The sequence below is a fragment of the Pseudomonas sp. stari2 genome, assembly GCF_040760005.1.
Lineage (GTDB): Bacteria > Pseudomonadota > Gammaproteobacteria > Pseudomonadales > Pseudomonadaceae > Aquipseudomonas.
Genome location: NZ_CP099760.1, coordinates 112966 through 170636 on the forward strand (window position 1 = coordinate 112966; position 57671 = coordinate 170636).

Genomic DNA, 57671 nt, shown 5'->3' on the forward strand with positions numbered 1-57671 from the left:
CTGCCCAGCTCGGCGAACGTACCGACCACGTCTTCCGGCTTGCGCAGGACTTTCTGGCCCTTCCCGTCGTAACCCAGAGTGCGGGTTTTCAGCACCGCCGGCAGACCGATCGCAGCGACGGCGGTGTCCAGATCGGCTTGCGACTGGATATCGGCGAACGCCGGGGTCGGAATCCCCAGGTCCTTGAACATGCTTTTCTCGAACCAGCGGTCACGAGCGATGCGCAAGGCTTCGGCGCTCGGGTAGACCGGTACGAATTGCGAAAGGAATGCCACGGTTTCAGCCGGGACGCTTTCGAACTCGAAAGTCACCAGATCGACTTCATCGGCCAGTTGACGCAGGTGATCCTGATCGCCGTAATCGGCCCGCAGGTGTTCGCCCAGCGCAGCGGCGCAAGCGTCCGGCGCAGGGTCGAGGAAAGCGAAGTTCATACCCAGCGGGGTGCCCGCCAGGGCCAACATGCGACCCAACTGGCCGCCACCGATTACACCGATCTTCATCTCAACAACCTCAGGCAATACGTGGGTCTGGATTGTCCAGGACGCTGTCCGTCTGCTCGGCACGGAAGGTTTTCAGTACCGCGTGGAACTGTGGATGCTTGGCGCCCAGGATGCTCGCCGACAGCAATGCGGCGTTGATCGCGCCCGCCTTGCCGATGGCCAGGGTGGCAACCGGAATGCCGGCCGGCATCTGCACGATCGACAGCAGCGAATCGACGCCCGAAAGCATGGCTGACTGCACCGGTACACCCAGCACCGGAAGGTGGGTCTTGGCCGCACACATGCCTGGCAGGTGGGCCGCACCACCGGCACCGGCGATGATCACCTCGATGCCGCGGCCTTCGGCCTCTTCAGCATACTGGAACAGCAGATCCGGGGTGCGGTGGGCAGAAACCACCTTGACCTCGTACGGGATGCCGAGCTTTTCCAGCATATCGGCGGTGTGGCTAAGGGTGGACCAATCGGACTTGGAGCCCATGATCACGCCAACCAGTGCACTCATCGTCGCGCCTCTTCTCTCTGGGCGCCCGCAGGCGCGTCAAAAACAACAAGCCACGCAGATTGCGTGGCTTGTTGTAGGAAAAATGGCCGGACGAACCGGCCGAAGGCCGCGCAGTATACCGCAAAGAAAGCAATAAACAGCACCCGATGCGACCATCTGTCATCTGTCCGGAAACACACATTTTGCTGACTCGAGGTTCAAGAATATGGCTTCGTTTTTTCACGCGAAAAACATGATCAACAGGTCGAATGGAGTGCGTACTCAAATTACCGCATGACTTCATGTAATAAAAATCAAAACATCCCCAGGAGCCACAATAAAATTTAAATGATATACAACCAAACTCGAACTTAAAAAACAAAGAACCCACTAAAAAGCCAAAAACAAACAACTTATATTGCACAGCAACAAATCTATATTAAAAGCACTTCCGAAACCGCAATGGCGGGACAGTCGGCACCATCACGCCTGCCCGTCACTATCAAGTCAATTGAAATCATCCAAAGGATCCGAACATGGCCAAACAGCCTTTAACACTGAATGTCTTCATCCATGAGGACTTATCGGACGACAGCAGACGGGGCTTGTACAATACCCATTTTTCCTGGTTTACCGACGAAATCCAGGAACTCTCCGGGCGCAAGCTATCAGTCAATATGTTCAGCCCGTCAGAAGCAGAAACCTTGAGTGGCTTTGATTATAAAAAAATGTCTGCCGCCGGTTCTTTGGACGCTTGGGCAGAAAAATTAAGAAGCCATTTCGGCTCCCAGCTCCTGAAAGACTCACACACCAGATTCAACAAGTACCTACTGCTGACCCGCGACAATATAAATCAGAGCACAATGGGAATTGCACAAAACAAGGGTTACGCGAGTTTAGCCTCGATAAGAAGCGACATGGTTCCTGCTCACGAAGCAGGCCACATGTTCGGCGCAACTCATGAAGACAGCGAAATCCTGTACAACGGCTGGTGGAGCGAAACAATCATGACGGATGATGACTTCTCACCACTTCGAAGCAACGCCAAGCGCTTCAGTGATAAAAATAGAGAAAACATTCGCAATTACCTGGATAAACCGATTGCACAGCGAGCCGTGCCGCGCCCCGAAGTCGACTGGGACGACGATTGAGACTGATGCAAACCTGCCGCATCCCCACGAGCTCCCGTATTTTAATCAAGCTCATCCGACTTGGCAGAGGCGAAACACAGGATTCGTCTCCGCTTTCATTCAGTTATTGCCACTCGCCGCACCGCCCTCCAGCTTGCGCCACAACAACCGCACGTTGGCCTTGCGCACCAGTGCGCAGCGATACAGTCGAATCTCCAGTGGCACGTGCCATTGGGGACCACCACAGACCACCAGTTCACCCCGGGCAAGTTCGGCACGCACGCTCAGTTGCGGAACCCAGGCGATGCCCAATCCTTCCAGGGCCATGCTTTTAAGGCTGTCGGCCATGGCAGTTTCATAGATCGTGGTGAAGCGCAGCTGACGCTGGCGCAGCAAACCATTTACCGAGCGCCCGAGAAACGCCCCGGCGCTGTAGGCCAGCAGCGGCACGCTGGCCTCGCCTTCCAGATCGAACAACGGTTTGCCGTTGCCGTCCGCCGAGCACACCGGAAGCATCTCGGTCTGGCCCAGGTGCAGCGACGGAAAAATCTCCGGGTCCATCTGCATGGCCGCGTCCGGGTCGTAGAACGCCAGCATCAGATCGCAACCACCTTCGCGCAGTGCATGCACCGCGTCGCCAACATTGGTCGCCACCAGCCGTGTGGCGATGTTCAGGCCTTCGGTGCGCAGTTGCGCGATCCAGCGCGGGAAGAAACCGAGCGCCAGCGAGTGCGCCGCCGCGACCTGGATCACTTCGCCCTGCCCGCCTTCCAGGTGATGCAAATGGCGCAGCACTTCACCGAGCTGTTCAACCACGGTGCGCGCGGTCACCAGAAACAGTTGCCCCGCTGCCGTCAGCTCGACCGGCGTGCGCGATCGGTTGACCAGCGTCAGGCCCAGCGCCGCTTCCAGGCTGCGGATCCGCCGACTGAAGGCCGGCTGGGTCACGAAGCGCCGTTCGGCCGCCTGCGAGAAGCTGCGGGTGGCGGCCAGGGCACTGAAGTCCTCGAGCCATTTGCTTTCCAGATTCATCACGTCCTCCCGGACACGCACCAAAACAGGTCACACGTCTGCCGCACACGCGGCGTCACACGGGCATTATGCCGAATGTGCATAGGGCAGTGTTTAACAGCATTGGCCCAAAAACTCCCACAAGCCTAGCATTCGCAGCGTTCCGGCACAGACCGGGTCCATATCGAGATGATTTCTATCATGTCCTCCGCTGCATCATTCCGCACAGAAAACGACCTGCTTGGCTCCCTGGAAGTCCCTGCTCAAGCGTATTACGGCATCCAGACCCTGCGAGCGGTGAACAACTTCCGCCTCTCGGGCGTTCCGATTTCGCACTACCCGAAGCTGGTTGTCGGTCTGGCAATGGTCAAACAGGCCGCTGCTGACGCCAACCGTGAGCTGGGTCACCTGAGCGAAGCCAAGCACGCTGCCATCAGCGAAGCCTGTGCACGTCTGATCCGCGGCGATTTCCACGAAGAGTTCGTGGTCGACATGATTCAAGGTGGCGCCGGTACCTCCACCAACATGAACGCCAACGAAGTGATCGCCAACATTGCTCTGGAAGCGATGGGTCACCAGAAAGGCGAGTACCAGTACCTGCACCCGAACGACGACGTGAACATGGCGCAGTCGACCAACGACGCCTACCCGACCGCGATCCGTCTGGGTCTGCTGCTGGGTCACGACGCGCTGCTGGCCAGCCTCGACAGCCTGATTCAGGCGTTCGCGGCCAAGGGTGAAGAATTCAATCACGTCCTGAAGATGGGCCGTACCCAGCTGCAAGACGCCGTACCGATGACCCTGGGTCAAGAGTTCCGCGCCTTCGCCACCACCATGAGCGAAGACCTGGCCCGTCTGAAAACACTGGCTCCGGAAGTCCTGACCGAAGTGAACCTGGGCGGCACCGCGATCGGTACCGGCATCAACGCCGACCCGCGCTATCAGGCCCTGGCCGTACAGCGTCTGGCACTGATCAGCGGTCAGCCGTTGGTTCCAGCCGCCGACCTGATCGAAGCCACCTCCGACATGGGCGCCTTCGTCCTGTTCTCCGGCATGCTCAAGCGTACCGCGGTCAAGCTGTCGAAGATCTGCAACGACCTGCGTCTGCTGTCCAGCGGCCCGCGCACCGGCATCAACGAAATCAACCTGCCGGCGCGTCAGCCAGGCAGCTCGATCATGCCAGGCAAGGTCAACCCGGTCATCCCGGAAGCCGTGAACCAGGTGGCCTTCCAGGTCATCGGTAACGATCTGGCGCTGACCATGGCAGCCGAAGGCGGCCAACTGCAACTGAACGTGATGGAGCCGCTGATCGCTTTCAAGATCCTCGACTCGATCCGTCTGCTGCAACGCGCCATGGACATGCTGCGCGAGCACTGCATCGTCGGCATCACCGCCAACGAAGCGCGCTGCCGCGAACTGGTCGAACACTCTATCGGTCTGGTCACCGCACTGAACCCGTACATCGGCTACAAAAACGCCACCCGCATCGCCCGTATCGCCCTTGAAAGCGGCCGCGGCGTGCTGGAACTGGTGCGCGAAGAAGGTCTGCTCGACGACGCCATGCTCGCCGACATCCTGCGCCCGGAAAACATGATTGCTCCGCGTCTGGTGCCTCTGAAGGCCTGATCCGACGCGTTACTTGTAGCACCGCTCACCAGGTCGAGGGACTAGACACCTCTCACCTTTTGAGGGCTTGGGGATCATTCCCCAAGCCCTTTTTTTTAACTGTTTGAACCTGAGAACCGTATGTATGGAAGCTGACCACAAATCAGCTTTCACACAAACCCGACGCCGGTAACGTCGGGTGTTTCAAAGCCTCGTTTCGTCGCTTGCACCACAACCGTGCAGACGGGCGCCGCACTGATCGGTATAGTGCCGCCCCTCTTCGCGTGAGCGGTCGTCGGTAACGAGGCCATAACCCATGCGAAACCCGAACTAATAACAAACCCGCGATATGGATCCGGGACGAAACCCTCGCCTCGCCCGTTGTGCCGCGCGCACACCGGTGTAACGCGATGTTTCCGACCATCCAGCATTTGCTTACACAATAAACAGCGAGGAAAAATCCATGCTCGAAGTCATCAACGACTTCCTCTCAGGGAAAGTACTGATCGTGCTCATTGTCGGGCTCGGTAGCTACTTCACGATTCGCTCGCGTTTCGTTCAATTGCGCCACTTCTTCCACATGTTCGCGGTGTTCCGCGACAGCCTCAAAGGCAGCGCCGGGCAACTCAGCTCGTTCCAGGCCCTGATGCTCAGCCTCGCCGGCCGCGTCGGTGCAGGCAACATCGCCGGTGTCGGTATCGCCGTGACCCTGGGTGGTCCGGGTGCGGTGTTCTGGATGTGGGTGACCGCACTGGTCGGCATGTCCAGCAGCTTCTTCGAATGTACCCTGGCCCAGGTCTACAAGCGCGCCGATGGCGACGGCCTGTACCGTGGTGGTCCGGCCTACTACATCCAGCACGGCCTGAAGCTCAAGGGCATGGCGGTGGTGTTCTCGATCCTGCTGCTGGTCACCTACGGCTTTGCCTTCATCGGCCTGCAGTCCTACACCGTGACTCACTCGCTGCAAAACGCCTTTGCCTTTGACCCGCAACACACCGGTATCGTCCTGGCGGTGCTGCTGGCCATTACCTTCATCGGCGGCATCAAGCGTATTGCTTCGGTGTCCGACCTGCTGGTACCGATCAAGACCCTGGCTTATATCGCCGTGACCCTGTACGTGATCGGCACCCAGATCGAACACGTACCGGCCATGCTGGTCACCATCTTCAAGAGCGCCTTCGGTCTCGACCCGGCCTTCGGTGGACTGCTCGGCAGCGCCATCGTCATGGGCGTGAAGCGTGGCGTGTTCGCCAACGAAGCGGGCCTGGGCAGTGCGCCGAACGTCGCCGCCGTGGCGGCCGTGAAGCACCCCGGCGCCCAGGGCGTGGTTCAGGCGTTCAGCGTGTTCCTCGACACCTTCGTGATCTGCACCTGCACCGCGCTGCTGATCCTGCTGTCGGGCTTCTACACCCCGGGCTTCGAAGGTGACGGTATCGTCCTCACCCAGAACTCGCTGGCCGCCGTGGTCGGTGACTGGGGCCGCATGTTCGTCAGCGTCGCGCTGTCGCTGTTCGTCTTCACCTGCATCCTCTACAACTACTACCTGGGCGAAAACAGCCTGCAGTTCCTCACCCGCAACCGTGTTGCGCTGATGACGTTCCGCGGTCTGGTGCTGGCGCTGGTGGTCTGGGGTTCGATGCAGGACCTGTCGACCGTGTTCGCCTTCGCCGACATCACCATGACCTGCCTGGCCTTCGTAAACCTGGTGGCCCTGGCCCTGCTGTTCAAGGTCGGCATGCGTGTGATGCGCGACTACGACGAACAACGCCGCGCCGGTGTCGATCAACCCGTGTTCGACTCCAGCAAATTCGCCGACCTTGACCTGGACCTGAAGGCCTGGCCAACCAGCCCGTCGGCGGCTGCCAAGGCTGACGTTCAGGCGCAAGGCATCCCAGCAGCGCAACGCTGATCGGGAAAAAACCGGGCGCAGGTCCTGCGCCCGGCGTGACACAAGCGGCGGTCAGCGTCATGCTCGACCGCCTGCTGTCTTCGTTCAGGAGAACTCCCCATGAATTCCTCGACTTACCCTGCCGCCCAGCACGTCATGGTGCTGTACACCGGTGGCACCATCGGCATGCAGGCCAGCGCCAACGGTCTGGCCCCGGCCTCCGGTTTCGAAGCGCGGATGCGCGACTACCTGCGCAGCCAGCCTGAACTGGTCGTACCGCAGTGGCGCTTTCGCGAGATGTCGCCGCTGATCGACAGCGCCAACATGACCCCGGCCTACTGGCAGCAACTGCGCGAAGCCGTCGTCGACGCCGTCGATGTGCAAGGCTGCGACAGCGTGCTGATCCTGCACGGCACCGATACCCTGGCCTACAGCGCCGCCGCCATGAGCTTCCAGTTGCTCGGCCTGCATGCCCGCGTGTGCTTCACCGGCTCGATGCTGCCGGCGGGTGTTACCGACAGCGACGCCTGGGAAAACCTCAGCGGCGCGCTGGTCGCCCTCGGCCACGGCCTGGCGCCGGGTGTGCATCTGTATTTCCACGGCGAACTGCTGACGCCGACCCGTTGCGCAAAAGTGCGCAGCTTCGGCCGTCATCCGTTCAAACGTCTGGAGCGTCAGGGCGGCGGCGTGAAAGCCACGTCCCTGCCAGCCGCGCTGAGCTACAACCAGCCCAAGCAACTGGCCAGGGTGGCGGTGTTGCCGCTGTTCCCGGGCATCGGCGCCGAGATCATCGACGGCCTGCTCGACAGCGGCATTCAGGGTCTGGTGCTGGAATGCTACGGCAGCGGCACCGGGCCGAGCGACAACCCTGAGTTCCTCGCCAGCCTCGGCCGGGCACGGGACAGCGGCGTGGTCGTGGTTGCAGTCACGCAGTGCCATGAAGGTGGTGTGGAACTGGATATCTACGAGGCGGGCAGCCGCTTGCGTGGCGTCGGCGTGTTGTCCGGTGGCGGCATGACTCGTGAGGCGACATTCGGCAAGTTGAATGCTTTGCTGGGGGCAGGCCTTGATACGACTGAAGTACGGCGTCTGGTCGAACTCGACCTGTGCGGCGAGCTCAGCTGATCGCAAGCGGCCGTGGGAGCTTCGCTGCTCCCTCGGCCCGGCATGCAACTTGCTGCCGTATCCAGCATCCCAAGGCTGGAAGATCCTATGCTCCACTCCCACCTCACCACGCTCAATGCGGTCTCGCTGATCCTCAACACGTTCAAGTCTGAAGGCTTGTCCAGCGAAGCACTGCTCGCCGGCAGTGGCATCAGCGCGGCGGATCTGAGCCGGGCCGACACCCGCATCACCACCAATCAGGAGATGCAGGTCTGTGCCAATGCGGTCGCACTCAAACACAACATCGGCCTGGAACTGGGCCGGCGCATGCATGTTTCCTGCTACGGCATCCTCGGTTACGCGCTGCTGACCTGTGCCACCTTCGGTGACGCTTTGCGGCTGGCGATCCGTTATCCGGCGCTGCTGGGAACACTTTTCGAGCTGAGCCTGGAAGACGACGGCGAGCGTGTCTGGTTCGTCGCCGCCGACTACCGCGAGAGTCCGTCGATGGCAGTGTTCAATGCCGAGTTCTGTCTGGTGTCGCTGAAAGTCATCTGTGACGACTTGCTCGGTCATCCACTACCGCTGCTCGCCACCCGCTTCGAGCACACCGCGCCGGACTATCGCGACAGCTACGCCGAGCACTTCAAGGCGCCCCTGCACTTCGGCGCCAAGGACAACGCCTTCGCCTTCGACCGGCGCTGGCTCGATCAAGCGTTGCCGCTGGCTGACATCATTACCCATCAGGCCATGGCCGAACGTTGCCGCAAGCAGAACACCGAGTTCACCGGCCGGCAGGCGTGGCTGGGGCGAATCCGCCAGTTGCTCACTGCGCAACTCAATGCCGCACCGGGGCTGGAGGGCCTGGCGCAGCAGATGAACTGCTCGCCGCGCACCTTGCGCCGGCACCTGAAGGACATGGGTTGCAGTTATCAGGAGCTGCTCGACGAACTGCGCTTCGAACGGGCCAAGCAGATGCTTTGCGAAGACCAGTTGCCGATTTACCGCATTGCCGAAACCCTCGGTTTCAGCGAGACCGCGAGCTTCCGCCATGCCTTCGTGCGCTGGAGCGGCGTGGCGCCGAGTCAGTTCCGTCCACACGGTTAAACCGTTGAGGGGCGATATCAGGTCAGTACTTTTGGCCATATCGATCCCCTTTTGGCCTCTCTGGCCGTTCTCCGATTCGCCCCGCGCCGCAACACTGGGGTCAACCGAATCAGCCCTGCGGAGAACAACAAATGCTGACGATCTACTCTGACGATCACCACCTGCACCATGGCCGCTGCGAATTGATCGACGGGCAACTCAAGCCTTGCTTCGAGATGCCGTCCCGCGCCGACCACGTGCTGCAACGGGTAAAAAACCAAAACCTCGGCCCGGTCGAGGCGCCGAAGGATTTCGGCCTCGGACCGATCGAGCGCATCCACAGCCGCGATTACCTCGACTTCTTCAAAGGCGCCTGGGCGCGCTGGACCGAATTCAACACCGACGGCGACTTGCTGCCCTACACCTGGCCGGCGCGCACCTTGCGTCAGGTCAAACCGACCAGCCTGCACGGTCAGCTCGGCTATTACAGCTTCGACGGCGGCGCGCCGATCACTGCCGGCACTTGGCAAGCCGCCTACAGCGCAGCGCAAGTGGCGTTGACCGCCCAAGCGGAAGTCCAGCGCGGTGCCCGTGGCGCCTTCGCCCTGTGCCGTCCGCCGGGACACCACGCCGCCGGCGATTTGATGGGCGGTTATTGCTACCTCAACAACGCCGCTATCGCCGCCCAGGCATTCCTCGATCAGGGCCACAAGAAGGTCGCGATCCTCGACGTCGACTACCACCACGGCAACGGCACCCAATCGATTTTCTACGAGCGCAGCGACGTGCTGTTCACCTCGATCCACGGCCATCCGGAAGCGGAATTTCCATTCTTTCTCGGCTACGAAGACGAACGCGGCGAAGGGGCCGGCGAAGGCTTCAACTTCAACTACCCGCTGCCGGCCGGCTCCGGTTGGGATGTCTGGAGTGCGGCGCTGGATCAGGCCTGCGCGGAGATCGAAAACTACGGCGCTGACATCATTGTCGTGTCCCTGGGTGTCGACACCTTCAAGGACGACCCGATCTCGCAATTCAAGCTCGACAGCCCGGACTACCTGGCCATGGGCAAACGCATCGCCGCCCTCGGCAAACCGACCCTGTTCGTCATGGAAGGTGGTTACGCGGTAGAGGAAATCGGCATCAATGCGGTGAACGTGCTGGAAGGTTTCGAGTCATGAAAAGTCTCAAGCATTTCATCGCCCCCGTGCTCTGTGCAGCACTGCTGAGCGGCGCCGCCCACGCTGAAGAACGCACCCTGCGCGTCTACAACTGGTTCGACTACATCACCCCCAAGGCACTGGAGGATTTCAAGGCGCAGAACAGCCAGACCAAACTGGTCTACGACATCTTCGACACCAACGAAGCACTGGAAGCCAAGTTGCTGACCGGCAACTCCGGTTACGACGTGGTGGTGCCGTCCAACGTGTTCCTGGCCAAGCAGATCGAGGCCGGGGTGTTCCAGCCGCTGGATCGCAGCCAGTTACCGAACTGGAACCACCTCGATCCGAAACTGATGAAGCTGATCGAGGCCAACGATCCGGGCAACAAGTTCGCCGTGCCGTACATGTACGGCACCATTCTGATCGGCTTCAACCCGGCCAAGGTCAAGGCTGCACTGGGTGACAACGCGCCGGTGGACAGCTGGGATCTGATCTTCAAGGAGGAGAACATCAGCAAGCTCAAGCAGTGCGGCGTCGCCCTGCTCGACTCGCCGTCGGAGATCCTGCCGCTGGCCCTGCAACACCTCGGCCTGGATCCCAACAGCAAGAACCCGGCGGACTACGCCAAGGCCGAAGCCTTGCTGATGAAGATTCGCCCGTACGTGACCTACTTCCATTCGTCCAAGTACATGGCCGATATCGCCAACGGTGACATCTGCGTCGCGGTCGGTTATTCCGGCAGTTTCTCGCAAGCCGCCAACCGCGCCAAAGAGGCGAAGAACGGTGTGGTGGTCGATATGCGCCTGCCGAAAGAAGGGGCGCCGATCTGGTTCGACATGCTCGCCATCCCTAAAGGCGCGAAAAACCCGCAGGACGCCTACACCTTCATCAATTACCTGCTGCAACCGCAGGTGATCGCGCCGGTCAGCGACTTCGTCGGTTATCCGAACCCGAACAAGGACGCCACCGAACATGTCGACCCGGCCATCCGCAACAACCCCAACCTGTACCCGACCGATGCGGCGATGAATACGCTGTACACCCTGCAACCGTTGCCACGGGATGCGGAGCGGGCACGGACCCGGGCGTGGACCAAGATCAAGTCCGGTACCTGAAGTATCCCCGTCCATCCCAGACCCGCGTCGGCGGGTCTTTGGTACCATTTTTCCGCGTTCACTCACCCCAGGCTTGCCGCAAACGGGCCAGAGCCGACTCGATCGCCGGCTCCGGAACCGCAGCAAAACCCAGCACCAGACCGGCGCGTTGATCGATCGGGGTCGTCGAATCCGGCAACCAATAGCGACTCAAGCCGTGGACTTCCACCTCGACACTGGCGGCCTGTTCTATCAATTGTTGTTCACGGGCGACGCTGTCGACTGCCACCGTGAGATGCAGTCCGGCCGACACCGCCGGCAGCTCACCGACACCGGCCAGACCTTGAGGCCAGCCGTTAATCAGGGCGTTGCGCCGGCTCAGGGCTGCCCGCCGCATCCGCCGGATATGTCGCTGGAAGTGTCCAGCTGCCATGAACTCGGCCATCACCGCCTGAGTGCTCACTTCGGAATGCCGCACATCCACCGCTCGCCGCTGAGCAAAAGCTTCAACCAGCCCCGGCGGCAAGACCAGATAGCCCAGACGCAGCGCCGGAAACGCGACTTTGCCGAAAGTGCCGACGTAGAGCACACGGCCCTGCCGATCGAGTGCTGCCAACGGAGCCAGCGGCGCGCCGGTATAGCGATACTCGCCGTCGTAGTCGTCCTCGACGATCCAGCCGCCGGTGCGCTCGGCCCAGGCCAGCAATTCCAGACGGCGCGCCAGGCTCATCACGACCCCGGTCGGGTACTGATGAGACGGCGTGACATACGCCACCCGGCAATCTTCGGCGGCCGCCAGTGCCGCACAGTCGATGCCCTCTTCGTCCAGGGCAATGCCATGCAGCCGACCACCAGCCAGCGCGAACGCATGACCCGCTGCGCGATAGCCGGGATTCTCGATGCCCACCCCGGCGCCAGGCTCCACCAGCAACTGTGCACAAAGGCTGATTCCCTGTTGCGCGCCACTGGTGATCACAATTTGTTCAGCCGAGCACTGCATGCCGCGCGAACTGCGCAAATAAGCGGCGATCAGACCACGCAGGCGCGCATCGCCCGCCGGATCGCCGTAACACAGTTGCTGCAAGTCGGGTTTACGCCAGAACGCCGCGTTCAGCTTGGCCCAGACGTCGAACGGGAACAGGTCGAACGCCGGAACCCCCACCCTGAAAGCCCGTGGCGGACCACTCGGCGGCGTCGGCAAATGGTTCTGTTCAAGCCGCTGCATCGCACCGCTGTGGATAACTTTGCTGGATAAATCACCAGTGAAATCGACTGATTTTGTGGATAAGGCTGTGGGTAAGCCTGTTGAAAAGCCTGTGGATACTTTTGTGGATAGTTTTTTCGCCGGTCTCGTCGATTGTGGCAACTGCGCCACATAAGTGCCGTCCCCGACCCTACCCTCGATGAAGCCTTCGGCGTACAGCTGATCGTAGGCACGCACCACGCTGTTGCGGGAGATCGCCAGCGCTGCCGCCAGATCGCGACTGGCCGGCAGCCGCGTGCCGCCGGCCAGTCGCCCGTCGAGCACTCGCAGGCGCAAGGCTTGATAGAGCTGGCGGCTCAGGCCTTTGCGGCGGTCGAGTTCAATGCCGGCAGGATTGAACGGCAGCGACAGCGTGGTCGAATCGGGCATGACAATGGACCTATGAAATTGGTCATCAATGGCTCTTACAACAGACCAATAGCCTGCCTACGATGCAGGCATTCGCCAAGGAAAATATCTCCATGTACACGCCCCACGCCTTTGCCATCGACGACTTGTCCCAACTGCACGAACTGATCCTTGCCACTCGCCTCGCCATCCTGGTGACCCACGGTGAGCAGGGCTTGCAGGCCAGTCATGTGCCGGTGCTGCTGCATCGAGAACAAGGTCCGAACGGCACGCTTTACGGGCATCTGGCCAAGGCAAACTCGCAGTGGAAAGACCTGCGTGACGGCGCCGAGGCGATGCTGATTTTCCCCGGTGCCGACGCCTACGTCAGCCCGGGCTTCTACCCGAGCAAGGCCGAGCACGGCAAAGTCGTGCCGACCTGGAACTACATCGCCGTACACGCCTATGGTCACGCCGAAACCTTCAGCGATGGCGGTCGCCTGCTGGACATCGTCAGCACCCTCACTGATCGCCATGAGGCCGGCCGCGCCCAGCCCTGGTCAGTCGACGATGCGCCGGCCGATTACATCGACGGCATGCTCAAGGCCATCGTCGGGTTCGCCATTCCGATAGACCGGCTCGAAGGCAAGCGCAAGCTCAGTCAGAACCGCAGCGCCGAAGATATCGCCGGCGTGCGCGAAGGGCTGGCCGCCAGCCCCGACATCAACGATCAAACCCTCGCTCACTTGATGCGTTAAGGAAATCACCATGAATCAGATCGACATCCGTCCGGTCAGCGCCGCCGATCACGCGGCCTGGCGGCCGCTGTGGCAGGCCTACCTGCGCTTCTACAACACCGAGCTCCCGGAGGCCGTCAGCCAAAGCACCTGGCAGCGTTTTCTCGACCCGAACGAACCGACCCACGCCGCCCTCGCCTGGGCTGACGGCAAAGCGGTGGGCATGGTGCACTTCATCTACCATCGTTCGAACTGGAGCATCGAAAACTCCTGCTACCTGCAAGACCTGCTGGTGGAGCCGCAAACCCGTGGCACCGGCGTCGGTCGCCTGCTGATCGAACACGTGTACGCCACGGCCAAGGCCGACGGTTGCTGCAAGGTGCACTGGCTGACCCACGAAACCAATGCCACGGCGATCCAGCTCTACGAGCGCATCGCCGAACGCCCGGGTTTCATCCAGTTTCGCAAAGCCATTTAAGGAGCCACGTGCATGACGATTTCTCTCGCTGACTGGAAAGGTGTGCCGCCGCCCTCGACCACCCTGATCGAAGGCCGCTTCATCCGCCTGGAAAAGCTCGACCCGGCCCGTCACGGCGACGACCTGTTCAATGCTCTACAAGGCCCCGGCGCCGACCCGAAGCTCTGGGACTATTTGCCCTACGGCCCGTTCCCGGAGCGCAGCGCCTTCAATGACTGGCTGAACAATCACGCCGCCCACAGCGACCCGTATTTCTTCTGTGTCATCGACCGCGCCAGCGGCCAGGTGCAAGGCATCCTCAGCCTGATGTCGATCGTCCCGGCCCAGGGCCGCATCGAAATCGGCCACGTCACCTTCGGCGCGCCGATGCAACGCTCGCCGAAAAGCACCGAAGCGGTCTACCTGCTGGCGAAGGAATCCTTCGCCCTCGGCTACCGTCGTCTGGAATGGAAATGCAACAACGGCAACGCCCGCTCCAAATACGCGGCCGAGCGGTTGGGTTTCAGCTTCGAAGGCGTGTTCCGCCAGCACATGGTGGTCAAGGGCCAGAATCGCGACACCGCGTGGTACTCGATTCTGGATTCGGAATGGCCGGCGATTGCGGCCGGGTTCGAGCGCTGGTTGAGCGACGAGAATCAGACGGCCGAGGGGCAGGTGAAAGGGTTGGTCGAGTGCCGCGGCTGAGTATGTAAACGCAAAGAAGGAAGCCCCCGACGGCGACTGCGGAAGTTGGAGGGCGCTTCCTGTCTGTTATTGCTTCATCTGCAACCAATTGCAGATGAAGCACTCAACTCGCAGACATATCTGCAAAAGAATGCACATAGCCCAGACATCATTCTGTAAACCCGCTCCGCTATACAGAACGCCCTCACTTATAACTAAAAGGACGTTCTCCCCATGCCGCTCCCGCCTCAGCGCCTGTCGCTCGCCACCGCCCTGTTGATCGCCACCAGTGCCGCCCATGGCAAGAATGTCGTGATCGACACCGCCACCACCGCGTCACAGACATTGGGCGGCAGTGACACCCTGACGATTTCGGTGCCGGGCAGCATCACCAACAGCGGCAAGGCCGTGAGCCTCAAGGACAGCACCAGCGCTGCCGGCGTGATCATCGATAACGCGGGCAAGATCATCTCCACCGGCGGCCGGGCCATCGATAGCAGCGGCGATCTGACCCAGGCACGCAATTACGCGATCTACAACCGCAGTAGCGGGCAAATTCTCGGTTCCAACGATGCGATCCGCATCGACAGCAACTTCGTCAACGGCAGCCTGTTGATCGACAACAGCGGCACCATTCGCTCGACCACAGGCCAAGGCCTGGATCTGGATGCGTTGCGCAGCGACGGGGTCAAAACCACCATCATCAACCGCGCGGGCGGGCTGATTCGTGGCGACGCCAGCGACGGCATGAAGACCGGCGCCAACGCGACCATCAGCAACTACGGCGAGATCTCCACCGGTGACTCGCACAACGCCGACGAGAAGTTCGACGGCATCGATATCGACACCGCGACCGGCGTCAGCGTGACCAACTACGGCGTGATTTCCGGTGGCCGACATGGCATCACCACCGACCTCGGCGCGACGCTGGTCAACTACGGGCAGATCACCGGGCGCAACGGTTCCGGTTTCGGTTCCGATGGCGACGGCACGGTGATCAACCACGGCACCATCACCGGCGCGTATTCCGGGTTGCAACCCAATGGCGACGGCGACGGCGTGGACATCGACAAGATCGCCCACATCGAAAACTACGGCACCATTCAAGGCGTCGGCGCCGGCGGCGTGGACAAGGGTGGTTTCGCCAACGGCAGTGAAGGCATCGCTCTGGGCGGCGGTTACATCCTCAACGCCAAAGGCGCACTGATCAGCGGCGCCAACAGCGCCATTCTGGTGGATGACGGCAGCGGTGGTTCGGGGCTGGCGGCCACCATGCTGGAAAACTACGGCACCATTCAAGGGCTCGACGGTTTCGGCGTGAAGTTCGTCGGTGAGTTCGCCGACAACGTAATCAACGGTGGCACGATCAGCGGCAGCAACGGCCTGGCGCTGGATCTGGGCGGTGGCAACGACAGCCTGACACTGCGTAACAGCAGCCGGTTTATCGGCGTGGTCGATGGCGGCACCGGTTACGACCGGGTAGTGATGGACGACGCGGCGGGCGGCAGCTTCGGGGCGAGCCGCAACTTTGAATGGCTGGAGGTCAAGCAAGGCGCCTGGACCCTCACCGGCAGCGGCGATTTCAGTGACGGCGGTGCCGTGCGCAACGGCTCGACCCTGATCAACCAGGGCGGCATCGCCGGCAACCTGACCGTAGACCCCGGCGGCGTGTATGCCGGCGGTGGTTCAGTGGGCAACCTCAACGTGAATGGCAAGCTGCGCACTGACACCCGCCTCGGCACCGCGACCGTCGTGCACGACTTGAACATGGGCAGCGCATCCACTCTCGCCTACGGCGTCAATGCCGATGGCAGCAGCGCGCCGGTTCAGATCGGCGGCACCGCCAACCTCAACGGCGCGACGCTGGCGGTCAATCCCGGCAGCGGCACGTATCCGTGGCAGAGCCATTACACGGTGCTGCAGGCTGCGCGGGTCAACGGCACGTTTGGCGCGGTCACCAGCGACTACGCGTTCCTCACGCCAACCCTCGCTTACACGTCGACTCAGGTCGATCTGACCTACACCCGCAATGACGTGGCGTTCAATGAATTCGCCGTCACCGGCAACGGCAGCAACGCCGCCAACAGCCTGGCTTCGATGGGCAAGAACAACGTGCTGTACAACGCCTTGCTCAACACCACTCAAAGCAGCGCAGGCGCGGCCATCGAGCAACTGGCCGGCACCAGCAACGCCAACCTGACCAGCGCCACTCTCGGTGCCAGCAGCCAGGTCGGCAGCAGCATGCTCTCGGCGATGCAGCAAATGGGCGGCAGTCCCGGCTTGATGGTCGGCCTCGATCAACGCGACACACCGATTCTCGCCGCCAACGGCGTACCGTCCGAAGCGCAAAACCTGAATGACCCGAACGCCCGGGGCCGGCTCTGGCTGCAGGCCATCGGCGGCTACGGCAAGCTGGATGGCGAACACGGCAGAAGCGGTCTGGAACAGCGCACCAAAGGCAGCGTGCTCGGTGCCGATTGGGCACTCAATCCGCAGTGGCGTCTGGGCGTGCTCGGCGGCTATTCGAAGACCGACCTGGACGCCACCGGCGTCGACGGCAATGTCGAGAGCTGGCACGCCGGTGTTTATGCGCTGCATCAAAACGGCCCGCTGGCTCTGCGCTTGGGCGCGGCGTACAGCGGCCATCAGGGCGAAAGCAAGCGCACCATCGCATTCAATGGTTTCAGCGATCGTCCCAAGGGGGATTACGACGCCGACAGCCAGCAAGCGTTCGCCGAACTCGGCTACGCCATGGGCACTGGCCGACTCAGCGCCGAACCATTCGCCAGCCTCGGTTACCAGCGCTATCACCGCGACCGTTATCAGGAAAAGGGTGGCGCGGCGGCCTTGCAGGTCGACAGCCAGACCCAGGACAACTTCAGCAGTACCTTCGGCGTACGCCTTGCGCACCTCAGCTCGCTGGACAATGGCATGAGCCTGACTCCGCGGATGGCCGCCGGCTGGAAGCACACCTACGGCGATGTCAGCAGCTCGACCCGTCAGGCATTTGTCGTTGGCGGCACCGCATTCAGCGTCGATGGCAGCTCGCTGGATCGTGACAGCCTGGTGCTGGAAGCAGGGCTGGATCTGGGCGTTTCGGCGCGACATACGCTGGGGCTCGGATACACCGGCGAGATTGGCAGCAACAGCCGAAATCACGGGTTGATCGGGCAGTGGCAGATGAGTTTTTGAGATTTCGCCAATCGATACTTCAGCGAGTGTTGTAGGCAAAGGCGTCTGGTGGATCGGGTAAACAGGGGCGGGCTCATCACTCGTCACTGACCGGGCTACAAAAGCAGACGTCATCGCCTGCACACGGTTCGGAATCGCCCGGCATCGGCGCACCGGCATCGACTTTTACAGTTTGGCCTCATCTTTCGATAGGTCGAACTGAATGCCCATTCAATGCAAATACAAGTTCCAACATCTTGTCCTGGCGGTTGCGCTGGCAGTCGGTTGCGTAGAATTTTCGCTGGCGGAACAGTCGGAGCCCGACGCGCCCGTCATGGACGAGGTGAAATCCAAGCCTGCGCGCAAGAAGAAAGAAAAAACTGCTCCGCTTAATCTCGCTGAAGAAACAGTGCGTGAGGAAAGGATCGCTCCGCCACTGGAAGCAATCCCCGCCAGCACTGAGATTCCGGCGCTACCCGCTCACACATCCGACGATATTCCATCCAGGAAAGTCGCCACGACAGAGAGCGGCAGCGCGCTCGAAGAAAGCCTGGAAAAACCAGCGCCCTTACCGGAACCGGTTCTGGCGGAAACGCCCGCAGCTCAACAAACCCAAGTGGTGGACCAGCCGCCGTCAACGGATTCCCCTCCACCTCCAGGCAACCCAGCCGTTGCAGCCCTGCTCGCTGCCGACGAAACCACGGCCGCCCTTGCCCTCGATCAACTGGCCGGTGGCAGCAACGCCAACCTCGCCAAGGCAACCTTGAGCAGCGTCACACCGGTCAGCGCCAGCTTGCTGTCGGCCATGCACCAACTCGATAACCTGCATGACAATCAACCAAACGCACCTCGCCACGCGGCCGGAAACGCCGAGAACGGCAGGGTCTGGCTGAAGGCCCTCGGCCACAGCGGGAAACTGGATCGCGATGTGGAGCCCATGCAGCATTCCACCAAAGGACTGCTGCTAGGCGCGGACTGGCGCCTGGACGAAGAATGGCGACTGGGCTTGATGGGCGGCACCTCCGACACGCGCATCGACAGCAAGGAGCTGGACGGCGACCTCGACAGTTGGCACCTCGGCGCTTACGCCTTGCGCCAGACCGGTCCGTTGTCACTTCGGCTCGGCGCGACCTGGAGCAACCATGAAGGCAGTACCCGCCGCGAAGTCGCGTTCGGCCGCTTCCATGACCGACTGAAAGGCAACTACCAGGCCACTACCCAGCAAGCGTTCATCGAGTCGGGATACAACCTGGGGCAGGCCAACATCAGCATCGAACCCTTTGCCAGCTTCGGCTATCAACGCTACCAGCGCGACGGCTACACCGAAAAAGGCGGGGCGGCGGCGCTCAGGGTGGATGATCAATCCCAGGGCAACTTCAACACCACCGTCGGCCTGCGCATGGCGAAAGTCAGCACGCTGGATAACGGCATGCGCCTCACACCACGATTCAGCGCGGGGTGGAAACACGTTTATGGCGAGACCTACACCAGCACCCGGCAACGTCTGGTCACCGGCGGCCATGACTACACCGTTTACGGCGCAGAGCTGGATCGCAACAGCCTGACGCTCGACACCGGGCTGGATCTGGCCGTCTCGTCCAGCCACACACTCGGTGTTGGTTTGTCGGGTGAGATCGGTACCGACAGCCGAAACCACGGCGTATCAGGCCAGTGGCGAATGGCGTTCTAAGTCCAGACGGTTGCTGCCGCACGGTGCGGCAGCACTTTGAAAGCAAAAAAAAAGGGGAGCACATGCCCCCCCGAGGTTTAAAGCGTTGTATCGAGGCCGTTATCTCAGCCTTCGATCTCGATCAGGATTTCGCCCGGGTTCACCCGGTCGCCCTTGGCAACATGGATGGCGGTGACCTTGCCGGCAATCGCAGCCTGGACTTCGGTTTCCATCTTCATCGCTTCGGTGATCAGCACAGCCTGGCCCGCCTTGACGGTGTCGCCTTCCTTGACCAGCACATCGACGATGTTGCCCGGCATGGTGGTGCTGACGTGACCTGGTGCCGAAGCTTGCTTGCGCTTGCTGCTGCCGCCGCCGACGAATTCGTTGAGCGGCTCGAACACCACTTCTTCCGGCATGCCGTCGATGGACAGGTAGAAGTGACGCTTGCCTTCGGCCTTGACGCCGACACCGGTGATGTCCACGCGGTAGGTTTCGCCGTGAACGTCGATGACGAATTCGGTCGGTACGCCTTCGCCGCCGGCCGAAGCCACCTTGCCCGCTTCCGGGATTGGCAGCAGCACTTCCGGGGTGAGGGTGCCGGCAGCACGTTCTTCGAGGAACTTGCGGCCGATGTCCGGGAACATGGCGAAGGTCAGCACGTCTTCTTCAGACGTGGCCAGTGCACCGATATCGGCACGCAGCTTGGTCATTTCCGGCTTGAGCAGGTCGGCCGGACGTACGTCGATGACCTCTTCGCTGCCGATAGCCTGGCGACGCAGCTTCTCGTTCACGGTGCCCGGCGCCTTGCCGTAGCCACCCTGCAGGTAGAGCTTCACCTCGTTGGTGATGGTCTTGTAACGCTCGCCAGCCAGCACGTTGAAGAACGCCTGGGTGCCGACGATCTGCGAAGTCGGAGTTACCAGAGGCGGGAAGCCGAGGTCCTCGCGCACGCGCGGGATCTCCGCCAGCACTTCGTTCATGCGGTTGAGAGCGCCCTGCTCTTTCAACTGGTTGGCCAGGTTGGAAATCATCCCGCCCGGTACCTGGTTGACTTGAACACGGGTGTCGACGGCGGTGAATTCGCTTTCGAACTGGTGGTATTTCTTGCGCACGGCGTAGAAGTACAGACCGATCTCTTGCAGCAGCTCCAGATTCAGGCCGGTATCGAACTCGGTGCCTTTGAGCGCAGCAACCATGGATTCGGTGCCAGGGTGACTGGTGCCGGAAGCGAAGCTGGAGATCGCGGTATCGATGTGGTCGGCACCGTTCTCGATCGCCTTGAGCTGGCACATGGTTGCCAGGCCGGCGGTGTCGTGGGAGTGGATGAACACTGGCAGCGACTGTTCGGCTTTCAGCGCACGCACCAGTTCACCGGTAGCGTACGGGGTCAACAAACCGGCCATGTCCTTGATCGCCACCGAGTCGCAACCCATGGCTTCCATTTGCTTGGCCTGGGCGACGAACGCGTCGATGGTGTGCACCGGGCTGGTGGTGTAGGCGATGGTGCCCTGGGCGTGTTTGCCGGCAGCCTTCACCGCTTCGATCGCCACACGCAGGTTACGCACGTCGTTCATGGCGTCGAAGATGCGGAACACATCGATGCCGTTGACCGCAGCCTTGGCGACGAACGCCTTGACCACGTCATCGCTGTAATGGCGGTAGCCCAGCAGGTTCTGACCGCGCAGGAGCATTTGCAGACGGGTGTTGGGCAGCGCGGCGCGCAATTGGCGCAGGCGCTCCCACGGGTCTTCTTTCAGGAAGCGGACGCAGGCGTCGAAGGTCGCGCCGCCCCAGACTTCCAGCGACCAGTAGCCGACCTTGTCCAGTTTGTCGCAGATCGGCAGCATGTCTTCGGTGCGCATGCGGGTGGCGAGCAGCGATTGGTGGGCGTCGCGCAGGATGGTGTCGGTTACGAAAATCTTTTTAGTCATTGTTCTATTCCTCACAGGCCTGCGTGGGCGGCAATGGCGGCGGCGATGGCCAGGGCCAGCTCTTCGGGTTTGCGCTTGATCGAGTAGTTGGTCAGTTCAGGGTGGCTTTCAACGAAGCTGGTGTTGAACTGGCCGCTACGGAATTCCGGGTTGCGCAGGATTTCCTGGTAATACGCGGCGGTAGTCTTCACGCCTTGCAGACGCATGTCGTCGAGGGCGCGCAGGCCACGGTCCATCGCCTCTTCCCAGGTCAGTGCCCACACAACCAGTTTCAGGCACATCGAGTCGTAGAACGGCGGAATGGTGTAGCCGGTATAGATCGCCGTATCGGTCCGTACGCCCGGTCCGCCGGGGGCGTAGTAACGGGTGATCTTGCCGAAGCTCGGCAGGAAGTTGTTTTTCGGGTCTTCGGCGTTGATCCGGAACTGCAACGCAAAACCGCGATGCTGGATGTCTTCCTGTTTCACCGACAGCGGCAGGCCGGAGGCGATGCGGATCTGTTCGCGGACGATGTCGATCCCGGTAATTTCTTCGGTGATGGTGTGTTCCACCTGCACCCGGGTGTTCATCTCCATGAAGTACACCTCGCCCTCGGCGAGCAGGAACTCCACGGTGCCGGCGTTCTCGTAGCCCACAGCCTTGGCTGCACGCACCGACAGGTCGCCGATGTAGGCGCGCTGTTCCGGGGTCAGCTGCGGGCTCGGGGCGATTTCGATCAGCTTCTGGTTGCGGCGCTGGATCGAGCAGTCACGCTCGAACAGGTGCACCACGTTGCCGAAGCTGTCGCCAAGGATCTGCGCTTCGATGTGCTTGGGATTGACGATGCACTTTTCCAGGAACACTTCGGCCGAACCGAAGGCCTTGGTGGCTTCGGAAATGACGCGAGGGAAGTTCTGTTCGAGTTCTTCTCGGCTGTTGCAGCGACGGATACCGCGCCCGCCACCACCGGAAGTGGCCTTGAGCATCACCGGATAACCGATGCGGTCGCCCTCGCTCAACGCTTCTTCAATGCCCGAGACGTTGCCTTCGGTACCCGGAGTAACCGGCACACCGGCCTTGATCATGCTGCGGCGCGCTTCAGTCTTGTCGCCCATGCGGCGGATGACTTCCGCCGACGGACCGATGAATTTGATCCCGCGTTCGGCGCAGATCTCTGCCAGTTCGGCGTTTTCCGAAAGGAAACCGTAGCCTGGGTGCAGTGCATCGCAACCGGTTTCCACGGCCAGGTTCACCAGCTTGCGCGGATTCAGGTAACCGGCCAGCGGCTCGGCACCAATGCTGTGGGCCTCGTCCGCACGCTTCACATGCAAGGCATGGCGGTCGGCGTCGGAAAAAATCGCAACCGAGCGAATGCCCATCTCGGCGCAGGCACGCACGATTCGTACGGCAATCTCACCACGGTTGGCGATCAGGATCTTTGTTATCACTTGGAGGTTCCCTTGAGCCGGTGGTACCCACGACCTGCTAGACCCAGGTCGACGCGTGACCAAATGTTTCAATCTGGTCGCGGCTTCACACTAGCGCTCACAAGGGATTAACAAAAATGAATAAAAATTGGGTCAGGCATAAGTAAAGACTTATAGTCAACGCACCAGCCAGCGGCCAGAGTCGGTAGAAAATGCGTAAGTCCTTGATGCGTATGACATTGCGTCAATTGCAGATCTTCAACGAAGTGTGTGATTTACGCTCCTACAGCCGCGCAGCCGAGGAAATGTCTCTCACACAACCGGCCGTCAGCCTACAGATTCGTCAGCTCGAAGAGCTGATCGGGCAGCCGTTGTTCGATTACGTCGGCAAAAAACTCTACATGACCGAGGCCGCCGAAGCACTCCAGCGCGCCAGCCGCGACATCTTCGGCCGCCTGGAAAACCTCGACATGCAGCTGTCGGACATGCAGGGCTCGCTGCAGGGTCAGTTGAAACTGGCGGTGGAATCCAGCGCCAAATACTTCGTACCGCACCTGTTTGCAGCGTTCAAACGCCAGCACCCGGAAGTGAACCTGCAACTGACGGTGGTCAACCGTGGCCAGGTGATTCGTCGCCTCTCCGACAACCGCGACGACCTGGTGATCATGTCGATGGTGCCGCAGGACATGGGCCTGGAATTTCTCCCCTTTCTCAACAACCCTATTGTGGCGGCCGCCCGACCGGACCATCCGCTGGCACACATGGGGCCGCTGCGCCTGCAAGATCTCGAACCCTACACTCTGCTGATTCGCGAGTCCGGCTCGGGAACGCGACTGGCTTGCGAGGAGTACTTCAAGGAGAAGCGCGTGCACTTCACCCAGACCCAGGAAGTGGCGTCGGCGGAAGCTCAGCGTGAATGCATATTGGCGGGTCTGGGCCTGGCGCTGTTGACTCGCCACGCCCTGAACCTGGAGCTGGCGACTGGCGGCCTGGTGGAGCTGCCGGTCGAAGAGTTACCGCTGTTGCGCAGCTGGTGCCTGGTGCAGGCCAAGGCCAAACGCCTGTCACCGGTGGCGCACGCCTTCCTGGCGTTTATCCGCAGCGAACGGGTGCAGATCAGCGCGCTGGTTGAGCGCTTCGACGGGAAGCTGCGGGAGCTGCCTGCCAGTAGTTGAGTTCGATATCCTCGGGAAAATCGCTGATTTCGCTCTGAAGCTGACGAAGTTCGAAGCGATCTTCGATGGCGCGGCGAAACTCCATGCGGCGCTGGTCTTCCTGCTGACGACGGGTTTTCGCGGCGCTGTTGCGTTCTTCGTAAGGCTGAGCCATTTCGAGTCTCCCAAGGCGATTACGGGAGTTTCACGATAGGCGCGAGGGATGACGGTTTGGCTTCGACGGGGTTACAGGCAGATGAAGATTGCCTTCGCCCCATGACTTTCAGTCGTCCAGCGCTTTCACCGATTTTGGCGACAACCGCAAGCTGCGCAGGCTGCGCTTGACGCTCTTGAGGTGGTTGACCAGGCTCGGCCCGCGCGCCATGGCCACGCCCATGGCCAGAACGTCGATCACCACCAGGTGGGCAATACGCGAGGTCAGTGGGGTGTAGATTTCGGTGTCTTCGTGAACATCGATCGCCAGGTTGACGGTCGATAGCTCGGCCAACGGTGTCTGGCTCGGGCACAAGGTAATCAGCGATGCACCGCTCTCGCGAACCAGATTGGCGGTGATCAGCAAGTCTTTTGAGCGGCCGGACTGGGAAATGCAGATCGCCACATCGGTCGGCTTCAGCGTCACTGCCGACATCGCCTGCATGTGCGGGTCGGAATAGGCCGCAGCGGTCAGCAGCAGACGGAAGAACTTGTGCTGCGCATCCGCCGCCACCGCGCCAGACGCACCAAAACCATAGAACTCGACGCGTTGGGCCTGGGACATCAGCGTCACGGCTCGCTGCAACTCCAGCGGATCGAGTTTCTCGCGAACCTCCATCAGGGTGTGCAGGGTGGTGTCGAAAATCTTCAGGCTGTAGTCAGCGACGGAGTCGTCTTCATGGATTGCGAACTGACCGAAACTGGCGCCGGCCGCGAGGCTTTGCGCGAGTTTGAGTTTCAGATCCTGAAAACCGGAACAACCGATGGCACGGCAAAAGCGCACGATGGTCGGTTCGCTGATGCCAACGCTGTGGGCCAGGTCGGCCATGGAACTGTGCATCACTGCCGCAGGGTCAAGCAGCACGTGGTCGGCGACCTTGAGCTCCGACTTGCGTAACAGGTGACGTGACTGGGCGATGTGTTGCAGCAGATTCAAGGGGCTGGACTCTTGTTATGGAAAGATGTGCTTTGGCCAGATGCCGGGGATGTAGCAAGCTTGTAGTTATACTACATGAATCCGCATTTTGCCTGCTCAATGCGTAACTGGATCGCCCCGGATCAGGCGACATGCGCTGCATGTAGCCCTTTACCGGGGAATTTCCTGCTGACGCAACAACCCGGCCAGACCGGCAGCCTCCACCGGGCGGCTGATCAGATAGCCCTGCACCTCGTCGCAACCCTCGGTCTTCAAGAACTCAAGCTGGTCTTGTCGCTCAACGCCTTCCGCCACTACTTTCAGTGACAGCCCATGGGCCATGGCAATGATCGCACGGGTGATCGCCGCGTCCTCACTGCCCTCTCCCAACCCGCGAATAAACGCCTGATCGATCTTCACGTAATCCACTGGAATCCGCTTCAGATAGCTCAGCGACGAATAGCCGGTGCCGAAATCGTCGATGGCCAGCTTCACTCCCAGATCCCGCAGCTGCTGGAACGTGGCGATGATGTGTTCGACGCTGTCGAGCAGCTGGCTTTCGGTCAGTTCCAGCTCGAGGTAGTGCGGCGCCAGGCCGGTTTCCTCCAGCACTTGGCGCACCAGACTGACCAGCTTGCCCTGGCGCAATTGATGCACCGACAGATTCACCGAAACCCGGATCGGCTCCAGCCCCTGACGCTGCCATTCGCAGGCTTGCCAGCAGGCCTGGCGCAGCACGAACTCGCCGATCGGCCCGATCAATCCTGTCTCTTCAGCCAGGCCGATGAAGTCCCCCGGCGGCACCCGGCCCATGATCGGGTGATCCCAGCGCACCAGCGCTTCCGCCGCGTTAAGGCGGCCGGTCGCCAGGCAAAGTTTCGGTTGATAGAAGACGTTGAGCTGCTTGTCCTCGATGGCTTTGCGCAACTGGTTTTCCAGCTGCAAACGCTCCAGCGTGCTGGCTTGCAGGCTGTCGGTGTAGAACTGGAAGTTGTTGCCGCCCAGATGCTTGGCGTGCTGCATGGCCATGTTCGATTGGCTGACCAGCGCGGAAATCTCCCGGGCGTTGTCCGGCAGCATACTGATGCCCATCGAGGCGCTCACCACCAGTTCATGCCCTTCCACCGTCAGCGGCAGACGCAGCTTGGCCGACAACCGCGTGGCGACCCGCGCCAGACTCGACAGGTTGCCGTAGGCATCAAACAACACCGCGAACTCGTCACCGGACAACCGGGCGATGGTGTCGGCTTCCGGCAAGGCACTGACCAGACGCCGCGACATCCTTTGCAACAACTGGTCGGCGATCTCATGGCCCAGGCTGTCGTTGAGCAGCTTGAAGCGATCCAGATTGATGTGCAGCAGTGCCAGACTCCGCCGTCCGCCCTGCCGCACGCGCTGATGGGCTTCGTGCAGGCGTTCGCGGAACAACGAGCGGTTGGCCAGGCCGGTGAGTTCGTCGTAGTGAGTCAGGTAACGCATACGCTCTTCGGATTCGCGTCTTGCCGACAGATCGGCGAAGAAGCCAACGATATGGCTGACATTTCCCCGACTGTCGCGTACCGCATTCAATTGCAGCCACTGTGGGTACAACTCGCCGTTCTTGCGGGTCTCCACCAGTTCGCCCTGCCAGCTGCCGTGCTGCTCCAGCGCATGACGGATCGCGACGTAATGTCGGCGGGCATCGCGACTGCAGGGCAGTTCAACGACGTTGCGTCCGAGCATGTCGTCGATGTCGTAACCGGTGACCCGGCTGAAGGCCTGATTGATGGCGATCAGCGAATAATTCGGATCGAGGATCACGATGCCCTCGCTGGCAGCTTCGAATACCGTTGCCGCCAATTGCTGCTGGGCCTCCAGGCTTTTGCTGACACTGATGTCGCGCCGGGTGCCGACCATGCGGATCACCCGCCCGCTGTCATCGCGCTCCACCGCGCGCCCTCGGTCTTCGATCCAGACCCAGTGGCCGTCACCATGGCGCACGCGGTACTCGATCTGATAATCCTCGGTGCGTCCCTTCAGATGCTCGATCAACGCTCGCTTGAGGGCCGGCACGTCTTCCGGGTGCAAGCGTGGCCGCAGATGCCTGAGCAGCCCGGTGACGTATTCCGGGTCAATGCCGAACAGTTCCTGAATCTGCGTGTGGTGAACTTCGTCGGTCTGCAGGTTCCAGTCCCACAGCCCCAGCTCGCTGGCCTTCAACGCCAGCGCCAGGCGGGCCTCGCTCTTGCTCAGCGCCTGGTTGGCGACGTCCAGTTCACGGCTGCGCTGGGCGACCCGGTCCTCCAGTTCGACCTGGGCTTCGCGCAACTTGCCTTCGGCACAGCGGCGGTGCTCGATTTCCTTCGCCAACTCCTGATTGAGCTGTTCACTGCGCGATTGCGCCTGTTGCAGGTGTTCGATCAGGTGCTGATTCTGGAAGCGCCGCAGCAAACCGCGGTCGATCAATCGATTGACCTGCCACGCCACCACACTCAGAGAACCTAGCAGGATCAGCCCGAGCCAGCCCCAGCCCCGCGCCAGTTCGTCACCGCCCCAGAACAGATAGCCGATGGCCGGCAGCAAGCACGGCAAGGTAAAGGAAAGGAATGCCGGAATGCTCACGGCGTAAGCCACGCTGGCCGACAAGGTCGCGGCGCCGATCAGGCCGAACACCCAGGCTTGTTGCATGAAGTTGTCGGCCGGGACCAGGGCGATGCCGGCGCCGGCCAGAGTCAGGCCGGTCATGGTCGAACCGAGCAGGAACATTCGGCCCCAGATCGGCTGGGCCTGACGGTCGGGGATCGCCGAATCGAACGCTGCAACCTGAATCACCCTTAGCGCCACCAGCGACAGCAGCCACACCATCCAGACGCTGACCACGAAGTAGCGCTGCGGACTCCAGAGCAAACCGGCGCAAACCAGACCATTGATCAACATGAACAGGGTGGGCAACAGCGAACCCTGATAAAGAAGGCGCGTGCGCTCGACCGCCATCTGGGTGGCGTAATGCTTGCGGATCACCCGGGGTTCCACAGAGGGGCCCGACAGGTCGAAGCTGAGGGTCATAGGCAACGTTCTTGTTCTTATAAGTGTGAGCATGCGCCCGGAAACGTGGACGGAGCATACACAAGCCCAACCACTTGCCAAACTGCTCCAGATCATAATTTCGCCGAAACGTTTCGACCTCCCGTCACCCGCAAAAGCCCCGACGCCACACGGGCCAACGCCTGTAGCCGGTGACCGACCGGTCGTCATTGGCAGCACTTTCATCGGCTAATGCAAAGCTCGGTTTGCCCGGGCATGCGGCGCACCCTAGAATGCCCCGATGCGCGATGATCTCTCCCTTCTGCTGAACTCCCTCAACGATGCCCAACGCCAGGCCGTAGCGGCTCCCGTTGGTCGTCAATTGGTCCTGGCCGGTGCCGGCTCAGGCAAGACCCGAGTGCTGGTGCACCGTATCGCCTGGTTGATCCAGGTCGAAAACGCCTCGCCCCACTCGATCCTGTCGGTGACCTTCACCAACAAGGCCGCTGCCGAGATGCGTCACCGCATCGAGCAATTGCTGGGTATCAATCCGGCTGGCATGTGGGTCGGCACCTTCCATGGCCTGGCGCACCGCTTGCTGCGGGCGCACTGGCAGGAAGCAGGCTTGAGCCAGACCTTCCAGATTCTCGACAGCGACGACCAGCAAAGGCTGGTCAAGCGGGTGATCCGCGAGCTGGGGCTGGACGAACAACGCTGGCCGGCCCGTCAGGCCCAGTGGTTCATCAACGGGCAGAAAGACGAAGGTCTGCGTCCGCAACACATTCAGGCCAGCGGCGATCTGTTCCTGGCGACCATGCGCGGCATTTATGAAGCGTACGAGGCGGCGTGCCAGCGTGCCGGCGTCATCGACTTCTCCGAATTGCTGCTACGCGCCCTCGACCTGTGGCGCGACCACCCGGGCCTGCTGGCGCATTACCAAAAGCGCTTCCGACACATTCTGGTGGACGAGTTTCAGGACACCAACGCCGTGCAGTACGCTTGGTTGCGTCTGCTGGGCAAGGGCGGCGACAGCCTGATGGTGGTCGGCGACGACGACCAGTCGATCTACGGCTGGCGCGGCGCGAAAATCGAGAACATCCACCAGTACTCTTCCGACTTCCCGGATTCGGTGACCATCCGTCTGGAGCAAAACTACCGCTCCACCGCCGGCATCCTGAAAGCGGCCAACGCCCTGATCGCCAACAACACCGGACGTCTGGGCAAAGAACTCTGGACCGATGGCGGTGACGGCGAAGCGATCAACCTGTACGCCGCGTTCAACGAACACGACGAAGCACGCTACGTTGTCGAAACCATCGAAAGCGCGCTGAAAACCGGCCTGGCTCGCAGTGATATCGCGATTCTCTACCGCTCCAACGCCCAATCCCGCGTTCTGGAAGAAGCCTTGCTGCGCGAGCGCATTCCATACCGCATCTATGGCGGCCAGCGCTTCTTCGAGCGCGCGGAAATCAAGAACGCCATGGCCTACCTGCGTTTGCTGGAAGGTCGCGGCAACGATGCGGCGCTGGAACGGGTGATCAACGTCCCGGCTCGCGGCATCGGCGAGAAGACCGTCGAAGCCATCCGTGAACATGCGCGCCACAGCGATGTGTCGATGTGGGAAGCCATGCGCCAGCTGGTGGCCAACAAAGGTCTGACCGGTCGTGCGGCCGGCGCACTCGGTGCGTTTATCGAGCTGATCGAGAACCTCGCCGCCAAGTGCGCCGAGATGCCGTTGCACCTGATGACCCAGACCGTCATTGAGCAGTCCGGTTTGATCGCCTACCACGAAGCGGAAAAAGGCGAGAAAGGCCAGGCCCGGGTGGAAAACCTTGAGGAACTGGTCAGCGCCGCGCGCAACTTCGAGAACACCGAAGAAGACGAAGACCTGACGCCACTGGCGGCGTTCCTTGGCCACGCGTCGCTGGAGGCCGGCGACACTCAGGCCGACGAACACGAAGACAGCATTCAGTTGATGACCCTGCACAGTGCCAAGGGCCTGGAATTCCCTTACGTGTTCCTGGTGGGCATGGAAGAAGGCCTGTTCCCGCACAAGATGAGCCTGGAAGAACCGGGCCGCCTTGAAGAGGAGCGTCGTCTGGCTTACGTCGGCATCACCCGGGCCATGCAGAACCTGGTGATGACCTATGCTGAAACCCGACGCCTGTACGGTAGCGAAACCTACAACAAGGTGTCGCGATTCGTTCGGGAAGTGCCGAAAGGCCTGATTCAGGAAGTGCGCCTGTCGAACAGCGTCAGCCGACCGTTCGGCGGCAACCAGTCGATGAGCGGCAGCAACCTGTTCAGTGGCGCCGAGATTCCGGAAACGGGTCTGAGCCTCGGCCAGGCCGTGCGGCACTCGATCTTTGGTGACGGTGTGATCCTCAACTTCGAGGGCGCCGGCGCTCAGGCACGGGTTCAGGTGAATTTCAGCGAAGGTAGCAAGTGGCTGATGCTGGGTTACGCGAAGCTGGAAGCGATCTAAAGTTGCTCATCGTTCCCACGTTGAGGCGTTGCACCGTCTGCGTGGGAACGATCAACCGGCAACGGTTCAATCCTGAAAGGTACGAGACATGGGCTCTGGCTTCTTTTCCTCCTGGACATTCTGGGCCCTGCTCTCGGCCACCTTCGCCGCGCTGACGGCGATCTTCGCCAAGGTCGGCATCGAAAACGTCAACTCCGACTTCGCCACCCTCCTGCGCACAATCGTGGTACTCGTCAGTCTGGCCTTGATTTTATACGCCACGGGTCAATATCAGTCCCTGGGATCGATCTCTGCCAAAAGCTATCTGTTCCTGCTGCTGTCGGGCCTGGGTACCGGCGCTTCGTGGCTGTGCTACTTCCGGGCATTGAAAGTCGGACCAGCCTCGCTGGTCGCCCCGGTGGACAAGCTCAGCGTGGTGCTCGTGGCGGTGCTCGGCGTGATCCTGCTGGGCGAGAAACTCGACCTGCGGCAATGGGGCGGCATTGGCCTGATCACGGCTGGCGTGGTGATGCTGGCGTTTCGACGCTGATCAATTTCCCACTGAACCTACCTCCTTTTCCTACAGACAAAAGTACATGGCCTTATTGCCTCGACCGAGCTGAACGTAACCTGTCAGGCAAAAGCCCGAAACACTCTCTCGCTAGCCAGTGACACTTCAGCTGTGCAACATGGCGCGCGTGTCTCCACAAACGGGAATTCCCTTTATGAAACGTTTTCTTAGCATCGCCATGGCGTTGTGCATCGGCCTGACGATGAGCCTCGACGCCAACGCCAAGCGCTTTGGTGGTGGCAAAAGCGCCGGTGCTGCGCCGACGCACCAGACCAGCCAGATGGCTCCTTCTTCTCCAGGCATGGGCGGCGCTGCTGCGACCGCTGGTGCTGCCGGTGCCGCGGGCGCTGCTGCCAAGGCTGGCGGCGCTTCCAAATGGCTCGGCCCTCTGGCCGGCATCGCCGCCGGTGGCCTGCTCGCTTCCATGTTCATGGGCGGCGGCTTCCAGGGCATGCAGATCTTCGACATCCTGATCATGGCCGTGATCGCGTTCGTGATCTTCCGCTTCATCGCCGCTCGTCGCCGCAAGCAGCAGGAGCAGTTCGCTCCGGCCGGCGCGCCGATGCAGCGTGAAGTGTTCGAGCAGAAACCTGCCGCCATGGGTTCGATCTTCGGTGGCTCGGCCGCTCCGGCTGCCGCCCGTCCGGTGATCAACGCACCGGCCTGGTTCAACGAGCAGCGCTTTATTGAAGCCGCCCGCAGCCACTTCCAGTCGCTGCAGCAGCACTGGGACGCCAACGAAATGGACAAGATCGCCGAGTTCGTGACCCCGCAAATGCTTGAGTTCCTCAAGCGTGAGCGTGCGGACCTGGGTGACGGTTTCCAGTCCACCTACATCGACAACCTCCAGGTACAACTGGATGGCGTGGATGATCGTGCAGACAAGACCATCGCGACTCTGACCTTCACCGGCGTATCGAAAACCTCGCGTTTCGACCAGGGCGAAGTGTTCAGCGAAAGCTGGAACATGGAACGTCCGCAGGGCGACAACCAGCCTTGGCTGGTCGCCGGTATCCGCCAGAACGGCTGATCACGTCCGACGTTTTACCCGCAGCAATAAAAACCCCGGCCTCGGCCGGGGTTTTCTATTTCGCGGTTGCATCTATAGCGAGCTACTGTATAAACCGGCCCATATAAACCGCGCCATTCAAGCAAGAGGATCCCGGACGTGGAAGAAATCATCGAACAACTGCGCGAAGCCAACGAACCCGTACCGGTTCCCCTGGAGTTGCCTGACGAAGATCAACTGGTGGAAGTCGAAGAGGAACTCTTCATCAACATCCCGTTCGTCTTCAAAGAGTTTCTGCTGACCGTCAGCGACGTGGTTTACGGCAGCCTGGAGCCGGTGACTGTCACCGACCCACAATCCCACACTTATCTGCCGGATGTGGCGGCCAACGCCTGGGACGCCGGCGTGCCGCGCGACCTGATCCCGATCTGCCAGGACGGCGACAACTACTACTGCGTCGAAGAAGACGGCACCGTGGTGCTGTGGTCCGGCGAAGAAGAGCTGATCACCGAAGAGTCCTGGGAATCGGTCTGGCACTGGGCGCGGGACGTCTGGCTGGAAAGCTGATCCCCCAGCCGCCCCGCAGGATCAATGCCCTGACGATTCCTTGTGATTGTCGAGGGTTTCCAACAAGGCCACCTGCATCCGCGTGTGCACCCGGATGAACCAGCGCCAGAGTAGCGCCGCCACGGCGGCCGCGACCACGGCGACCAGCACCAGCAACTTGTTGGTCGGCAAGATACTGGCCGACAAGGCTGCCAGCAGCAGGAAAATCACCAGCAGCGAGAGGATCGGGATCACTTCGGCGATCACCCGGCGCACTCGCTGTGTGTGACGCCCGGCCATCTCCGGCTTCACGCCCATCTCCGCCAGTAGCATCGACAGCGCCTTGAGCTTGCGATAGGCCGCGATCAGGAACGGCAACGACACCAGCAATGCCACGCCCCAGATCAACGCCTTCTGCCAGCTCGGATCGCTGATCCAGTCCTGCATCCAGATCGAGAGGCGCCCGGCAAAGAAAGCGCCGGCAAAGAAGATCGCGATCACCAGCGCCAGATTGACCCCGACCTGCAGCAGAATCCGCCGGATCATCGAGGCCAGCATCGCGCCCTCACCCTGCGGCTGAATACTGCGCAGCCATTCGCCATACATCCCGAACACCCGCCCGAGACGCTGCGGCATGGCGGCGGACAGCTTTATCGACAGCGGATCGGCGGCACGGATCAGGTACGGCGTCAGCAACGTGGTTATGACCGAGACGGCCACGGCGACCGGGTAGAGAAAGTTGCTGGTCACCTGCAGCGTCATGCCCAGCGCGGCAATGATGAAGGAGAATTCGCCAATCTGCGAAAGCCCCATCCCGACCCGCAGCGAGGTGCGTCCGTCATTGCCGGCGATAAACGCACCGAGGCCGCAGGACAACATCTTGCCCAGCACCACGGCCACGGTGATCACCGCAATCGGCCACGCGTATTGCAGAAGGATCATCGGGTCGAGCATCAGGCCGATGGCGACGAAGAAGATCGCACTGAACAGGTCGCGAACCGGCTCGATCAGGCGCTCGATCTTCAGCAATTGTCGCGACTCGGCCATGATCGCGCCGATCAGGAATGCGCCAAGCACCATGCTGTACTCAAGCTTGACCACCAACAGACAGAAGCCGAAGCACAACCCGAGCACGGTAATCAGCAGCATTTCGTTGCTTTCGAACTTCGCCACGTAGGCCAACAGTCGTGGCACCAACAGGATGCCGACGACCAAGGCTACGATCATGAACAGTGAGAGCTTGCCGACCGTGGAAAACACTTCGCCGGAACTCACCGTGCCGCTGACCGCAATGCTCGACAGCAAGGCGATGATGCCGATGCCGAGAATGTCCTCGACGATCAGCACGCCGAAGATCAGCTGCGCGAAGCGCTCGTTCTTCATCTTCAGGTCGTTGAGTGCCTTGACGATGATGGTGGTCGAGGAAATCGCCAGGATCGCGCCGAGGAACAGCGAATCCATGGTATTCCAGTCGAACCAGCGGCCGATTTCATAGCCGATCCAGATCATCAGGATGATTTCCAGGAACGCCGCGATGAATGCCGTGGCGCCGACCTTGAACAGCTTGCGCAGGCTGAACTCCAGGCCCAGGCAGAACATCAGGAAAATCACCCCCAGCTCGGCGAGGGTCTTGATGGTTTCTTCGTCGTGGATCAGGCCGAACGGCGGCGTGTGCGGGCCGATGATGAAGCCGGCGACGATGTAGCCGAGCACCACCGGTTGCTTGAAACGGTGGAACAACACGGTCACCACGCCTGCGACCAGCATGATCACTGCCAGATCCTGAATAAAGCTGATGGCATGCATGGCGTGGGCTCCTTGAATGACGATGCTCGCGGCAGGCGTCTGAAAACGTCTGGGCGAGCTGAGTAAAAATCCGCTTTAGGTGTAGGAATCGCCCTTGGGGTGGGCTTTTGAAGGGTAACACCGCGACTTACGGCTGAAAGGCGGTGCAATATATGGAAACAGATCGATCCGGGCGTGACGGCGACCAGTTGCCCGGCGTCCCGATATCGGTGGTTTTGAAAAGCGACCAGGCACCCGCAGAGGTGCATCTTCCAGCAACCCTGCCTTGACCCGTGAGAACGTTATGGAACCCGGAAACGCCCAGCTGTCGATGACGGTACTGATGACCCCCGACATGGCCAACTTCTCTGGCAATGTCCACGGCGGCACCCTGCTCAAATACCTCGACGAAGTGGCCTACGCCTGCGCCAGCCGTTATGCCGGCCGGTACGTGGTGACCCTGTCGGTGGATCAGGTGATTTTCCGCGAGCCGATCCATGTCGGCGAACTGGTGACCTTCCTCGCGTCGGTGAACTACACCGGCAACACCTCGATGGAAGTCGGCATCAAAGTGGTCACCGAGAACATCCGCGAGCGCTCGGTGCGTCACACCAACAGCTGCTTCTTCACCATGGTCGCGGTGGACGATCAGCGTAAACCGGCCGCCGTACCGCCGCTGCAACCGCAGAACAGCGAAGACAAACGTCGCTACATGCAGGCCCAGCAACGCCGGCAGATTCGCCAGGAGCTGGAGAAGCGCTATCAGGAAATCAAGGGCGACGCCTGAGTGAAAGAGCGCTCGCGGGCGATGCCTGCGAGCGCCGCAATGATCAGAGGCTGATCGGCGTGGCCTCGAACTTCACCCGCGGATGCGCAATCCGATCCTGCGCCCGCACCAGTTGCAGTTCATAACTGGCGCAGGCCTGGGTTTCCAGCAGCACTTCATGCACCGCCGCTGCGGTGAATTCAAACGCCGCCACCAGACTGTCGCCGAGCAGCACCCGCGCCAGGAACAGGCCGGACGTCAGATCGCCCACACCGACCGGTTGCCGCGGAAACGCCAACAGCGGGCGACGCAGATGCCAACTGCCTTCGGCCGTCACCAGCAACATCTCAAAGCCATCCACCGGTTTCCCCGGGTAATCCAGATGCTTGACCAGCACTGCTTTCGGCCCACGCGCCAGCAGCGCCCGCGCCATCGCCAGGCAATCGAACAGCGACTGCGGCTTACGCCCGGAGAAGCTGTCCAGCTCGAGCTGGTTCGGGCACATGAAGTCCGCCACCGCCGCGGCTTCGTCGAGCAGGAAATCGCTGACCTCAGCCGGCACACTGCAACCCTTCTCCGGATGGCCCATCACTGGGTCGCACAGGTACAGCGCTTTTGGATTGACCGCTTTGATCCGCTCTATACCGCTGAGAATCGCCCGGCCCTGCGCCGCACTGCCGAGATAACCGGACAGCACTGCGTCGCAATTGCCCAATTCACCGATGGCGGCGATACCTTCAACCAGTTCCGGGATCCGCTGCGGTACCAGCACTTCCCCGGCCCACTGGCCGTACTGAGTGTGGTTGGAGAACTGCACGGTGTTGAGTGGCCAGACATTGACCCCGACCCGCTGCATCGGAAAAACCGCAGCGCTGTTGCCGGCATGGCCGAACACCACATGGGACTGGATGGCGAGCAGATGAGGCGTACGTTTCATTCGGGGTTTTCCGTAAAACGATTGAAATTCAAGCCGCGCAGTATGCGACGAAACGCAGCCTGTACGACAGACCGGCGACGCAGTTAAGCTGATGCCAACTTTTGGAGTTTCTTGTTGATGCTGACCCTGGAAAACATTTTCGTGCTGATGCTGTTCGCCGTTGCCGGCGCGTGGCTGTGGCACAACCACGGCCTGCGTGAGCGGGCGCTGGAACGGGTCAAGCAGCATTGCGTGAATGTCGGCGTCGAACTGCTCGACGGCAACGTGGCGCTGAAGAAGATCGGTTTCATCAAGGATGCCAGCGGTCGTCGACGCCTGGCCCGGGTCTACAACTTCGAATTCACCGTGACCGGCGAAACTCGCCACAACGGCACCATCACCCAGTTCGGCCCCCACAGTGCGCAGATCGAACTGGCGCCCTACCCGGCACCATTCGACGACACCCCGCCAGTGGTGGAAGTAGCCAAGCCGACCGCGCAAGTGATCGAGCTGAGCCAGTGGCGCCAGGAACACACCAAGTGGAAGCCTTGAATCAGGCCACTTGAATCCGACAGCCGGCCAGTCCTGCCTGCAACTCATCGATCGCCTGCGGCCGGTCGAAAATCAGCTCGATCCGAGAGTCCTTGCGCCACTCGCTGGGCTGCCAGTCCAGCTTGGTATTATCCAGCGCATTGGCTGACCGCCAGCCGTCCTGGCTGTGGATAACCAGCTTCGCCCGGCGCCATTGCAGGGATTCCAGCCACTGAGTGATGCGAATCACGTCAAATGTCTGGCTTGGGTGCCAGCGCCAGCCGATGCTCCAACCGCCCTCTTGCGCCTGACTCAGGCAAATCGGCAAAGCCGGATCGCTCCAGATGGCCGGCATCTGCGCCAGCCCCTTGGGCGTAATCAACTTATCCACACCCGCTTGCGCTTGAGCTGTCACACCCGGCAATTCGCTCAGGGGCAACGATGCCTGCTGCGTCCAGATCAGCCTGACGGACGGCAACTGACGAGCAATCTGCTCTCGCCGGGATTCATCGATGGTTTCCGCCTTGTTCAATACCAGCAAACCGGCATTCGGGAGCGCCTCCCGCTGTGCTGGCGGTAGCGTCTTGCCTGCCGCCAGTGCCTGGGCGTCCAGCACCAGCACGCAGGGTTGAACCGCGAGAACGCCTTGCCATGGCGCCTCGCTCAGTTGTTGCAGCAACTGCGCCGGATGCCCCAATCCGGAAGGTTCGATGAACAGGCGATCCGGCTGAGCCTTGCGCAGCAATCGTCCCAGCCCGATCTGAAACGGCACACCGTTCACGCAACACAAACAGCCCCCGGCCACTTCGCCCAGTGCGATACCATCGGCCTCCCGCGTCAACAGCGCAGCGTCGAGGCCGATCTGGCCGAACTCGTTGATCAGTACCGCCCAGCGCTCACCGGTCGGTCGCTGCGCCATGAGTTGGCGGATCAGGCTGGTCTTGCCGGCGCCCAAGGGGCCTGCGATGACGTGGGTGGGAATGTTCTGCAACATGATCAAGGTTTTCTGGAGGTCGGGAATGCGGTGGATGGGATGGTCGTTGCTGTTGGCGTTGGTTTCGGGCGAAGCGCTGGCCCAGGCCTGTGTGGTGCACAGCCAGGCGGAACGCCTCGACGTGAAGGTCTGCCAGCAGAACCGCAACATCCCGGAGAAACTGTTCAATGACGGCTTCTGCCAACCCACGCTGGCGGGGCAAAAAGTCGACGTGCAGTACGTCGATCAGTGCCCTGCCGGAGCGTTTGGCGTGTGCAGCAACGCGCAAGTCGCCAATATGCCTTATCGCCAGGATATCCACTATTACGGCGTGGCCACTGATGCGGCCTACTTGAAGCCGTACTGCGAAAGCCAGAGCCAGGGTAGCTGGCTCAAGCCTTGAGGCATCAGCCGAGCCAGTCCAGAGTCAGCATCAGACGCCGTTCGCCCGGCGCCGGTTGAGGAGAGCGATGGATCAGCCCGAAACCTTCGTTACCGTGCCACTTCTCCCCTTTGAGCATCGCCACTTCACCGCTGACCAGTTGCTGAATCCGCGATTTTTCCTGCGGCTCGGCCAGCGGTTTTCCCAGTTGCCGGCGATCCATTTCCCCTTCCTTCAACCACTCGCTGCCAATACCGGCGTAGGTGGTGATTAGTCGTACGGGCACATGATCGACGTGAAAACGCGGGCACATCGCCTTGTCCAGCACACGCAGCCGCAAGCCGATCCGTCGCGCGCCGAGCAGGCAGGCGAAGGCGCCGACCAGCCATTTCAAGTCGGCGATAAAACCTTCGTAGCCTTCCAGGTCACGGAATCCGCTGGCCAGTCCGGACAGGTCCGGCTCGGTGTCTTCGTCGGGTAATTCGAGGCTCAGCGCTTCGGCATAAGGCTCGTTGAGTGACACCAACAACTTCGCAAAATCGGCGACATGCAGCGGTAGTTGCCGCTGCCAGACAGCGAGGTTTATTTCATCTTCCAGTATGCTCGCCAGCGCTTGCGGGGTCGGGCCGAGAACTTGATGACGTGTTTTGCTTTGCAGCGGTTTGAGGGCAAGCATCACGCGGCCTCGTCATGCCAGGGGCCGAACGGATCAGCCAGCAATCGCCAGCCTTCGACACCAAGCGCCATCTCGGCATCGGTGAGCAGGCAGTCGTCCAAGGCTGACTTGAGTTGTGCGAAATCGATGTTCTGGCCGATAAACACCAGTTCCTGGCGACAGTCTCCTACGCTGGCGGTCCAGTTTTCCAGGATCGCAGCGGTGCTTTCCTGATCCTGTGGCCACTGATTTTTCGGTACAAAACGCCACCAGCGCCCGGCGAAACCATGGCGCATCAAACCGCCCGCCTGCGACCAACTGCCGGCATCCGTGGGTTTGCTTGCGAGCCAGAAGAAGCCTTTGGAGCGCAGCAACTTACCGTTCAGCCAAGGTCGATCGATGAAGTCGAAAAAGCGCTGAGGGTGAAAGGGTCGGCGCGCGCGGTAAGCCGTGGACGCGATGCCGTACTCCTCGGTTTCCGGCACATGTTCGCCACGCAATTCCTGGAGCCAGCCCGGGGCCGTTGCAGCCCTGTCGAAGTCGAAACGGTGGGTGTTGAGGATCTTCTCCAGCGGCACTTCGCCCATCACCATCGGGATGATCTCGGCGTTCGCGTTGAGCCGCTTGAGGATCGCCATCAGCTCTTCCCGTTCTCGGCTGCTGATCAGATCGATCTTGCTGATCAACAGAACGTCGGCGAACTCGATCTGTTCGATCAACAGATCGGTGATCGAGCGCTCATCTTCTTCACCGAGGATTTCGCCACGGGAGGCCAGACTTTCGGCAGCCTGGAAATCAGGCAGGAAATTCAGGCCGTCGACTACAGTGACCATGGTGTCGAGGCGGGCTATGTCCGCGAGGCTTTGGCCCTGCTCGTCGCGGAAGGTGAAGGTCTCGGCTATCGGCAATGGCTCGGAAATGCCGGTGGATTCGATGAGCAGATAATCGAATCGGCCTTCCCGTGCCAGTTTGGCGACCTCCTCTAGAAGGTCTTCGCGTAACGTACAGCAGATACAACCGTTGCTCATCTCGACGAGTTTTTCTTCTGCACGGTTCAGGTCGACATTACGCTGAACTTCGCTGCCATCAATGTTGATTTCGCTCATATCGTTGACGATCACCGCCACACGCAGATCGTCTCTGTTACGTAGTACGTAATTCAAAAGTGTACTTTTTCCGGCGCCGAGAAAGCCGGATAAAACGGTCACGGGAAGTGGGGAAGACATGGGGTAAACCTCATCAAACGGTAGCTAAACACAGGAAACGCTCTCTGCGGCAGGCGTTCTTGGGCTTCTACGAGACAATCAGAGAAGCAGACGCTTGAAAACAGGAGCCACGGAAAGCTCGATCGAATTTATGTTATAGTATAACAATATTAAAGATCCACTTTCTTCTTGCCGGAAATGACAAAGGGCTGGAAGCTGGAAACACTTCGCCGTCGAGTGATCTCATGAAAACTGCGCTGAAATTCTCACTCGTTGGCCTGGCTTTGCTGACGTTCGATGCATGGGCACAAGTCCCAGGGCTCGCCAACTGCACGCGCAGCGCGAATCTGCTGGCGTGTGTGGATGCCAATGGCAACGCCTACAGCGTCAACACGGCCGGCAAGACGATTTACCTGCGAGGTTTCGAGAAGATTGGCCAACGTTATTGGGCGCAAACCAACAGCATCTATGGGCAGCTGACGTTCTTCACCGGGATCGCCTCCGACGGCGAGGCCTGGGTCGGTTACAACCGCCGGGTGGGCTGGACAACGATCAATCGCTTCTCCAGCTCCGGCGGAAGCACCGGGAAGTTCACTTGTAGCCGACTCACGGGCTGCTAGACACGCGCTGATTTCTGCTCCTGCTGCCAAGCGATATAGCTGTCGGCAGGTGGATTTTTCTGGAAATAGCGCTGCAACCCTTCGAACAATCCGTCAGCAACCGCCTGCTGATGGCGAGCGGTGACCAGTCGCTGACTGTCCCGCGCGTTGGAAATGAACCCGGTTTCCACCAGAATCGACGGCACATCGGGTGACTTCAGTACCGCAAATCCTGCCTGTTCCACACGCTTTTGATGCAGCGTGGTGATGCCCGCCAGACTCCCCAGCACCGTGCTGCCCAACTGCAAACTGGCGGCGATCGTGGCGCTCATCGACATATCGAGGATGACCCCGGCGAGCATCGGGTCCTTGTCTTTCAGATTCAGCAGGCTGGTTGCACCGAGCAGATCCGCACCGTTTTCCCGCTGCGCCATAAAGCGCGCAGTGGCCGACGTCGCGCCCCCTTCAGACAGGCAATACACCGAAGCGCCCGAAGCGGTCAGACGCGGCGCGGCATCTGCGTGCACCGAAATGAACATGTCGGCCTTGTGCTGGCGAGCAATATCGACCCGCTTGCGGAGCGGTACAAAGAAGTCGTCGTTGCGCACAAGCTTCACATCGAAGCCCTTTTCCCGCTTCAGCCGGCGGGCAAGCAGCTGTGAAATGGAGAGCACAACGTCTTTCTCGCGCTCGCCTTTTGCACCCACTGCGCCCGGATCTTTACCGCCATGACCAGGGTCGACCACGACAATAATGTCTCGTTTTGGATGATTGGTTTTCCCCGGTGTTTCACGTGGAACGCTTGGAGCTGCCACTTTTGAATCGCCCAAAAGGTCCAGAACCAAGCGATGCCCTTGCCCATCCTGAGGCGCCAGCAGGAAGGTATTGAGCTGAACCGGGCGATTCAAATCCAGAACGATTCGAGTATCACTCTTCCCAAAATGCCCGGAACGGATGCTGCGAATGACCGTTTCGCTGAGCGCCAACTGACTGAAATCACCACTCAAGTTGGCACCATTCAAGTCGATGATCAGACGATCCGGTGCACTCAACGTAAACGTCTTGTAGCTCACTGGCCCGCTCAAATCGAAGACCAGTCGAAGCTTGTCATCCGAACGCCAGAGGCGTGCATTGCGAATTTGTGTAGCGCTGACACTGAATGGAAAAGCCAGCGCAGCGCTGGCCAACATCAGATTAAGCAAATGACGTCTGTGCATATGAAAGCCCGTTAATGAAAAAGGCATCGTGATTTGAATTGTTATAATGTAACATCAAATCCAATCAACACGATGGTACTGAACATGAATGCGCTGACGCTGCCGGATATCGCCGCGCAAGCCGCCCGCCAAGCCTTGCCGCTTGATTGGGTGGGAATGCGTGGTATCGCTCTACCTGTCTTTATCGAGGGCCAACGCCTGGCAGCAAAAGCCGATGCGGGTGTCAGCCTGGATGACGGCGAGGCCCGTGGGATTCACATGTCACGGTTGTACCTCGCGCTGGAAATGCTGGAACAACAAAACCTCACTCCCGCACTTTTGCAGCAGGTTTTGCAGCGTTTTCTCGATAGCCATGATGGCCTGGCCACCAGCGCCTATTTGAATATTCATACGGACTTGCTGCTCAGAAGGCCCGCATTGGTCAGCCCATTGGCAGGATGGAAAACCTATCCGGTGACCATTGCAGCCACTCTGAAAAACACAGTGTTCCACGTGGAACTGAAAATCGAGGTGGCCTATTCCTCGACTTGCCCCTGCTCTGCCGCTCTGGCGAGGCAATTGATCCAGCAGCAATTCGTCGACGATTTCGCCAACAAGCCGTTGCAACATGCCGAGGTTCTGGCTTGGTTGGGCTCGACTCAAGGGATCGTCGCAACGCCCCACAGCCAACGCAGTACCGCGCGACTGCATCTGCACCTGGATGAATTTGTCGATGGTTTGCCACTGACCTCAACCATCAACGATGCCGAAGCAGCCCTCGGCACCGCGGTACAAACCGCCGTGAAACGCGCCGACGAACAAGCCTTCGCCCTCGCTAATGGCCAGAACCTGATGTTCTGCGAAGACGCCGCTCGCCGTCTGAATCTGGCACTGCGTCGTTCACCCGGCATCCGCGAATTCCACCTGTGCGTGATCCACGCCGAAAGCCTCCACGCCCACGATGCAGTCGCTGAAAGTCGCTGGCGCCGGGAGACCGCATGATCCGCCTGCAGTCTCTGAGTTGGGGCGCACCCGGCCAACCGCTCACGCCACCGCTGAGCCTCCAACTGGAACGCGGCAGCCTGACCGCCATCATCGGTGTCAACGGCAGCGGTAAAAGCAGCCTGCTGAAAGTCATCGCCGGATTACAGAGGCCTTTGGCTGGCGCCGTCGCATTAGGCGTCCCTCGCCAAAGTGGTTTGTCATTCCTCCCCCAGCAACAGCACCTGGATCGGCAATTCCCGATCAGCCTTCAGGAACTGGTCGCCGCCGGTTTCTGGGGCCGCCGACTTTCAACCCAACTGCGCACACAACGGCTGACTCAGTCACTTGAAGACTGGCACTTGAGCGGCCTGGAGCAGCGCCCATTGATGGCCCTCTCCGGCGGTGAATTACAACGCGCCCTGCTCGCCCGATTGAGTCTGGCCGACACGCCATTGCTGCTGCTCGACGAACCCCATGCCGCCCTCGACGAACTGGGTCAAGCATTACTCTGGCAACACCTGCACAGCTGGCATGCGCAAGGCCGGACGCTGGTGATGGTTTGCCACGACCTCGCCGCCGTCCGTCAACACATTCCACAAACGCTGCTGATCAAACACAGCGGCTGTGTGTTTGGCCCCAGTGTTGAACTGATCCAGCAAACACCCAACGTGCAGGTGGCCTGATGCACGCCGCCGCGCATTTCTGGCAACCGTTCCTTGAGTTCGTGTTCATGCGTCGGGCACTGCTCGGCGGTCTCCTGCTCGCGTGCAGCACCGCGCCATTGGGTGTATTCCTGATCCTGCGCCGCATGAGCCTGATCGGCGATGCCGTCGCCCACGGCATCCTTCCCGGTGCCGCACTCGGTTTCTGGTTTGCCGGCCTGAGTCTTCCCGCGCTGACCCTCGGCGGTCTCGGCGCTGGCCTGAGCATGGCCGGACTCGCCGCATGGATCACCCGCCGAACTGGCCTGCGCGAGGACGCCAGCCTCGCGGCGATCTACCCGATCTCCTTGGCCAGCGGTGTACTGATTCTGGGCATCGCCGGCAAACGGCTCGACCTGCTGCACTTGCTGTTCGGCTCGGCGCTGGCCGTCGACGGGCCGACCCTCAACGGCATGTTGGGCGTTTCGCTGCTGAGCCTGATGGCCATGGCACTGATCTACCGCCCGCTCCTGCTCGACACCCTCGACCCACTTTTTTTGCGCACCGTCAGCCGACTCGGCCCGATCGCCCACGGGGTGTTCCTGACGCTGGTGGTGCTCAACCTGGTCATCGGTTTCCAGGCCATCGGCGCGCTGATGGTGGTCGGACTGATGATGCTGCCCGCCGCCGCTTCACGTTTCTGGAGCCGACGCCTGCCGATCCTGATCGCTATCGCCGCCGTGATCGGTTGCCTGTCGGTATGGCTCGGCCTGTTGCTGTCGTTCTACTACTCGCTGCCCAGCGGTCCGGCCATCGTGCTGGTCGCGGGCATCGGTTACCTGTTGTCCGTCGTGCTCGGGCCGGTTCACGGCCTGCTGCGCCGCCCGCCCTTGCTCACATCCCAATGAGGTATTTCCCGATGCGCGCTCTACTTGTGTTGTTAAGCCTGATGCTATCGATGTCGTTGTCGGCGGCGGAGAAACTGCCGGTGGTCACCAGTTTCAGCATCCTCGCCGACATGGTGCATCAGGTCGGCGGCGAGCATATCCAGATCACCAACATGGTCGGCCCGGACGCCGACGCCCACACCTACGAACCGACGCCGGACGATGCCAAGGCACTTCTGAAAGCAAAACTGATCGTGAAAAACGGGCTGGGTTTTGAACCCTGGCTGGACCGATTGGTGACCAGTACCGACACCAAGGCCACCGTCGTCAGTGCCAGCCATGGCGTGATCCCCCGCTCTCTGGATGAGGACGGAGAAACCGTTCCCGATCCTCATGCCTGGCACAACCTGGCCAACACCGAGCTGTATGTCGCCAACATCACCAAGGCACTGATCGCCGCCGACCCGGCGAACACAGCCGACTACGAACGTAACAGCAAGGCTTACCTGAAACAGATCTACGCCCTCCTCGCCGAAGCCAAGTCCAAGCTCGGTTCCCTGCCGCCGGGCAACCGCAAGATCGTCACCAGCCACGATGCCTTCGGTTATCTGGGGCAAGCCTACGGGATCGACTTCATGGCACCGCAAGGTCTGTCCACCGAGCGCGAACCTTCCGCCGCCGAAGTCGCCGCGCTGATCACCCAGATTCGTCAGGCCAAGGTCAAAGCGGTGTTCATGGAAAACATCAAGGACGCACGCTTGCTCAAACAGATTGCCGACGAAAGCGGCGCGCACATCGGCGGCACGCTGTACTCCGACGCCCTCGCCGCTTCGGGTCCGGCCAGCACATTCGCCGGCTTGTTCGAATACAACCTCAACACTCTTTACGACGCCCTGAGCCAACCATGATCCGCAAAAATCCTTCCGGCGATCTGCCGCAAATTGCCGAGTCTGCCTACGTCGACAAAACTGCGATCATCTGCGGCAAAGTGGTGATCGGCGAAAATGTGTTCGTCGGCCCCTACGCAGTCATTCGCGCTGATGAAGTGGACGCCTCCGGCGAGATGGAGCCAATCACCATCGGCGCCAATTCGAACATCCAGGATGGCGTGGTGATCCACTCCAAGTCCGGCGCGGCGGTAACCATCGGCGAGTTCAGTTCCATCGCCCACCGCTCGATCGTGCATGGGCCATGCAAGGTCGGCGACCGGGTGTTCATCGGCTTCAACAGCGTGCTGTTCAACTGCGTGGTCGGCAACGGTTGCGTGGTGCGGCACAACTCGGTGGTCGATGGCCGGGATCTGCCGGATGCGTTCTACGTGCCCTCCACCACCCGCATCGGGCCGGGCACCGACCTCTCGCAATTCCCTCCGGTGAGTGTCAGCGCTTCGGAGTTTTCCGAAGACGTGGCGCGCACCAACGTTGATCTGGTGCGCGGCTACAAAGCCCTGCAGAACGAGTTCTGATCCCATGAACAGTGTGCTGATTCGCAATGCGCGCCTGGTTGATGACGGGCATGAGTTCTACGCCGATCTGCTGGTCAGCCACGGTCGCATCGTCAAGATCGGTCGTAGCATTGAAGGTGAAAACGCCACGCTGGAAATCGACGCCAACGGTCAATGGTTGCTGCCGGGGATGATCGACGATCAGGTGCATTTCCGTGAGCCGGGCTCGCCAGCCAAAGGCAGCATCTACACCGAATCCCGCGCAGCCGTGGCCGGTGGCATCACCAGTTTCATGGACATGCCCAACACTAATCCGGCTACCCTCACCCTCGAAGCGTTGGCCGACAAGAAGCGTCGGGCAGCGATCAACTCAGTGGCCAACTACGGCTTTCACTTCGGCGTCAGTCACGACAATCTGGACACCGTCGCGGCGCTCAATCCAAGTGAAGTGGCCGGGGTCAAAGTGTTCATGGGTGCATCGACCGGCAACATGCTGGTTGATGACTCCAAGACGCTGGAGCGTTTGTTCGCCGAGGTGCCGACGATCCTGCTGGCTCATTGCGAACACACACCAAGCATCGACGCCAACAGCGCAAAACTGCGTGAGCGCTTCGGCGAACATCTTCCGCACGATGCTCATGCATTGATCCGCAATGCCGAGGCCTGTTATCGCTCCTCTTCGCTGGCAGTGGAACTCGCCAAACGCCATGACACTCGCCTGCACGTGCTGCACTTGACCACGGCTCGAGAGCTGGAACTGTTCGAAGACAAACCACTGGCGCACAAACGCATCACGGCGGAAGTCTGCCTGCATCATCTGCTGTTCGATGACCGCGATTACCCGGACTTCGGCAACCAGATCAAATGCAACCCGGCGATCAAAAGCGAGGCTGATCGCGATGCCCTGCGTCGGGCATTGTTGAGCAATCGACTGGATGTGATCGGCAGCGATCACGCTCCGCATACCTGGGCGGAGAAACAATTGTCGTACGCCCAGGCACCGTCCGGACTGCCGCTGGTACAACATGCGTTGCCGGCGTTGTTGGAACTGGTAGCGGATGGCGTGCTGCCGATCACCACGCTGGTGGCAAAGACCAGCCACCGGGTGGCGGATCTGTTTGCCATTCCGGATCGCGGTTATTTGAGGGAGGGTTATTGGGCCGATCTGGTGTTGATTCAGCCAGAGCCCGAGGGTGTCGCGGTATCACGACAACCGATCCTGTCGCAGTGCGGTTGGACGCCGTTTGCCCGTCACAACTTTCGCCATCGAGTGAGTACGACGCTGGTGTCGGGACAGGTTGCGTGGCACGACAATCGGCTGCATGACGGGTGTCAGGGATTGCCGTTGCGGTTCATGCGCTAGAAGAAACCGCCCCCACAACATTGTGGGGGCGGTTCGATTTTCAGGCTCTTGGTTTGACGGTGCCGCAGTCCTGGCCCAACCAGACGGCGCGGGTTTCCAGACTACCCTTCTGGTTGATGCCGATGGCATTGAACGTGCCGTTGGCGATAGTGGTGAACTCACGATCGCTGACGAACGTTGCAACACCGGTGCCCGAGGCTCGCGGGCAACTGAAACGGAATTTCCATTGGTTGCCGTTGCGCTCGGTGATCTGCTGTTTGCAGCCGGACTGCGGGTCGGCCAGCGGAATATCATTGGTCGCTACTTGTTGTGGCGTCAGGCAGGCACGAATGCCTTGGCCACCGATGTTGATCCCTTGCTTCTCCAGTGCCGCCCGCTGTTGCGGGGTGATCTGGCCTTGGATCTGGCCGAGGATCGATTGCACGTCCATGGCCTGATCATCGACCTTCACATTGCTCGATGTCATTTCCCACAACCCCGGCTGCAGCATTTGCGCCTGAGCCACCAACGGCAAGGCCAACCCCAGACCCAGTGCCAAACCCAGCAGACGAACGTTCATTGCAAAACTCCTGATCAGTAGTGGCCGTTAGACGTCGGCCGCTTGTTTCGGTTCATGGCCTGCTTTCATGGCTAAAAAGAAAATAGCGACAAGCGCAAAGGAACATGGTCTGTTAAGCATTGAATCTTCAGGAGCAAGGTTGCCCCATGGATTATTTTGGACCGCACATCTTCGGTTATCTGATCGCGCTGATACATAGCCTGGGCACAATTGCCGCCATCCATGCGGTGCTGACCGTCCGCACGGCGCAAGGCGCGATCGCCTGGGCGCTGTCGCTGATCTTCATTCCCTATCTCACCCTCATCCCCTACCTGGTGTTCGGTCGCAGCACCTTCGACGGTTATATCAAGGCCCGACGTCAGGCCAACGAACAGATGCGCCAGGCCGTTTCCGAACTGAACTGGCGGCCCTGGGTAGAAGAAGCCCTGACCGCTCGCGCCTCGAATGCCTACGACTCGTTGCGGGCGATGCCGAAATTGGGTCGCATGCCGTGTCTGGCCAACAATGAAGTGCAATTGCTGATCAACGGCGCCGCCACCTTCGAAGCGATTTTCCACGCAATCGAGCAGGCACGGGAAGCCGTGCTGATCCAGTTTTTCATCATTCACGACGATCGCCTCGGCCAGCGCCTGCGCCAACTGCTGCTGAAGAAAGCCGCCGAAGGTGTCGCGATTCATTTGCTGTACGACCGCATCGGCAGCCACGCCCTGCCCCATAGTTACGTACAGGCACTTCGCGATGGCGGGGTCGAGGTCAAGGCATTCGCCACCCGCAGCGGCTGGCTCAATCGCTTCCAGGTGAATTTCCGCAACCACCGCAAGATTGTGGTGGTCGACGGAATGATCGGTTTCGTCGGCGGACACAACGTCGGCGACGAATACATGGGCGAAAAACCACCCTTGGCGCCATGGCGCGACACCCACGTTCAGGTGCGCGGGCCGGTGGTTGCGTGCATGCAGGAGTCATTTGCCGAGGACTGGTTCTGGGCCGCACGTACGCTGCCGCCGCTGATCCTGCCAGACGTTTACCCGGACGACGGCGTGCTCTGCCAGTTGCTGGCCAGCGGCCCGGCGGATGCCTACGAGACCTGCTCGCTGTTCTTTGTCGAAGCCATCCATGCCGCCACCGAGCGCGTATGGATCACCAGCCCCTACTTCATTCCCGACGAGGCGGTGTTCGCCGCATTGCGTCTCGCGGTCCTGCGCGGTGTCGACGTGCGACTACTGCTGCCATCACGTCCCGATCACCGCATCGTTTACGCCGCATCGAGCCTTTACGCGTTCGAAGCGGTGCGCGCCGGGGTGCGGGTATTCCGCTATGAACCGGGTTTCCTGCATCAGAAAGTGGTGCTGGTCGACAGCGAAATCAGCGCCATCGGCAGCGCCAATCTGGACAACCGTTCGTTCCGGCTGAATTTCGAAGTGATGTTGCTGACGGTCGACAGTGAATTCGCCGGCCACGTGGAACAGATGCTCAACGAGGACTTTGCCCAGGCCTACGAAATCGCCAAGGAAGAAGGCCGGGAGATCCACCGCCTGCAACAACTCGGCATGCGGATCGCCCGGCTGATTTCACCGATTCTCTAGCTCAAGGGTTATAGATGTCATCACGGGTCCACGGTAGTTCATGGCTGCCATCGGGGTGGGCCTTTACTGCGAGAATCTGGTGCAGATTAATCCAGCCCCGGGCAAACGCGTAGGCGCAACCGGCAAGGTACAGTCGCCAGATACGCAGGGCCTGATCCGACACCAGTTTGCCGGCCGCTTCGAGGTTGTCCTCCAGCCGTTCGCTCCAGTGGTCCAGCGTGCGCGCGTAATGCAGACGCAGGCTTTCGACATCGACGATCTCCAGACCGGCCTCGCTGATCTCGGCCGAGATCATTGCCAGGTGCGGCAGTTCGCCGTTGGGGAACACGTATTTTTCGATGAAGTCGCCGGCACCGCGTCCCACCGGACGGCCATCGGTGTGCTTGGCGGTGATGCCGTGGTTCATCACCAGACCGCCCTCTTTCACCGCGCCGAACAAGGTCTTGCAGTATTCGGCCAGATTGGCGTGGCCGACGTGCTCGAACATCCCGACACTCACCACTTTGTCGAAACGCCCATCCTGCGGCAGATCACGATAATCGAGCAGCTGCAGTTCGACCTGGTCTTCCAGGCCCTCGGCTTTAACCCGCTCCCGAGCCAGCGCCAGTTGTTCCTTGCTCAGAGTGATACCGAACACCTTGGCACCGAACTCACGGGCAGCGTAACGCGCCAGACCGCCCCAGCCGCAGCCGACGTCCAGCAGGTAGTCGCCCGGCTGCAGACGCAGCTTGCGACACAGGTGCCGGAACTTGGCCTGTTGCGCCTGCTCCAGGGTTTCGCTGCCGGTTTCGAAATAGGCGCAGGAATACGCCATGTCACTGTCCAGCCAGAGCTGGTAGAACGCGTTGGACAGGTCGTAGTGATAGGAAATGGCTTTGGCGTCGGTTTCCTTGTCGTGCACGGTTCGCACCGGCTGACTGTCTTCGTCTTCATCGAGCAGCGCCGTGCTCAATTCGTCGCAAACCCGGATGACCTCGCTGATCGAGCCCTCGAGTTCCAGTTTGCCCTCGACGAACGCCGCCCCCAGCGCGTCGAGACTTGGATGGGTCAATTGGGACACCATCAACGGGTCCTTGACCACGATGGTGACGCTGGGCGTCGGGCCCAGATTGAATTCATGGCCGTCCCAGAGTCGCAGGCGAAGCGGAAGCTGCAGATTCTGTAAGGCCGGTGGAAGTTGCGCGAGCATGGAATATCCCCCTGGTTTCAGACGTCTGATCTGAGGGTAGACCATCCTTGAAAATTAGCAGGCTATCGATTCGATAGTTGCCACCTATCAGCCAACTTGGCTGCAACGGCACCGATCTCCGTGCTTCAGTGCGCCTTATCTGGAGACTTCAAGACCGGCGCACAGTTCGAAAAATGATCAGTTCTGCTCTTCAAGCTTCAGCAGCGGTTCCTGAAAGCGCAACAACCGACCGGCATTCCCCAACACCAGCAATGTGCTGAGATTGTGCAGCAATGCAGCGATCATCGCCCCGGCCGCGCCCAACCAGCCGAATGCGGCGAATACCACGATGGCCAGCGTCCAGCCCAGACCGATGATCACGTTCACTTGCAGCGTGCGCCGACATTGGCGACTCAGGCGCACACAGGTGCCGAGCCGGCGCAGGTCGCTGCCGATCAGCACAATGTCGGCGGACGCAAGCGCAATGTCAGCACCGCCCGCCCCCATCGCAACACCCACCACACCAGCCTTGAGTGCCAGCGAATCGTTGATGCCGTCGCCGACCACCATCGGCCGGAAACCGTTGTCGATTTCCTTCAATACGCGATTGAGTTTGTCTTCGGGCAACGCCTGGGCTTCGACTTCATGCAGGCCGACATCCCGCGCCAGAGTTTGCGCCACGCTCTGACGGTCGCCGGTCAGCAACAGTTGCCGACCGAGGCCCAACTCGCGCAGTTCGCTCAAGGCGAATTTCGCTTCAGGTTTGACGCTGTCGGCCAGCAACAGCCAGGCGAGGAATTCACCGTTCAACGCCAGGCCGGCAATCGGGCCGTCGTGCTCGGGAATCGAAGTTGTCGGGATGCCCAGTTGCGCAAACAGCTCCGGACGACCGAGTGCCGCTTCACCCTGTTCCGTCCTGGCGACCACACCCAAACCTTGCCGTTCGTGAATATCGGTCAGCACCAGCACGTTGTCCGCGTGTACCAGTCCGGCCAGTGCACGACTGACCGGGTGACTGCTGGCAGCACCGAGACTGGCAGCCAGCGCCATCACCGATTCGTGATCCTCCTGCGCGCTGTTGATCGACTGCAGACGCAACGTGCCGTAAGTCAGTGTGCCGGTCTTGTCGACCACCAGGGACGTGAGGTCAGCCAACTCTTCAAGGAAGGCCGAACTGCGGATCAGAATCCCGTGCCGCGCCGCGACCGCCACACCGGCAATCGCTGTCGCAGGCGCCGACAACACCAATGCACAAGGACAGGCTGCAACCAGCACCGCCAACATTGCCTGCGCATCATTGGTGACAAACCAGGTCACCGCCGCCAGCAGCAACACCAGCACCATGTAGCTGCCGGCGTAGCGTTCAAGCAGACGGGTGATCGGTGGCTTGGAGCGCTCGGCGTTCTGCATCAGGGCGATGACCTTGCCCAGGGTCGATTCATCGCCGGTACGGGTCACCTCGATACGCAGCAACCCATCGAGGTTGATCGCACCGCCGAACACGGTCATTCCGACGCCCGCCTCCACCGGCACCGACTCACCGGTGATTGACGCCGTATCGAGGCTGGCCTGGCCTGACAACACTCGACCGTCCGCCGGCACCCGATCACCGGCGCGGACTTCAACGGTGTCGCCGGCCTTGAGCGTGCCGTTATCGACTTCGATGACCGTGCCATCCGCCTGGACTTTTCGTGCATGACTGCGGGTGAGCTGACCCAACGCATGAATCGCCTCTTGCGAGCCGATCACGCTGCGCTCCTCCAGCACATGGCCGAAGATCATAATGATCGGTAGAAGCGCAGCGGTGAGCAAGTCGCCGGTAGCCCAGGCACCAAGCATCGCCAATGCGATCAATTGATCGGTGATGCCATGCAGACTCGGGTAACGCAAGCTGAACCACGCCGAGCGCATCACCGGCACCGCGACCAACAAAGAAGCAACACCGAGCAGCAACTGACTGACACCGGTTTGCTCCGGCATCAACCAGCGCCAGATCAAACCAAGCCCGAGCAGGCCGAGGGCGAGCATCGCCAGGGTCAGTTGGCGCGCAGCGCGACGTTGCTCGGCCGAGGACAACAGACTCGGTGCGGCGGTAGTGGCGGTCATTTACTGGCTCCCTGAATGATCAGGCGGGAATCGTCTTTCGGATCGACTGTGGTGACCGAACCGGCCTGGCCGAGAATCTTCGGTATCCGCTCGCGGTACAGGCGCAGCAGCATTTGCGGGTCAGTGCCCTGCTGTCGGGCCTGGGCCAGACTCATGACAGTCGCGGTATCGGCGGAGGCCTTTGCCAGGCGCTCACCGGCCTGGGCGTGGGCGACCTGCAATGTGCGGTCGGCCAGTTCGTTGGCGGTCTGGGTGATTTTTTCAGCGTCGGTGCGGGCATTGGCCACCGCTTTGTCAGCCTGTTGACTGGCGGTAAGCACAGCGTTGAAAGCACCGACGGCCGGCTCGGGCAGACTCGATTGCACATCGACCCGCGCCACTTCGATACCGATGCCCTGCCCGCTCGCCTTCAACTCGGCCAGGCGTCGGTTGATTCCTTGCACCAGATCGCCACGCAGTCGTTCGCGTCGTTCGGCGGCTTGATTGTCGGCGCCGATCAGTTCCGGTCGCGCCACCAGAATGGTGTCCAGATCCCGCGCTGCTGTCAGGGCCACCGCGCTGCGGGTCACCAGTCGATCCAGTGCCGGCAGCACGTGATCGCCTTGCAGCACGAAGTCATATGGATCGGTGACCTTGTAGAACACCCGCACATCCAGCTGCACCACCCCGGCATCACCGGTAAGCAAATAGCCGGAACCGGCCAGAGCATCGCTCAGCGGTGTAGCGAATGTCGCGACGCGATCCGCCTGTATTGCAGCAGAACTGCGCAGCAGGTTTTCCACTCGACGCTCGATGACCCGGTCTGCCGCCGGCAGCAGAACGACCTGTTCGAACGGCTGCGGCCAAGCCAACAACAGCCCGGCATTCTGGATGCGATCCAGCGCACCGAAATGCATGACCACCGCGCGATTCTGCGGGTCGATCTGCCGAACATTGGAAAATGCCCAAGCCAAGGCTGCCAGCACTGTCACCGCGTACAGGGCAAAAAACGCCAGGCGTCCCGCCTGAATCCACGGACTGTTCATCGAATTTGTTCCACGTGGAACTTCACTCATGGCTGCGTTCCGGTCTTGCTATCCATATTCGGTGGGCCATCCACCAATACACGGAACGGCGCGGCGTCGGTGCGCAGGATCAGCTTGGTGTCCGGCGTAACGATGGTGCCAAGGGTGTCCAGCGAGCGCAGCAAGTTGTATAGCTGCGGTGATCCGGCGTAAGCACGGCCATAAATCTGCGCCGCTTCGACCCGTGATTGCGCTTCGATTTCGGCCGCTTTCACCGTGGCGTCAGCCTGCACAATTCGCGCGTCACGCTCGGCACCAGAACGAATTTGCGCTGCTTCACGCTTGCCAATGGCCGTGCGTTCGGTAGCAATGGTTTCACGCTCGGCGCGCATCCGGTCGACCGTCGCGGTAAGTGTCACCGACGGCAGAGTCAGTCGCTCGATACCTACTTGCACCACGCGCACGCCGTAAGTGGCGAGCAACTGCTGATCGATCTGCTGACGCAACTGCGCTTCGAAATCAGCGATGTGCACCTGACTGGCATCGGTATTGACCAGATTGGCCAGGTCGAAACTGCTGGCAGTAGTCTCCAGTGCCGAGCCGACAAAGGTTCGAATCTGCCGCGCCGCTTCGTCCGGCTGATTCTGCACTGCACGCATGAAGCGTTGGACGTTGTCCGCATCGCCCTGCACCTGCCACGCGACATACGCCTGCACGATAATGCGCAAGCCGTCGCGGGTGCCGACGTCCTGCAAACCGCTCGAGGTGGTGCGCAGGCGCAGATCCACCGGGATCGCCGCTTCGAACGGCGCCGGCCAGCGCCAGCTCAAACCGGGCTCCAGCAACACTCGGGACGGGTTGCCGAAGCGGGTGATGACCGTGGCTTCACCGGAGCGCACCTGCACCAGACTTGCCGCTGCGATGGCAAACGCCACCAGCAACACGGCCCAGCCCATGCGTCGCCACGGAAAAGGCCCCGCCTCTTCCGGCGCGCCATGATGATGGTGGTGATGCCCGTGGTGGTGGCCGCCATGAGCATGGTCGTGACCGCTATGGTCATGGTGATCGTGAGTATGCGACTGGCTCAATGGGTGGCTCCTGGTTGAGCGGTGGTGCGCGCCGGCGTCGGGTCAGCCGGCAGCGTGAACGTACGCAGGTCGATGGTCGGCGCGTTGCTGCTGCCGCCCAGACGATGGTCGAGCACCAACAGTTTGGCTTTGCCCAGTCCCTGACTGAGCTGGCTGAGGTATTGCTCCAGCACGAAGGCCTGACCGGCGCTGGCGTAGGCTTTTTGTTCGGCGCTGAATTTCAGGCCCGCCGCGCGGGCAGTCGAGCTGGTTTCGTGGGCATTGGCGGTGGCTTGGTCGCGAGCGAGGCTGGCCTGCAACTGCGCCTGATTGCTCGCTTCGGCCGCCGCACCGCGTTCGCGAGAGATCAACGCCTGAGCACCGATCTGCGCCGCTTGCACGCTGTGATAAGCGTTGGCCGCACCGGCGGGTGGATGAATCGCTTCAACCACAGTGGCGAGAATCTCTACACCGCTATCGAGTTTCTGCAGATCGTTTTGCACCGCGCGGCCGATCTCGTCAGCCAGCCCTACCCTGTCCTGCCCCAGCAAACCGTCGAGGGTGCGCGATGCAAAATCGTGGACCAGAATCCGGCTCGCGGTACTGCGGATCAACGTCGGCACATCCGCGCTGTTGTAGGTCGCGGCCAATGCCGCCTGATCGCTGAGGCCGATGCGATAGACGAAACGCACGTCCATGTTGACGATCTGGAAACTCTGTTGCTCGCCACGGCTGCTGGCGATGACCTGGGATTTGTCGTTGACGTGGCTGGCATCCCACAAGCGGTTGGCGGTAATCGGGGCCGGACCTTCCGCCGGATCCGGCTGAACCGGCGCCGGGTTCTCGCCGACACTGGTCGCCAGTTCGTGCACCACGCCGTTCTCCACACTCAACACCCGGCCCAGCGGCCACGGCAGGCCGGCATGCAAACCGGGGCCGAACACCTGCACCGGTTTGCCGAAGCGCTCGTAGATACCACGGCTTTGCAGTGGAATTTCATGAATGCCGGTAAGCAACCAGCCCACCGCCGCCACCAGCACCAAGACCGGCAGGAATGCGCGGCGCATGTAACTGAAGGCCCAGATCTGCCGCAGATCAATACCGAAACGGTTGTGCAATTCGTGTTGCAAGGCGAGCAACGGTTGCGGCGGCCAACGTAGCAGATCGGCGACGAAACTGCGGGCCAGCAGCACCGGTTCAAGTTGTTCGCGACGCGGACTGAACAGCGACAACACGGCACGCAGCAACAACTCCAACGCGACCAGTCCCGGCAGGATGCCGATCAACACAGCCAAACGCACGGGCCAGACGGATTTCTCGCTGGCAAACAGCAAGCACAGCGCACCCAATACCAGACTGATGATGACGACTCGAACCAACTGCGCCAGTGCTCCCGCCTCGGGCCATTGCGCCGGGTTTTCCTGAGCCAGTTGCCGCTCCAGCACCAGCAGACCGAACGCCAGCAGCAGCGAGATCGCCGCGCTGACAGACGCGGACAAACCCACTGCAGTCGGTTGCAGCGTGAGATTCCACACCTGCTCGATGCCGAGCAACGCCAACAGCGCCAGACCGCCGAGCCATAATGTCGCCGCGCCAATCTGCCCCAGCACATGCAGGCTGCGTCGGCTAAGCCGATCCAGCAGTCGCTCGTACCAGCCATCCGACGCGGGCGTCTCGTCAACAACAGTCACCGGTACCACCGGATTGATCACCCGCGCTCGCCAATCAGCCACCCACCACGACGATTGCAGCCCGGCGACCAGCACCAGCAACGCCGCGCTCTGATTGACCAACAGCGCCGGCCAAAGCGATTGAGAGGCGAACAGACCAACAAAAAACGCCAGCACCACCCCGGCCACGGCCAACCCACCGAGACCGATGGCCAACCGGCGCAGTCGGCGACCCTGGGTCGCCGCCTGCTGAAAGCGCGGCAGACCGGTCACTTGCGTGCCATCAACGTCCAGATCGACTTGCATATCCCCCCAAAACCCTTGGCTCACTGCTTAACTCGTTACGATATAACGAAAGTAGTGAAATATTTGTACTCATTTGCACCATTCAAAGTCGCTGAACCTGTCGCGTTCCTGAAGCCTTGACCGAAATGTCCGGAAACGCACATATTACGTACGTAATTTTTAGCGATCCGCATTCTTCAGCCAGGAGTAAGCGCATGAGCAACTATGACGTAGTGATTCTGGGCGGCGGGCCCGGCGGTTATAACGCAGCGATCCGCGCCGGCCAGTTGGGTCTCAAGGCCGCTTGCGTGGAGGGCCGCGCCACACTGGGCGGCACCTGCCTCAACGTCGGTTGCATGCCGTCCAAGGCGTTGTTGCACGCGTCCGAACTGTACGATGCGGCAATGGGCGCGGAATTCGCCAACCTCGGCATCGAGGTCAAACCGACGCTCAACCTCGCGCAAATGATGAAGCAGAAGGACGAAAGCGTCGCCGGCCTGACCAAAGGCATCGAATTTCTGTTCCGCAAGAACAAGGTCGACTGGATCAAGGGCTGGGGCCATATCGATGGCCCCGGAAAAGTCAGCGTAACCGGCGATCAGGGCAACCGGATCGAACTGACCGCCACCGATATCGTCATCGCCACCGGTTCCGAGCCCACTCCCCTGCCCGGCGTGGCGATCGACAACCAGCGCATTCTAGATTCCACCGGCGCGTTGTCCTTGAGCGAAGTGCCCAAGCATCTGGTGGTGATCGGTGCCGGCGTGATTGGCCTCGAACTCGGCTCGGTCTGGCGGCGACTCGGCGCGCAAGTGACCGTGGTGGAATACCTCGACCGCATCTGCCCCGGCGTCGACGGCGAAGCCGGCAAGACCCTGCAACGCTCGCTGAGCAAACAGGGCATCAGCTTCAAACTGAGTTCGAAAGTCACCAGCGCCACAACCTCGACCAGCGGCGTGCAACTGAGCATCGAACCGGCAGCCGGCGGCACCGCCGAGCTGCTGGAAGCCGATTACGTGCTGGTCGCCATCGGTCGCCGCCCCTACACCCAGGGGCTGGGGCTGGAGAACGTCGGCCTGAGCACCGACAAACGCGGCATGCTTGCCAACAAACACCATCGCACCGAAGCACCCGGCGTCTGGGTGATCGGTGATGTCACGTCCGGGCCGATGCTTGCCCACAAGGCCGAAGACGAAGCCATGGCCTGCATTGAGCAGATCGCCGGCAAGGCGGGCGAGGTCAACTACGACCTGATTCCCAACGTGATCTACACCCGACCGGAGCTGGCCAGTGTCGGCAAGACCGAGGAGCAGCT

At 60.9% G+C, this 57671-nt stretch carries 49 protein-coding genes and 1 pseudogene (2 of these 50 only partly in view); 29 read left to right on the plus strand and 21 right to left on the minus strand.

Annotation, left to right across the window (positions count from 1 at the left end):
* Together NH234_RS00535 and purE are read right to left on the minus strand one after the other, a co-directional pair.
* On the minus strand, positions 1–500 hold the beginning of the coding sequence (locus NH234_RS00535) for a 5-(carboxyamino)imidazole ribonucleotide synthase (protein WP_085731333.1). The gene continues 583 nt to the left of window position 1, outside the view; the window shows 500 of its 1083 coding nt (coding positions 1–500); it begins with the start codon at positions 498–500; its stop codon lies beyond the left edge, outside the window.
* A 10-nt stretch (positions 501–510) separates the two neighbouring features.
* Positions 511–1002 carry a 5-(carboxyamino)imidazole ribonucleotide mutase gene (gene purE, locus NH234_RS00540; RefSeq protein WP_007954291.1) on the minus strand — a complete coding sequence of 164 codons (492 nt, stop codon included), beginning with the start codon at positions 1000–1002 and terminating at the stop codon, positions 511–513.
* 515 nt (positions 1003–1517) lie between these two features.
* Between purE and NH234_RS00545 the strand changes: the two genes are divergently transcribed.
* Positions 1518–2132, plus strand: a complete 615-nt coding sequence (locus NH234_RS00545; RefSeq protein WP_085731332.1) for a hypothetical protein — start codon at positions 1518–1520, stop codon at positions 2130–2132.
* Between the two features lie 99 nt (positions 2133–2231).
* Here NH234_RS00545 and NH234_RS00550 read toward each other — a convergent pair whose 3' ends face one another.
* Positions 2232–3143 carry a LysR substrate-binding domain-containing protein gene (locus NH234_RS00550; protein ID WP_085731331.1) on the minus strand — a complete coding sequence of 304 codons (912 nt, stop codon included), beginning with the start codon at positions 3141–3143 and terminating at the stop codon, positions 2232–2234.
* A 180-nt stretch (positions 3144–3323) separates the two neighbouring features.
* Here NH234_RS00550 and aspA point away from each other — a divergent pair, with 180 nt between their 5' ends.
* From aspA to NH234_RS00580, 6 genes are all read left to right on the plus strand, one after another.
* Positions 3324–4748: an aspartate ammonia-lyase gene (gene aspA / locus NH234_RS00555; protein ID WP_085731330.1), complete on the plus strand. Its 1425-nt coding sequence runs from the start codon at positions 3324–3326 to the stop codon at positions 4746–4748.
* A 442-nt stretch (positions 4749–5190) separates the two neighbouring features.
* Positions 5191–6636: a sodium:alanine symporter family protein gene (locus tag NH234_RS00560; RefSeq protein ID WP_085731329.1), complete on the plus strand. Its 1446-nt coding sequence runs from the start codon at positions 5191–5193 to the stop codon at positions 6634–6636.
* A 99-nt stretch (positions 6637–6735) separates the two neighbouring features.
* Positions 6736–7740, plus strand: coding sequence for an asparaginase (locus NH234_RS00565; RefSeq protein ID WP_367255311.1), 1005 nt, complete (start codon positions 6736–6738; stop codon positions 7738–7740).
* An 87-nt stretch (positions 7741–7827) separates the two neighbouring features.
* Positions 7828–8826 (plus strand): AraC family transcriptional regulator, encoded by a 999-nt coding sequence (locus NH234_RS00570; RefSeq protein WP_367255314.1) that lies wholly within the window; start codon positions 7828–7830, stop codon positions 8824–8826.
* A 131-nt stretch (positions 8827–8957) separates the two neighbouring features.
* A complete protein-coding gene (locus tag NH234_RS00575; protein ID WP_367255316.1) occupies positions 8958–9983 on the plus strand; it encodes a histone deacetylase family protein in 1026 nt (341 codons plus the stop codon).
* Positions 9980–11080 (plus strand): polyamine ABC transporter substrate-binding protein, encoded by a 1101-nt coding sequence (locus NH234_RS00580; protein ID WP_367255319.1) that lies wholly within the window; start codon positions 9980–9982, stop codon positions 11078–11080. The genes NH234_RS00575 and NH234_RS00580 overlap by 4 nt, the downstream gene beginning before the upstream one ends.
* 58 nt (positions 11081–11138) lie before the next feature.
* Here the strand turns inward: NH234_RS00580 and NH234_RS00585 are convergent, their stop codons facing one another.
* A complete protein-coding gene (locus tag NH234_RS00585; RefSeq protein WP_367255320.1) occupies positions 11139–12692 on the minus strand; it encodes a PLP-dependent aminotransferase family protein in 1554 nt (517 codons plus the stop codon).
* Positions 12693–12784: 92 nt separating this feature from the next.
* Here NH234_RS00585 and NH234_RS00590 point away from each other — a divergent pair, with 92 nt between their 5' ends.
* From NH234_RS00590 to NH234_RS00610, 5 genes and pseudogenes are all read left to right on the plus strand, one after another.
* Complete coding sequence (locus tag NH234_RS00590) at positions 12785–13408, plus strand: FMN-binding negative transcriptional regulator (RefSeq protein ID WP_085731323.1); 624 nt, start codon at positions 12785–12787, stop codon at positions 13406–13408.
* A gap of 10 nt (positions 13409–13418) precedes the next feature.
* Positions 13419–13865, plus strand: a complete 447-nt coding sequence (locus tag NH234_RS00595) for an N-acetyltransferase family protein (RefSeq protein ID WP_367255322.1) — start codon at positions 13419–13421, stop codon at positions 13863–13865.
* A gap of 12 nt (positions 13866–13877) precedes the next feature.
* Positions 13878–14549: a GNAT family N-acetyltransferase gene (locus NH234_RS00600; RefSeq protein WP_367255324.1), complete on the plus strand. Its 672-nt coding sequence runs from the start codon at positions 13878–13880 to the stop codon at positions 14547–14549.
* A gap of 213 nt (positions 14550–14762) precedes the next feature.
* Positions 14763–17720, plus strand: a complete 2958-nt coding sequence (locus NH234_RS00605; protein ID WP_367255325.1) for an autotransporter domain-containing protein — start codon at positions 14763–14765, stop codon at positions 17718–17720.
* A 592-nt stretch (positions 17721–18312) separates the two neighbouring features.
* Positions 18313–19389 (plus strand): annotated as a pseudogene (locus NH234_RS00610) (autotransporter domain-containing protein); the annotation flags it as partial.
* Positions 19390–19493: 104 nt separating this feature from the next.
* Here the strand turns inward: NH234_RS00610 and oadA are convergent.
* Entirely contained in the window at positions 19494–21302 is a 1809-nt protein-coding gene (gene oadA, locus NH234_RS00615; protein ID WP_085731318.1) for a sodium-extruding oxaloacetate decarboxylase subunit alpha, read from the minus strand.
* Between the two features lie 11 nt (positions 21303–21313).
* The gene (locus NH234_RS00620) at positions 21314–22729 is read right to left on the minus strand and encodes an acetyl-CoA carboxylase biotin carboxylase subunit (protein WP_085708794.1); all 1416 of its coding nucleotides are present in this window, start codon (positions 22727–22729) and stop codon (positions 21314–21316) included.
* A gap of 191 nt (positions 22730–22920) precedes the next feature.
* On the opposite strand from NH234_RS00620, the gene NH234_RS00625 reads away from it, so the two are divergent.
* Positions 22921–23883, plus strand: coding sequence for a LysR family transcriptional regulator (locus NH234_RS00625; RefSeq protein WP_085731317.1), 963 nt, complete (start codon positions 22921–22923; stop codon positions 23881–23883).
* Here the strand turns inward: NH234_RS00625 and NH234_RS00630 are convergent.
* The 3 genes from NH234_RS00630 to NH234_RS00640 form a co-directional block, all read right to left on the minus strand.
* Positions 23825–24037: a PA3496 family putative envelope integrity protein gene (locus NH234_RS00630; protein WP_007962241.1), complete on the minus strand. Its 213-nt coding sequence runs from the start codon at positions 24035–24037 to the stop codon at positions 23825–23827. The two genes, NH234_RS00625 and NH234_RS00630, sit on opposite strands and share 59 nt — an antisense overlap.
* A 108-nt stretch (positions 24038–24145) precedes the next feature.
* The gene (gene hexR, locus NH234_RS00635; RefSeq protein ID WP_007954250.1) at positions 24146–25012 is read right to left on the minus strand and encodes a transcriptional regulator HexR; all 867 of its coding nucleotides are present in this window, start codon (positions 25010–25012) and stop codon (positions 24146–24148) included.
* 150 nt (positions 25013–25162) lie between these two features.
* Entirely contained in the window at positions 25163–28036 is a 2874-nt protein-coding gene (locus NH234_RS00640) for a bifunctional diguanylate cyclase/phosphodiesterase (RefSeq protein WP_085731315.1), read from the minus strand.
* 259 nt (positions 28037–28295) lie between these two features.
* Between NH234_RS00640 and uvrD the strand changes: the two genes are divergently transcribed.
* The 4 genes from uvrD to NH234_RS00660 all read left to right on the plus strand — a co-directional run bounded on the left by uvrD (position 28296) and on the right by NH234_RS00660 (position 32605).
* Positions 28296–30479 (plus strand): DNA helicase II, encoded by a 2184-nt coding sequence (gene uvrD / locus NH234_RS00645; RefSeq protein WP_085731314.1) that lies wholly within the window; start codon positions 28296–28298, stop codon positions 30477–30479.
* Positions 30480–30567: 88 nt separating this feature from the next.
* Entirely contained in the window at positions 30568–31008 is a 441-nt protein-coding gene (locus NH234_RS00650) for an EamA family transporter (RefSeq protein WP_016984014.1), read from the plus strand.
* 175 nt (positions 31009–31183) lie between these two features.
* The gene (locus NH234_RS00655) at positions 31184–32059 is read left to right on the plus strand and encodes a Tim44 domain-containing protein (RefSeq protein ID WP_367255329.1); all 876 of its coding nucleotides are present in this window, start codon (positions 31184–31186) and stop codon (positions 32057–32059) included.
* Between the two features lie 138 nt (positions 32060–32197).
* On the plus strand, positions 32198–32605 hold the full coding sequence (locus tag NH234_RS00660) for an SMI1/KNR4 family protein (protein ID WP_007995855.1): 408 nt from the start codon (positions 32198–32200) through the stop codon (positions 32603–32605).
* 21 nt (positions 32606–32626) lie between these two features.
* On the opposite strand, the gene NH234_RS00665 is transcribed toward NH234_RS00660, so the two are convergent.
* Entirely contained in the window at positions 32627–34390 is a 1764-nt protein-coding gene (locus NH234_RS00665; RefSeq protein ID WP_085731312.1) for a cation:proton antiporter, read from the minus strand.
* A gap of 283 nt (positions 34391–34673) precedes the next feature.
* Between NH234_RS00665 and NH234_RS00670 the strand changes: the two genes are divergently transcribed.
* Entirely contained in the window at positions 34674–35156 is a 483-nt protein-coding gene (locus NH234_RS00670) for an acyl-CoA thioesterase (RefSeq protein WP_003229693.1), read from the plus strand.
* A 43-nt stretch (positions 35157–35199) separates the two neighbouring features.
* On the opposite strand, the gene pdxY is transcribed toward NH234_RS00670, so the two are convergent.
* Positions 35200–36072 carry a pyridoxal kinase PdxY gene (gene pdxY / locus NH234_RS00675; RefSeq protein ID WP_085731311.1) on the minus strand — a complete coding sequence of 291 codons (873 nt, stop codon included), beginning with the start codon at positions 36070–36072 and terminating at the stop codon, positions 35200–35202.
* Positions 36073–36189: 117 nt separating this feature from the next.
* On the opposite strand from pdxY, the gene NH234_RS00680 reads away from it, so the two are divergent.
* Positions 36190–36603 carry a DUF3301 domain-containing protein gene (locus NH234_RS00680; protein ID WP_096817106.1) on the plus strand — a complete coding sequence of 138 codons (414 nt, stop codon included), beginning with the start codon at positions 36190–36192 and terminating at the stop codon, positions 36601–36603.
* Between the two features lies 1 nt (position 36604).
* On the opposite strand, the gene NH234_RS00685 is transcribed toward NH234_RS00680, so the two are convergent.
* Positions 36605–37576 carry a GTP-binding protein gene (locus NH234_RS00685; RefSeq protein WP_367255332.1) on the minus strand — a complete coding sequence of 324 codons (972 nt, stop codon included), beginning with the start codon at positions 37574–37576 and terminating at the stop codon, positions 36605–36607.
* 25 nt (positions 37577–37601) lie between these two features.
* On the opposite strand from NH234_RS00685, the gene NH234_RS00690 reads away from it, so the two are divergent.
* Positions 37602–37958: an NADH:ubiquinone oxidoreductase gene (locus NH234_RS00690; protein ID WP_367255335.1), complete on the plus strand. Its 357-nt coding sequence runs from the start codon at positions 37602–37604 to the stop codon at positions 37956–37958.
* Positions 37959–37962: 4 nt separating this feature from the next.
* Here the strand turns inward: NH234_RS00690 and NH234_RS00695 are convergent, their stop codons facing one another.
* Positions 37963–38613 (minus strand): DUF1826 domain-containing protein, encoded by a 651-nt coding sequence (locus NH234_RS00695; protein ID WP_085731307.1) that lies wholly within the window; start codon positions 38611–38613, stop codon positions 37963–37965.
* Positions 38613–39818: a zinc metallochaperone GTPase ZigA gene (zigA, locus tag NH234_RS00700; protein WP_367255338.1), complete on the minus strand. Its 1206-nt coding sequence runs from the start codon at positions 39816–39818 to the stop codon at positions 38613–38615. Before zigA ends, NH234_RS00695 begins: the two co-directional genes overlap by 1 nt.
* Before the next feature lie 224 nt (positions 39819–40042).
* Here zigA and NH234_RS00705 point away from each other — a divergent pair, with 224 nt between their 5' ends.
* Positions 40043–40417, plus strand: a complete 375-nt coding sequence (locus tag NH234_RS00705; protein WP_085731305.1) for a glutamine synthetase — start codon at positions 40043–40045, stop codon at positions 40415–40417.
* Here NH234_RS00705 and NH234_RS00710 read toward each other — a convergent pair.
* On the minus strand, positions 40414–41613 hold the full coding sequence (locus NH234_RS00710; protein ID WP_367255341.1) for an N-acetylmuramoyl-L-alanine amidase: 1200 nt from the start codon (positions 41611–41613) through the stop codon (positions 40414–40416). The genes NH234_RS00705 and NH234_RS00710 overlap by 4 nt on opposite strands.
* Before the next feature lie 84 nt (positions 41614–41697).
* Here NH234_RS00710 and folE2 point away from each other — a divergent pair, with 84 nt between their 5' ends.
* The 6 genes from folE2 to NH234_RS00740 are packed head-to-tail and all read left to right on the plus strand — an operon-like array spanning position 41698 to position 46911.
* Positions 41698–42594 (plus strand): GTP cyclohydrolase FolE2, encoded by an 897-nt coding sequence (folE2, locus tag NH234_RS00715; protein WP_085731303.1) that lies wholly within the window; start codon positions 41698–41700, stop codon positions 42592–42594.
* The gene (locus NH234_RS00720) at positions 42591–43259 is read left to right on the plus strand and encodes a metal ABC transporter ATP-binding protein (RefSeq protein WP_367255343.1); all 669 of its coding nucleotides are present in this window, start codon (positions 42591–42593) and stop codon (positions 43257–43259) included. The genes folE2 and NH234_RS00720 overlap by 4 nt, the downstream gene beginning before the upstream one ends.
* Positions 43259–44125, plus strand: a complete 867-nt coding sequence (locus tag NH234_RS00725; RefSeq protein ID WP_367255346.1) for a metal ABC transporter permease — start codon at positions 43259–43261, stop codon at positions 44123–44125. Before NH234_RS00720 ends, NH234_RS00725 begins: the two co-directional genes overlap by 1 nt.
* A gap of 11 nt (positions 44126–44136) precedes the next feature.
* Entirely contained in the window at positions 44137–45012 is an 876-nt protein-coding gene (locus NH234_RS00730) for a metal ABC transporter substrate-binding protein (protein ID WP_367255348.1), read from the plus strand.
* Entirely contained in the window at positions 45009–45569 is a 561-nt protein-coding gene (locus NH234_RS00735; RefSeq protein WP_085731299.1) for a carbonate dehydratase, read from the plus strand. Before NH234_RS00730 ends, NH234_RS00735 begins: the two co-directional genes overlap by 4 nt.
* Before the next feature lie 4 nt (positions 45570–45573).
* Positions 45574–46911, plus strand: a complete 1338-nt coding sequence (locus NH234_RS00740) for a dihydroorotase (RefSeq protein ID WP_367255350.1) — start codon at positions 45574–45576, stop codon at positions 46909–46911.
* A gap of 40 nt (positions 46912–46951) precedes the next feature.
* Here NH234_RS00740 and NH234_RS00745 read toward each other — a convergent pair whose 3' ends face one another.
* Positions 46952–47470 (minus strand): DUF3617 domain-containing protein, encoded by a 519-nt coding sequence (locus NH234_RS00745; protein WP_085731297.1) that lies wholly within the window; start codon positions 47468–47470, stop codon positions 46952–46954.
* Positions 47471–47616: 146 nt separating this feature from the next.
* Between NH234_RS00745 and cls the strand changes: the two genes are divergently transcribed.
* Positions 47617–49056 carry a cardiolipin synthase gene (gene cls / locus NH234_RS00750; protein WP_085731296.1) on the plus strand — a complete coding sequence of 480 codons (1440 nt, stop codon included), beginning with the start codon at positions 47617–47619 and terminating at the stop codon, positions 49054–49056.
* 1 nt (position 49057) lies between these two features.
* On the opposite strand, the gene cfaB is transcribed toward cls, so the two are convergent.
* From cfaB to hflK (NH234_RS00775), 5 genes are all read right to left on the minus strand, one after another.
* Complete coding sequence (cfaB, locus tag NH234_RS00755) at positions 49058–50245, minus strand: C17 cyclopropane fatty acid synthase CfaB (RefSeq protein ID WP_367255353.1); 1188 nt, start codon at positions 50243–50245, stop codon at positions 49058–49060.
* A gap of 177 nt (positions 50246–50422) precedes the next feature.
* Entirely contained in the window at positions 50423–52330 is a 1908-nt protein-coding gene (locus NH234_RS00760) for a heavy metal translocating P-type ATPase (protein WP_367255354.1), read from the minus strand.
* Complete coding sequence (gene hflK / locus NH234_RS00765) at positions 52327–53385, minus strand: protease modulator HflK (RefSeq protein WP_085731293.1); 1059 nt, start codon at positions 53383–53385, stop codon at positions 52327–52329. Before hflK (NH234_RS00765) ends, NH234_RS00760 begins: the two co-directional genes overlap by 4 nt.
* Complete coding sequence (gene hflC, locus NH234_RS00770; protein ID WP_085731292.1) at positions 53382–54422, minus strand: protease modulator HflC; 1041 nt, start codon at positions 54420–54422, stop codon at positions 53382–53384. Before hflC ends, hflK (NH234_RS00765) begins: the two co-directional genes overlap by 4 nt.
* A complete protein-coding gene (gene hflK / locus NH234_RS00775; protein WP_367257269.1) occupies positions 54419–56377 on the minus strand; it encodes a protease modulator HflK in 1959 nt (652 codons plus the stop codon). The genes hflC and hflK (NH234_RS00775) overlap by 4 nt, the downstream gene beginning before the upstream one ends.
* Before the next feature lie 194 nt (positions 56378–56571).
* On the opposite strand from hflK (NH234_RS00775), the gene lpdA reads away from it, so the two are divergent.
* Positions 56572–57671, plus strand: partial view of a dihydrolipoyl dehydrogenase gene (gene lpdA / locus NH234_RS00780; protein WP_367255357.1) — the 5' portion only. Its footprint extends 301 nt past the window's final position; 1100 of the gene's 1401 nt are visible here — the first part of the coding sequence; its start codon is at positions 56572–56574; the stop codon falls past the right edge of the window.

Excerpts from the sequence above, each read along its gene's own strand:
- purE (WP_007954291.1), bottom strand. The coding sequence starts at position 1,002 with ATGAGTGCACTGGTTGGCGTGATCATGGGCTCCAAGTCCGATTGGTCC.
- NH234_RS00545 (WP_085731332.1), top strand. The coding sequence starts at position 1,518 with ATGGCCAAACAGCCTTTAACACTGAATGTCTTCATCCATGAGGACTTA.
- NH234_RS00550 (WP_085731331.1), bottom strand. The coding sequence starts at position 3,143 with ATGAATCTGGAAAGCAAATGGCTCGAGGACTTCAGTGCCCTGGCCGCC.
- aspA (WP_085731330.1), top strand. The coding sequence starts at position 3,324 with ATGTCCTCCGCTGCATCATTCCGCACAGAAAACGACCTGCTTGGCTCC.
- NH234_RS00560 (WP_085731329.1), top strand. The coding sequence starts at position 5,191 with ATGCTCGAAGTCATCAACGACTTCCTCTCAGGGAAAGTACTGATCGTG.
- NH234_RS00565 (WP_367255311.1), top strand. The coding sequence starts at position 6,736 with ATGAATTCCTCGACTTACCCTGCCGCCCAGCACGTCATGGTGCTGTAC.
- NH234_RS00570 (WP_367255314.1), top strand. The coding sequence starts at position 7,828 with ATGCTCCACTCCCACCTCACCACGCTCAATGCGGTCTCGCTGATCCTC.
- NH234_RS00575 (WP_367255316.1), top strand. The coding sequence starts at position 8,958 with ATGCTGACGATCTACTCTGACGATCACCACCTGCACCATGGCCGCTGC.
- NH234_RS00580 (WP_367255319.1), top strand. The coding sequence starts at position 9,980 with ATGAAAAGTCTCAAGCATTTCATCGCCCCCGTGCTCTGTGCAGCACTG.
- NH234_RS00585 (WP_367255320.1), bottom strand. The coding sequence starts at position 12,692 with ATGCCCGATTCGACCACGCTGTCGCTGCCGTTCAATCCTGCCGGCATT.
- NH234_RS00590 (WP_085731323.1), top strand. The coding sequence starts at position 12,785 with ATGTACACGCCCCACGCCTTTGCCATCGACGACTTGTCCCAACTGCAC.
- NH234_RS00595 (WP_367255322.1), top strand. The coding sequence starts at position 13,419 with ATGAATCAGATCGACATCCGTCCGGTCAGCGCCGCCGATCACGCGGCC.
- NH234_RS00600 (WP_367255324.1), top strand. The coding sequence starts at position 13,878 with ATGACGATTTCTCTCGCTGACTGGAAAGGTGTGCCGCCGCCCTCGACC.
- NH234_RS00605 (WP_367255325.1), top strand. The coding sequence starts at position 14,763 with ATGCCGCTCCCGCCTCAGCGCCTGTCGCTCGCCACCGCCCTGTTGATC.
- oadA (WP_085731318.1), bottom strand. The coding sequence starts at position 21,302 with ATGACTAAAAAGATTTTCGTAACCGACACCATCCTGCGCGACGCCCAC.
- NH234_RS00625 (WP_085731317.1), top strand. The coding sequence starts at position 22,921 with ATGCGTAAGTCCTTGATGCGTATGACATTGCGTCAATTGCAGATCTTC.
- NH234_RS00630 (WP_007962241.1), bottom strand. The coding sequence starts at position 24,037 with ATGGCTCAGCCTTACGAAGAACGCAACAGCGCCGCGAAAACCCGTCGT.
- NH234_RS00640 (WP_085731315.1), bottom strand. The coding sequence starts at position 28,036 with ATGACCCTCAGCTTCGACCTGTCGGGCCCCTCTGTGGAACCCCGGGTG.
- uvrD (WP_085731314.1), top strand. The coding sequence starts at position 28,296 with ATGCGCGATGATCTCTCCCTTCTGCTGAACTCCCTCAACGATGCCCAA.
- NH234_RS00650 (WP_016984014.1), top strand. The coding sequence starts at position 30,568 with ATGGGCTCTGGCTTCTTTTCCTCCTGGACATTCTGGGCCCTGCTCTCG.
- NH234_RS00655 (WP_367255329.1), top strand. The coding sequence starts at position 31,184 with ATGAAACGTTTTCTTAGCATCGCCATGGCGTTGTGCATCGGCCTGACG.
- NH234_RS00665 (WP_085731312.1), bottom strand. The coding sequence starts at position 34,390 with ATGCATGCCATCAGCTTTATTCAGGATCTGGCAGTGATCATGCTGGTC.
- NH234_RS00670 (WP_003229693.1), top strand. The coding sequence starts at position 34,674 with ATGGAACCCGGAAACGCCCAGCTGTCGATGACGGTACTGATGACCCCC.
- pdxY (WP_085731311.1), bottom strand. The coding sequence starts at position 36,072 with ATGAAACGTACGCCTCATCTGCTCGCCATCCAGTCCCATGTGGTGTTC.
- NH234_RS00680 (WP_096817106.1), top strand. The coding sequence starts at position 36,190 with ATGCTGACCCTGGAAAACATTTTCGTGCTGATGCTGTTCGCCGTTGCC.
- NH234_RS00685 (WP_367255332.1), bottom strand. The coding sequence starts at position 37,576 with ATGTTGCAGAACATTCCCACCCACGTCATCGCAGGCCCCTTGGGCGCC.
- NH234_RS00690 (WP_367255335.1), top strand. The coding sequence starts at position 37,602 with ATGCGGTGGATGGGATGGTCGTTGCTGTTGGCGTTGGTTTCGGGCGAA.
- NH234_RS00695 (WP_085731307.1), bottom strand. The coding sequence starts at position 38,613 with ATGCTTGCCCTCAAACCGCTGCAAAGCAAAACACGTCATCAAGTTCTC.
- zigA (WP_367255338.1), bottom strand. The coding sequence starts at position 39,818 with ATGTCTTCCCCACTTCCCGTGACCGTTTTATCCGGCTTTCTCGGCGCC.
- NH234_RS00705 (WP_085731305.1), top strand. The coding sequence starts at position 40,043 with ATGAAAACTGCGCTGAAATTCTCACTCGTTGGCCTGGCTTTGCTGACG.
- NH234_RS00710 (WP_367255341.1), bottom strand. The coding sequence starts at position 41,613 with ATGCACAGACGTCATTTGCTTAATCTGATGTTGGCCAGCGCTGCGCTG.
- folE2 (WP_085731303.1), top strand. The coding sequence starts at position 41,698 with ATGAATGCGCTGACGCTGCCGGATATCGCCGCGCAAGCCGCCCGCCAA.
- NH234_RS00720 (WP_367255343.1), top strand. The coding sequence starts at position 42,591 with ATGATCCGCCTGCAGTCTCTGAGTTGGGGCGCACCCGGCCAACCGCTC.
- NH234_RS00725 (WP_367255346.1), top strand. The coding sequence starts at position 43,259 with ATGCACGCCGCCGCGCATTTCTGGCAACCGTTCCTTGAGTTCGTGTTC.
- NH234_RS00730 (WP_367255348.1), top strand. The coding sequence starts at position 44,137 with ATGCGCGCTCTACTTGTGTTGTTAAGCCTGATGCTATCGATGTCGTTG.
- NH234_RS00735 (WP_085731299.1), top strand. The coding sequence starts at position 45,009 with ATGATCCGCAAAAATCCTTCCGGCGATCTGCCGCAAATTGCCGAGTCT.
- NH234_RS00740 (WP_367255350.1), top strand. The coding sequence starts at position 45,574 with ATGAACAGTGTGCTGATTCGCAATGCGCGCCTGGTTGATGACGGGCAT.
- NH234_RS00745 (WP_085731297.1), bottom strand. The coding sequence starts at position 47,470 with ATGAACGTTCGTCTGCTGGGTTTGGCACTGGGTCTGGGGTTGGCCTTG.
- cls (WP_085731296.1), top strand. The coding sequence starts at position 47,617 with ATGGATTATTTTGGACCGCACATCTTCGGTTATCTGATCGCGCTGATA.
- cfaB (WP_367255353.1), bottom strand. The coding sequence starts at position 50,245 with ATGCTCGCGCAACTTCCACCGGCCTTACAGAATCTGCAGCTTCCGCTT.
- NH234_RS00760 (WP_367255354.1), bottom strand. The coding sequence starts at position 52,330 with ATGACCGCCACTACCGCCGCACCGAGTCTGTTGTCCTCGGCCGAGCAA.
- hflK (WP_085731293.1), bottom strand. The coding sequence starts at position 53,385 with ATGAGTGAAGTTCCACGTGGAACAAATTCGATGAACAGTCCGTGGATT.
- hflK (WP_367257269.1), bottom strand. The coding sequence starts at position 56,377 with ATGCAAGTCGATCTGGACGTTGATGGCACGCAAGTGACCGGTCTGCCG.